The organism is Brevibacterium sp. HMSC22B09 (assembly GCF_001806795.1).
GTDB lineage: Bacteria > Actinomycetota > Actinomycetes > Actinomycetales > Brevibacteriaceae > Brevibacterium > Brevibacterium ravenspurgense.
Window position 1 is genome coordinate 1 of the sequence record NZ_KV786021.1, and the last position, 43,553, is coordinate 43,553.

Sequence of the window (43,553 nt, forward strand, 5' to 3'; positions counted from 1 at the left end):
GGGTGAACGATGTCCTGAAACCAGACACCCTATCCTCCACTCGAGAAGCTTTGAGACAGCACTCGTAAGAAAGCCTCCGGTTCACCCGGAGGCTTTTTCATTTCCCCTTCTGCCACTCTGCACTGACTGTGAGCCACTGCCCTGCATACCGACTTCCTGGGCTCACCCTCACGCGCTGCATACCACTCTCCTGCATTTCACTGCCATGGCAACATCCTGGTTCTTCCCGCAGACCCCTGGTCATATGCGCGTTCATCTATAAGACTGGTGACTGCGGCTACATCCGCCTAATCCGCAACCAACAACGACGTTCATCATCGGATGAGTTAGGAAATTTCCATGTCAACCATGAAAGCAGCGGTTGCCGAAGAGTTCGGTCACAACCTCAATGTCTCTGATTCCAATCTGCCAGAACCCGGCGAACACCAGGCGCTGGTGAAGCTCATCGCCACCGGTGTCTGCCACACAGACCTGCACGCCATGGAGGGCGACTGGCCTGTCAAGCCCAGCCCGCCCTTCATTCCCGGCCACGAGGGTGTCGGCATCGTCGAGAAGCTCGGCCCCGGCGAGCACACAGTGAAGGTCGGCGACATGGTCGGCAATGCCTGGCTGTGGAGCGCGTGCGGGCACTGCGAACACTGCCGCCAGGGATGGGAAACGCTGTGCGAGCAGCAGGAAAACGGCGGCTATTCCGTCAACGGCTCCTTCGGTGAGTACATGCTCGTCGACACCCGCTACGCCCCGGTCATTCCCGAAGGATCTGATCCTCAAGAGGTCGCACCCGTGCTCTGTGCCGGTGTGACCGTGTACAAGGGCCTGAAGATGACCGACACTCGCCCCGGACAGTGGGTTGTCATCTCCGGCATCGGCGGACTGGGACACATCGCTGTCCAGTACGCTGTCGCAATGGGACTGCGCGTGGTCGCCGTTGACATTGCCGAAGACAAGCTGGCTCTGGCTCAGAAGCACGGCGCTGAAATCATCGTCAATGCTCTGACAGAAGACCCCGCTCAGGCCATTCAGGACAAGATCGGCGGAGCCCACGGTGTGCTTGTCACCGCCGTCCACGAGCAGGCGTTCAGTCAGGCGATCGGCATGTCACGCCGCGGCGGAACCATTGTGTTCAACGGTCTGCCGCCGGGCGAATTCTCCGTGTCGATCTTCAACGTCGTCCTGGCTGGTCTGACGATCCGCGGTTCGATCGTCGGCACGCGTCAGGACATGGTCGAAGCTCTCGACTTCTACGCCGCCGGCAAGATCAAGCCGACGTTCTCCACGCGCCGTCTTGAGGAGATCAACGACGTCTTCCAGGAGATGCGCGACGGCAAGATCGAAGGCCGCGTGGTCATCGAATACTGATCACTCCCCTGCCGCCGCCAGCGGCAGCCAAGATTCACGAGGCGGAACTCAGGTTCCGCCTCGTGTTCTGTTGGCGGGGGCTGCCGACTGAGTGCAAAGTCCAGTCGCACGGCATGAAATCCAAGAGATTTCACAGGCGCATCGAAGCCAAGACGGTAGAATTGGCGTACGTCAACGACGAAGTTGGCATCAGCGACAGCCGATCGAATGATTCCGAGGTTCGCGGCAGATCAAGCAAAAGAAGGAGACATCATGACTAAAGCCAATATCGGCTTCTGGCTATCGTTGGCAGCCTTCATCGTACTGTTCGGCGCATTCATTGCATCGGGGACCGTTTCAGGAATGGAACGCGATGCGAATATCTACGGCGGGCCATCCGAGCTGATCTTTCCCATCTCCGGAATCGGAGCACTCATTGCCGCCGGAGTCGCCATAATGTGTGCGGTGAAAGGCCGCTTCTTCAAAAACTGAGGATAACAACAGCCAACCCTCACGAGGCGGAACTCAGGTTCCGCCTCGTGTTCTGTTTAGGGACTGCTGCAAAAAGGAGACCGGAAAACTCGACTCTCTGCTCAACGCCCGGAAAGCTTAGAGCCAGCACTCATGGAAACCGCGGCTCGTCCGGAGCTTCGTACCTTTGCCCTTGCTCTCGAACGGATCTTCACAAACGCCACGGCGCTGACAAGCAGCACACCGCTGACAGCCGCCATGAGCGGAGCTGTGGGCAGGTCGAGCACATAGGCCGTCCAGAAGCCCGCCACCGCGCTGATGACAGCAATGACGAGGCTCAGTGCGATGACGACCGGCAGACGATTGCCGAACAGGACCGCAACCGCCGGCGGCACCACAACGAGCGCGACGACGAGAATAGCGCCCGCGGCATTGAACGCCACCACGACAGTTACGGCCACGAGAGCCATGAGCGTGTAGTCAACCGTTCTAACAGGCAGACCCATGGTGCGAGCCAGAACCGGATCGAAAGTCGCCAGGGACAGCACCCTGTAGGTGCAGGCGATGAAAATCGCCGTGACAGCGAAGACACCAAGAAGCATGAGCGCCGTCTGCGGACCGAGGTTCACTCCCCTGACAAGCACGTGTTCACTCGGCAGAGCCATAAGGTTCAAATCACCCGTCAGCACGGTGTCCTCGCAGATGTGCACCGACTTCAGGCTCGTGGACAGAAGAATCACTCCACCGGCGAAAAGAGCGGGAAAAATGAGCCCCTGATCGGCGCCTCGTGCTATCAGTCCGGTCCGGCGCAGCCATTCAGAGCCGAGCACCACGATCATGCCCATGGCCGAAGCGGCTGCAATCATCCACGGCGAATGGGTTGTGCCCGACACAATCGCCCCGATGACAACACCGGGAAGAACAGCGTGAGACATCGCGTCAACGAGCATTGACTGGCGCCGCAGCACCAAGAACACCCCGGGCAGAGCACATGTCACCGCGGTGGCAACAGCCAAAAACACGGTCGCCGCTGCAATGCTCATCTGCCATTACCTCCCACAACAGCCAACCGGGCTGCATTCCGCCGGGCACGCATGGCCCTGCCGATAACCGAGCGCCGCGGGGCAAAAAGAACCGACACGAGGAAAACTGTGAAGAGCACCAACACCACAATCGGGCCTGTCGGCACTCGCCCGAAGCTGACAGCGGCATAGGACCCGACGGCGCCGGCAGCGCCGCCGATAGAACCTGCGAGCATCACCATAGATCTGAGGCTTCCCGTCCACTGGCGAGCAGATGCTGCCGGCATAATCGCAAACGCCACCATGAGGATGAGCCCCACTGACTTCACGCCGATGACGACGGCAACTGTTGTCGCCACCCCCAGGATTGGCCCGAGCACGGCTGACCGATAGCCCAGGGTGTGGGCAAAGACCGGATCGAAGGTGAACAGCCCAAAAGCACGCCAGCCGATGATGACCGTCAGCAGCGCCGCACCGCCGCACACCGCGATCACAAGCAGGTCTTCGTGCGTTGTGGTTGCGGCATTGCCGAAGATATACGTTTCAATTCCCCCACGGCCCGGCAGCGACGACAGCGACGCCGAGCGCAGCAGCACGATACCGCTGCCGTAGAACAAAGCGAGAACTCCGGCCATGGCTGCATCTGAGCCCAGGCGGGTGCCGCTGATCCAATTCACGGCAAACGCCGCAAGAGACGAGGAAATCACCGCGCCGATCGTCAGAGTCACCATCGACCTGCCTGACACGCCAAGTACGGCAACCGCGATGACAAAGGCCGCAGCAACGCCGAAGACCGCCGAGTGCCCGATGACATCGGCAATGAGAGCCTGCCGGCGGAGATACAGAAAACAGCCCATCGCACCCGAGAAGGACCCCACGAGAACAGTTCCGATGAGCATGGTACGGAACGTGTAGTTCAGCAGAAGCTCACTCGGTGCGACGAAACCCGCGGCCAGCAGATCAGCGGTCTCCACTGGGACCTCCCTCCGCTGTGATGATGGTCCCGAAACCGTAGACCGAGCTGAATTCCCGACTTACGAGCACCTCGTCAACAGGCCCGCTGAGCACACAGTGGCCCTTGTTCAAAACGGCGGCGCGAGTGCAGAAATCGCGGACTGTCGTCAGGTCGTGGTGGACAACAACGACTGTCTTGCCGGATGCGCGCAGCTGGCGAATGACCTCGAGGACGACTTTTTCGCTCGACGCGTCGATGCCCGCCAGAGGTTCGTCGAGGAGAAACAGGCCGGGGTCCTGTGCGAGGATGCGGGCCATAAAGGTTCGCTGCTTCTGCCCGCCGGACAGTTCAGAGATCTGCTGTCCTTCGAGATCCGCAATCCCCATGGTGTTCAGAGCTTCATCAACCCGCTGACGCCGGCTGGCGTTGATGCGGCCGAACAGCCCGACTTCGCCGTACAGGCCCATCGTGACGACATCGCGCACTGTTGCCGGGAAATCCCAGTCGATATCCGCAGATTGGGGCATGTAGCCCACGTGCCTGCGCATCTGCGAAAGCGACCCACCGAAGAACTGCACCGTACCCGCCAGGGGTTTGAGCAGTCCCAGTGCTGCTTTCAGAAAAGTCGACTTGCCTGCACCGTTGGGGCCCATGATGGCAAGCACTTCCCCAACGGGAGCCGCGAGATCAACGCCGTCAAGTGCGAGCTTGTCGTGATACGCGGCTGTCAGTCCGCGCGCTTCCAACGCTGGGGCTCCCGCAATGGGTTCAGCTTCCCGAGCTCTGTTTGTCATCGATGCTCCGTTCAGCTCAGGGCTTCTGCAATTGCATTTGCGTTGTGTTCAAAAACACCGAGATACGTGTCAAGCGGGGCGGATTCGCCCAGTGAGTCTGCGTAGAGCTCCTTATCGGAGATCTCGACCTCCCACCCCTTCGCTTTGACCGCCTGCTTGAGGTGTTTGATCGCCTCTGGGCTCTTCAGGTTGTCCTGGAAGATGACCGGCACCTTGTGGTCGGCAATCGTCTTTGCAAGTTCATCAATCTCAGCAGCCGACATTTCGGATTCGGATGACACGAAGTCTGTTGCGTAGATTTCCATGTCGTAGGTCTTGCCCAGGTAGTTGAACGCATCGTGTCCGGTCACAAGGACGCGATTCTCTTTGGGAATCCGCTCGAGCTTTTCTTTCGCATCCGCCGCAACTTCATCGATTTTCTTGTTGTACTCTTCCGCGTTAGTCGTGTACTGATCCGCGTTTTCGGGGTCGATCTCACCGATCTTCTCTGCCGAGGCCTGCACAACCTGCTTCCACAGGTCGGGTGAGTTCCACACGTGCGGGTCATGGCCTTCGATCTTGCCGTCCTCTTCCCACGGCAGCAGCTCAGATTCGTCAAGCTGTCCAGCCGCGGCAAGCTGCTTGTCGCCGAGCTTGTCCAGCTGATCCATCATCTGGTGCTCCATGTCGCGGCTGGTCCACAGCACGACGTCGGCTGAATCGAGCTTTTCGGTGTCACGAGTGGTCAGAGGCTGAGTGTGAGGGTCTCCCCCGGGCTTGACGAGCACGGTGACATCGGCGTCGGGGGCGATGTTCCTTGCCGCGTCCCCCAAGTAGCCGGTGGTGGCAACGATGCTGAGCTGCCCCTCTTCACCGTTGCCCGTCGTGGAGGGGGCACAACCTACCGCACTCATTGCCAGTACCGCACCTGCGATGCCCGCCATTGCGCGCTTGAACCCGAGTCGCTTCATTTTCTGCCTTTCGTTGCCGCGAATCACGCATATATTAAGTTCGCTTAACACAAATTAGGATGACCTAATGCCACGAACAAATAAGTGTCCGTTTATGCAGATCCGACCTGAGTCGAGCGCTCCCAAAACTCACGAGGCGGAACTCACGTTCCGCCTCGTGTTCTGTTTTCGGAGACTACAGTTGGCATATGGCACTCGAACACACACAGGTCGCCCTCCAACTGCCCTCGGGGCGGGAACAAGCACACATCTGGACCACCGGAACACCGTCACAGCGCCAGCCGCTGCTGTTCATTCACGGTTTTCGAGGCGATCACCACGGCCTGCAGTTCATTGCCGAAAACATCAAAGGCCGACAGTCGTTCATTCCCGACCTGCCTGGCTTCGGTCAGACCCCTCCCCTGCCTGGCAAACAGACGCTTGAGACCTACACGTCATTTGTTCGCGGTCTTGCCGACTGGATTGAAAACCAGACAGGGAAGCAGCCTGTTCTGGTGGGCCATTCCTTTGGTTCGATCGTGGCGGCACACACTGCAGCTGAAGCACGAGCGCCCAGACCCCTCGTGCTCATCAACCCAATCGTCAGCCTGCCCGACCGAGGACCGGGCAGGCTGCTCACTGTAACGGTCGACAACTACTACCGCATTGCCGAAGCCGCTCCTGAAAAGATCGGCAATTTCCTGCTGAAGAACCGACCGACAGTGCGACTCATGAGCGAAGCCATGGCCACCAGCCGCGACCGCGACACCCGTCGTTTCATTCACGACCAGCACCAGCAGCACTTCAGCAGCTTCAGCGACCGCAAATCACTGGCAGATGCCTACCGGGTATCAACTCACCACACGGTCCGCGAGGTGGAAACGCAGCTAACTATGCCCGTATTGGTCATCAGCGGCAGGGCGGACGCCATCGCTGCGCCCAGGACCACCCGCGCGTTCGTCAAACGCCTGCCGAACGTCGAACACCATGAGTTCCCTCGTGTGGGCCACCTGGTGCACTATGAAAGACCGGCCGAGACCGCCCGGTTGATAGAAAACTGGCTAGACTGAGGGCACACGCGCAGACATCAGGAGGAACCATGTCGGTAGTGAAGATCAACGTTCTGTCAGTGCCCGAAGCACAGGGCGAAGAACTCGAAGCCCGCTTCGCTAAGCGAGCCCACAGTGTCGACCAGGCCCCGGGCTTCGAAGGCTTCCAAATGCTCCGCCCCACAGCGGGAACCGAGTCCTACTACATCGTGACCCAGTGGGACTCCGAAGAGTCCTTCCAGGCGTGGGCTGCCCAGCGCACCCACCGCGGACCCAATGAGTCCCTTTCCAAACAGGAAGGCCTGCTGGAGTTCGAAATCGTCGAATTCGACTGAAGACTCGACTGACACTCCCTAAGCTCTAACAGACCAAAGCCGGCGTCCTTACGAGAACGCCGGCTTTGTCATGTGTGCGGGCTGTTCTGCGTTCGCTGTTTCTGTCGTGTGTGCTGACAGGCGTCGGGTACACGATTCCCGATGGCGCAGAGCTCAGCAGCCGGGATCAGTCGTAGGGCTTGAACTCATCGACGTCTGCGGCATCCCGCAGACGACCGGGTTCGGCCAGACGGTTGACCACAGTTTTGCGGCTGACAGGCGAACCGGACACGTAAACGGCACGCGACAGCACGTTCGAGGCGACACTCGATACGACGATCAGGGACAGGAAGCCCAGGATGGCCATGATCAGGTGCAGAATCTTAAAGCCCTCAGTGCTGAGCGTGAAGACATAAGCCGAGGCGAGGATCATCGGCATGGCCAGGCCGGTGCCCGGCGAGAACACATTGATCCGACTGAGAGCATCGCGCGCACGGAACATGGCAATAACGGTGCCCAGCAGGATGAGGCTTCCCCCAATCCCGAAGATGCCCACGAGAACGACGGCGAGGGTTTGCATCAGCGGTGCCCCCTGGTGAGAATTCGCGAAAGCGCAATTGTCGACAGAATGCCCAGCAGCGACGCCAGGAAGATCACATCTAACAGAATAGAGAGGTTCACGAGCATCGCGATGAACACCAGAATGCCGACCGCGCAGAAGTAGACGAGGTCACCGATGATCGCCCGCGAACCGCTTTCCTTAGCGGTGAGAACACGGATGAGACCCAAAACGATCGTGCAGGCGAGAATGCCGATGCAGATCCAGATGATGACAGTCACTGCTGATCGCTCCTTCGCGGAGGAACTTCGCCGCGCAGGGCTTTGAGCAGCCTGTCCTCCATGTCGTAAAGGCCGTCGAGCACTTCCTGTTCGGAGTCCCCGAACAGCGAGTGGACGAACAGCGTCGGCGGCGTCTTCGACGTGCCGGATGCCGTTGCGACCACGAGGGTGCCCGGCGTGATCGTGATCGACTGGGCCATTGACGTGATTTCAAAATCGGTGACGCAGCGCAGCGGCAGCTGAACGATCATCGGGTTGCCGTAGGGTTTGCGCGGCAGGTTTGACAGAACATCCCACGTACCCAGGAGGATCTCCTTGAAGATCCACAGGGCGTAGGCAATCAGGCGCAGAGGCTTCATCATCGTCCCAGCACCGCCTCGACGTAGGGAGCGTAGTCAAGCATGGATTCGGCTGCGGCGTTTGTGACTTCGGCAAGAGCGCCGGCGCCGAAGAACAGGGCAACGGACACGACGATGAGCGACGCGCCCGGAGCCAGAAGTTTGGCGGGGATCCGCACGTCAGCGGGCAGGTCTGTCAAGGCCGCGCGACCGGTGCTCGAAGAGTCTGGACGGTAGCTGCTCATAGCGCCACCCCAGAAGGTGTTGCGCCACATGCGCTGCAGGGCCAGCACCGTAATGCAGGCGCCAAGCACGATAACCCCAATGAAGGTGAAGCCGAGCGGTCCGGGGTTCTCTGCCGCTGAGCGCACGATGCCGAGCTTGCCCCACAGGCCAGATGTCGGCGGCAGGCCGACAAGAGAAAGCAGACCCAGTACGTAGAACACCGCAGTCCAGCGATCGCGGAAAGCCAGGCCAGACAGGCGGCGGAAAGCGCCTGTACCGTAGGTCTGTTCAATCGCTCCGGTCAGCAGCAGCAGACCGGCCATCGTGATGATGTGGTGGACCATGTAGAACATACCGGCCGAAAGCGATGCAACTGTCAGCAGAGAAGCACCGATGAGGATGTGGCCGACACCGTCGGTCATCATGAACGCAAGCACATTGCGCATGCGGTTGATGCCCCATGCCGACAGGGTCGCGGTCAGAATCGTGACAACGGCGACGATCGCAAGAGGGATCTGCCACGAGTTCGTCGAACCGTAGGCCACGGTGTACACGCGGTATATGCCGTAGAGGCCGACCTTTGTGTGCAGAGCCGAGAACAGGGCCATCATGCCAGCAGACGTGTCCGGGTAGGACCGAACGAGCCATCCGTGGACGGGAACAAAGCCCGCTTTGATGCCGAGAGCAGTCACGACAATTGCCAGGCCCAGACCGCCCTGGGCAGTAATGTCACCGTTCATGCCCATCTGCGCGAGCACGGCGATGTTGACGGTGCCCAGTGCGGCATAGACAAATCCAACGCCGATGACCAGAAGCGTCGAGGTCAGCAGGTTGACCATGACGAACATACGGCCCACGCCCAAGCGCTTCCACGTACCCGTCACAGCGATGAGGGCATAGCTGGGAAGAACCATGACCTCAACCATGACGAAGAAGTTGAAGAGGTCGCCGGTGAGGAACGCTCCGGTGACGCCGGCCATCATCATGAGCACAAGTGACGGCAGGAACCTGTACTGATCTTCGCCGGTCACGACGAGGAACCAGCAGCACACCACCGCGGCAAGTGACGTGACCAGCACCATGAGAGCTGAGAACGCATCGACAACAAACGGAATGGCCAGACCGCCCTCATAGGCGCCGACGTTCTCTGCGTAGACGCTCCCGTCGATCGTCGCCATCAGCATGTACACAGCGGCTGCCGCATTGATGAGCGGAATGCCGAGCATTGCGACGATGTCGAGCCAGCGGCGACGGATGAGAACAGTCAGGGCGGTGCCGAAAAGCGGCAGCCCAACAAGAACTGTGAGAAGAGCGGCACTCATGCTTCGCCCTCCCTGAGTCCCTGCTTCACCTCGGCAAGAGCCGAGTCGCTCAGCAGTTCGTCCTCAGTGACATCACCTTCGCGGATTTCCCCCGTTTCGGGGATCGTCTTCTGGTCGTCATCGTGGCCGAGAACAGCCAGAGCAAGCATGAAGATGGTCACCGCCAGCGTAATGACGATCGCAGTAAGCACAAAGGCCTGCGGAAGCGGGTCAGCCGCATCAGCCGGAAGGGACCGGCCGCCCAGCGGTTCGTGGCGCCACGCAGAAACGCCGGAAGCCAGCAGTGCGAAGTTGGCGGCGTGCGAAACGAGTGCCAAGCCGAAAACGGCGCGGACCATCGACCGCTGCATCATGAGGTACACCCCGCCGGCGGTCAGGATTCCGATGGTGATCGAAAGAATCACTGTCGGCCTCCGTTCTTCTGGTCTGCTTCCTGCTGATCAACAACGCCCAAGCTCCTGCCGGGCCGCAGGCGCTGCCGGGCTGTCGGCCTTTGCGCCCGGACTGCCTCAAGCGGACCGGAGAGTTCACCGTGAACCATTTCGTCTGTGCGTTCGCGCGTACGTTCGAAGTCGACGTCACGGTGCATACGACCACCGGTGAGAACGTCCGAACCGGCCGGCGTGAAGGCGGAGTCCGAAGTGCCCAGCAGGTTGAAGGACACGAGGATGAGGCCGACAACCGCGAGGTAGACACCGACATCGAAGATCATCGACGTGGTCCAGTGCTGCCCAGCGAAGTGACCGTGGGCTGGCTCGAGGAACGAACCTGTCATCACCAAGTTGAGGAAGCCGGTCATCACCGCAGTCATGACACCGCCGCCGATCAGGTACAGCGGCAGGCGCGGCGGACCGATAGCACGGTCGTTCGATGTGGCCATGTAAGCCAAGCCGATAATCGCTGAACCAACCAGAGCGGCAATAAAGCCGCCACCGGGCTCATTGTGACCGCGCATGAAGATGATGAACGACGTCAGGGCAAGAATCGGTGCCGCAACCTTGAACGTGAGGCGCAGAGCAACGAGGTTGGGCCAGGCTTCGAAGACCGCGCGGTGCGCAACGGTGCCCTTGGGCCGCACGGCAACCCACGGCTTACGCGGAACTTCTGCGATTTCGGAGGCCGGCGGGTCGATGTAGCGATCGCGGACGGACGACATGACAGCGACGATCGCGATGCCGGCCATACCGAGAACAGTGAGTTCGCCGAGGGTGTCCAGGGCTCGGAACTCCACGAGGATCGTGTTGACGATGTTGTCACCACCGGAGATTTCGGGGGCTTCGTGGAGGTACTTCATGGCGATCTCGGACCGCTCGCGACGGCCGGACACGAGGAACGTCACGAGAGCCATGGCGCCTCCGACGACAACGGCGAAGACAGCACGGCCGAACTGCTTGCGCTTGGGGTAGCGCCAGAAGGTCTTCGGCAGCTTCTGCAGAACGAGCATGAAGACGATGATCGTCATGGCTTCGACCAGCAGCTGAGTCAGCGTGACATCCGGTGCGCCAAGGGCCATGAGCTGCACGGTGGCCAAAATACCGACGGCGGAAAGCGAAATGGTGGCCGTCAGGCGCGAACGGGCCATGCAGACCGACAACACCGCAAAGCCGATGACGAGCATGAGCACAACGTCCATTGTGCGGTTGAGGTTCTTCTGCAGGGGCGGCACACCACCGGAGGCGAAAACGGCAATCGCTCCGCCGTAGACGACAATCGCAAGCAGCGTAAACGAAGCTGTGAGGTGCGGCAGCGCGCGTTCGGAGCCGATGAAGCGGTTGAGAACCACACCACAGCGGCGGAAGACACCCTGAATGCCGCGCAGAACCTGCGCGGTGGTGATGGGCGGGCCGGACTTGGCAAAAGCGGCAAACACCCTGCTGCGGAAGGCAATGACAACCAGACCCGCGATGATGATGACGATGCTCGCGGCAAGTTCCAGATTGAATCCGTGCCACAGGGACAGGTGCACATCTGCCGATTCACCAAGAGACGAAGCCACACCGGGTGTGAGGAACCGTTCGAGGCTGCCAAGAGAGAAGACGAGCGGAACGGATGCGAGGATCGGCAGGGCTGCGAAGGTGAACATGACCGGGTCGGACGGGCTGAGCTCAGACTTGTCGACTTCCGGACCGTCAATGAACGCACCGAACACTATCCGCACGCAGTAGGCGATCGTGAAAATCGATGCCAGTGCCGCTGCGATGAGCGCAACCACACCAGCGACCGAACCCGCTGACAGCAGACCGGAGAAGATCGCCTCCTTCGACACAAAGCCCATCAGAGGCGGAATGCCAGCCATGGAGGCCGCACCGATGACGGTGACGGCAAAACTGAAGGGAGCAATACGCGCAAGCTTCGGAATGGAGCCGAAGATCCGCGTGTGCCCGATGTGGTCGATGACGCCGACCATCATGAACAGGCCCGACTTGAACATCGCGTGGGCAACAACGTGCAGAAGACCGGCGGTCAGCGCAAGCGGAGTGCCAACTCCAACAGCCGCCACAATGAGGCCCAGCTGGCTGACCGTGGAAAACGCCATGAGCTTCTTGACGTCGTCCTGTGTCAGCGCCAACCAGCCGCCCACAGCAACCGTGATGAGCCCCACCGTGGTGAGCAGAACATTCCACACGACAACGTCATGGAACGCGGGCGAAAAGCGAAACAGCAGGAAAATACCGGCCTTCACAACGGCCGCGGCATGCAGATAGGCACTCACCGGAGTGGCGGCCGCCATCGCATCAGGCAGCCACGCGTGGAACGGGAACTGAGCCGACTTCGTAAACGCCGCGACCGCCACCAAAACAGCGGCCGTCGGAGCAAGCCACGGAAGATCCGACCAGGCACTTGAAGCCAAAGCCCCTGACACAGAGGTCGTGCCCGTCGTCATCGCGATGAGCGCAACTGCGGCCAACAGCAGGACACCGCCGAAGAACGTCATAAACATGGTGCGCAGCGACGGCGCCCATGCGGCCGGGCCCGAACGGGCAATCAGCATAAACGAGGCCAACGACGTGACTTCCCAGCACACAAACAGCAGGAAGAGGTCATCTGCGAGGACGAGGCCGACCATGGCGAAGGTGAAGGTCGCCATCAGCCAGTAGAAGCTCGTCGTGCGGCCCGGCGGGAAATAGCGGGTCGAATAGAACAGCACGACCGCACCGATGAGAAGCGCAATGTAGGTGAAGATGACGCCGAGCCCATCGGCTTGCAGCGCGGCACGTGCGCCCAGCGCCGGGACCCAGGCAACAGACCACGATGGCGTGCCGCCGGCAAAGACTGCGGCTGCAGCAGGAGTGAAGACAACCGCGGCTGCGATGTATGCCGCTCCGATGATCCAGCCGGAATTGCGCCCGAAGAATCGCGTAATGAGCGGTACGAGGACAACAACCGCACCCAACAGTCCAAGTGTCGATGCGAGTTCCACGTAGGCGCCTTTCATCATCGGCGAATCGGTAAAGGTCAGGGACATCTTAGCGGCGCCGTGACTCCATCACCAATCCGGGCGGGACCAAGCCCGACCTCCGGCATCAGGCAGTGCTCTGAAACCGGTCCAGGGTCCTCGTTGTGCTTAAGAGCCCTGCTGAGCCTGCCTCCTGCATTCGGCCGCGACGAGCTCAACCAGCTTCTGCGCGTGAGCTGCCGGAGCAGAGTTGCTTGCTCTCTCCCCCGCCGCCCGCGCGGCGGTTTCGACCGTTGACCATTCAGCCACAACTGCTTCAAGAGTGTCTGCCAGACCCTGTGCGTCCGGCGAAGACGCGAGGATCGTCGCATCTCCGAACTCCCGCGCCAGCACGGGGTCGCTTACAACAATGCCGCGACTCGCAGCGCACGCCTCGATCATGACCATCGGCTGGTTATCGAAGCCCAATGAGGTCTGCACCGCAAGGTGACTGCGCACCAGCAGCTGCTCAACCTGCTGCGGGGAAACCGTTCCTATGCAGCGGACATTTGCCGGGTGACAGTCAAGATCACCGCCTGCGACCTCGAGCAGCACCGGCACTTGGCGATCAAGAAGGATCTGCATGGCTTCAAGGGCAACATCGAGACGCTTTTCCGGAGCAAAGCGGCCGACCCACGCCAACCGAAGCGGAACCTGCCGAGGCAGAGGACGGGTGTGCGCTGTCCGCTTGGCGGCGTTCGACAGAACGACAACGTTGCCGGCACCGGCCTCAATCAGCTTCTGTGCCTGGTGCTTCGACGGTGAGAGGACGACATCAGCGTGCTGGGCCATGGCCAGAGTCATCGCTCGCAAGGCTGAATCTGCAGGCCGGTCAGCAAGCCTTGACTTCGGGGTCTTCTGCCGAGTGAAAAGCCGGTAGAGGCCTCGCATCGCAGGTACGGCCGGCCCAGCCGACTTAGGTGCTTGCCAAAAGAAAGTGTGCACCGTGTGCAGTGTGACGATCCCCAAGCTCTTGGCGGTTGCGACGGCCGCAGCGGCAAGCCCGAATTCCGAATGCACAATGACCACATCCGGCGCAGCTGCCATCAGCACCCGCCTCATCCAGCGCGCCAAACCGCGACCGAAGAAGTACACCGGCAGACCCGCACCGGGAATGCGGACCGTGCTCGGCGGGTTGATCACCTCGACCTCAGGGAGACCCGGTGCCTGGCGCGCACGGGGCGCCATGACGGCCACACTGTGCCCGGCATCGTGCAGAGCCCCTGCCTGCGTAAGAAAAGCCGTCTGTGCCCCGCCGACATAGTCGAGGTCGTAATCGCACACCAACAGGAACTTCACAAAACCGCCTTGTTCACGATGAGAAGGCGCCCGGGCGCACCGAGGTAAAGCGGGAGGTCACTGCGCGTTCTGCGCTTCGAGCTCCGGGAGCTCGATAGTCGCGCAGTCGCCCCACAGTTTGTCGAGGCCGTAGTATTCCCTGTCGTCTTCGTGGAACACGTGCACAGTGATGTCGCCGAAGTCGACGAGCACCCACCGGTTCTCTCCAGTGCCCTCACGGCGAATCGGCTTGATCTGGTGCCTGCGCAGCAGCTGTTCTTCGATGTTGTCAACGACAGCGTGCACCTGTCGTTCGTTGGATGCTGATGCGATGACAAAGGCATCTGTGAGCACCAGATTATCTGCGACGTCGATTGCGGTGATGTCAGTTGCGAGCCTGTCGGATGCTGCCTGAGCGGCCGTGCGGGCCAGCTCTTTTGCCATGTCAGTTGCGGGCACTGTGACCTTTCTGTTCAGAAGAGCATGATGAGGGCGATGACGATGAGGATGATGGCCACAAGGCCACCGACCCCCAGGACAATGTAAGGAAGCGCGGATGGACGATCGCCGACGAGAATCTCTCCGTCGCCGTAGGTGATGTCACGGGCTTTCATGGGGCCTGCGGGAGGGTTCTCGACCTCTTCGCCTTCATCAGCCTGGAGCATCTGGCTTTCTTCGGGCGAAATGGCGACCGATTCAATCGGCATGGTCGCAGGACCGGATGCGGCACGGCGGAAGTCCTGGCCCGGCTGAGATTTTTCGGGTGCGGCCTTGCTGTTTACGGCAGGCTTGACGTCGTGATCGGCGCTGCCGTGGCCGTCCTTGGCTTCAGCGACGCCGGGGGCGGCAGAAGGCGCGGAGACAACCTTGATGCCCTGCGTATTGGGCTTGACTACGGGTGCGCGGCGTTCCCGCGGCTTACTCGCGGCCTGTCGGCGAGCCACCCAGTCTTCCGACTTCGGGGCCTCGGGAGCCTTCGCAGCGTCGTCTTGGCCCTTCGGAGCTTCGGGAGCCTTCGGAGCGTCGTCTTGGCTCTTCGGAGCGTCGACGGCTTTTTCCACCTGGGTTTCAGCGGTTTCCGGTTCGGGGCTCTGCTGTGCGCCAGGAGCCTGCGTCACAGGAGCCTTCTTCACGACGGGAGCGGGGCTCTTGTCCGCCTGCGCTTCCTTCTGCTGAGTCTCGACTGGCTTCGTGGGCGCCGGCGAGGACTCCTGCGGCGCCTGGTCCGCGTCGACGGGGGCCGGCTCAAGTCCGTGTTCGCGCATGTAGCGTCGGCGTTCAGCCCTGGTTTGGAACTGCGGCATTTCAGGCTTTTCAGACGAAGTTGCGGCCCGGGTAGCCGGTGCGCTGGGGGCCTCCGGTTCACCGGGAACCGCTTCTGGTTTTGCAGGAGCCGGCGCTGGCACGGTACCGATGGGAGCCATCTTTTCGGTGGGGCGCGGGTCAGGCTCATTCTGAACGCGAGGCGCCTGCTGGGTCTGCTGCGTGTCCTGCATCTGCTGTGCAGGGCGGGCGGGTGCAGGTTCGACTGGGCGTGCCGATGTGGCCGGTGCGGCGGGCGCCGTTGCGGGTGTCTGCGGTTTGACTGTCAGCTTGGCCGGTGCCGGCTCTTCTTTCGGACTGTCTTCGACTGAACCTTCTGCGGAGTCCTGGGCAGCAGCTGCGGCTTCCGCGGCACGGCGTTCAGCTTCCCGCCGTTCGCGTCGGGTTCGGTACTGCTCAGCCAATTTCACTCCTGTAGAGGTTGTGTTTTGCGATGTATTGCACGACGCCGTCCGGTACGAGGTACCACACCGGGAGGTCGTCAAGCACCCTGTCGCGACAGTCGGTCGACGAAATCGCCAGTGCGGGGATCTGCAGGAGGCTCACGCCGTCCTGGGGAAGCCCTTCTGACGACAGTTCGTGTCCGGGTCGGCTGACTCCGACGAAATGTGCGAGCTGAAAAAGCTCGTCGACTTCTTTCCACGACAGGATCTGGGCAAGCGCGTCGGCACCCGTGATGAAGAACATCTCGGTGCCCTCGCCGAGTTTTTCAGCGAGATCGCGCAGAGTGTCGATCGTGTAGGTGTTTCCCGGTCGATCGACATCGACGCGGGAAACGGTGAAGCGCGGGTTGGACGCCGTGGCGATCACGGTCATGAGGTAGCGATGCTCGGCATCGCTGACGTTCTTGCCGGTCTTCTGCCACGGGCGCCCCGTGGGGACGAAGATGACTTCGTCCAGCCCGAACCTTGCCGCGACTTCGCTGGCGGCAACCAGGTGGCCGTTGTGGATGGGATCGAATGTTCCGCCCATCACTCCGACCCTGCGCGCTTCGTGGTTCATCATCAGTGGCGGTAGGAAATGCCCTTCCAGCTGAGAGTGACGATTCCCAGGAACAGCAGGGTGCCCAGCGCGGTAGCGCCGTACCAGATCGGGTCCATGGGAAGTTCAGCGCCTTCGTGCGCGTGTTCTGCTGCTGCGAGAAGAATCTCGTTCACTGTTTCTCCTGTATGTAGGTGTGAGTGGTCTGTTTGGGCAACACTTTACCCGTTGGCAGACGGTACCGCTCGGCGTGTCGAAATCAGCTGCGGATCTGGCCTGAACCGCGCATGACCCACTTGGTGGTTGTGAGCTCTGCAAGCCCCATGGGGCCGCGCGCGTGGAGCTTCTGAGTGGAGATTCCAACTTCTGCTCCCAGCCCGAATTCGCCGCCGTCGGTGAACCTCGTCGACACATTGACCCCGACGACGGCGGAGTCGATGGCGTCGACGAAGATGTCGGCGTTGGCGATCGTGTTGGTCACGATGACATCGGTGTGGCCGGTCGAGTAGGCGCGAATGTGTTCGATCGCCTCGTCGATGTCCGACACGATCCGCACCGCGATTTCAAGGTCGTGGTACTCCTTAGCCCAATCGCGGCGCGTGACACGGCCGATCCGGACGCCCTCCGGAGCGCATTCGGCAACATCAGAATCACCGTGGATGGTGACCCCCGCCTCGTGCAGTCGCTCGAGGATCTTCGGCAGCACACGGCGGGCGGCCTTTTCGTGCACCAGCAGTGTTTCCAGCGCGTTGCACACGCTCGGGCGGTGAGTCTTCGCATTGAGCACAAGGTCCGAGGCCATCCGGACGTGTGCAGAAGAGTCAATGAACATGTGGGTGTTGCCGGCACCCGTTTCAATGACGGGCACGATGGAGTCGTGTACGACGCGCTGGATGAGTTCCGGGCCTCCGCGCGGAATAAGCAGATCAACGTAGTCACGTGCCTGCATCAGCACCGCGGCCCCTTCGCGGCCCCACGAATCGATGCTCGAAACGGTGTCGGCCGGCAGACCTGCAGAGGCCACGGCCTTGCGCAGAAGCTCAACCAGCAGAGTGTTCGCCGAAATCGCCGCGGAACCGCCGCGCAGGATCACCGCGTTGCCTGCCTTGATGGCGAGAGCCGCAATGTCAACGGTGACGTTCGGCCGTGCCTCGTATATCGCGCCGATAACGCCCATGGGCACACGCTTCTGCATGAGGTTGATGCCGTTGGGCAGGGTACGGCCGCTGACGATGTCCCCAACCGGGTCAGCCAGACCGATCACGTGTCGCACAGCGGCCGCAATGCCGCGCACGCGCTGTTCGTTGAGTTCAAGGCGATCGAGCAGCGAATCCGAAAAACCGCGCTTCTTTGCGGTTTCGAGGTCTTCGGCACTTGCTGCCACGATGTCGTCGATGTTGTCTTCCAAGGTCTGCGCGATCGCCTCGAGAGCCGCGTTCTTGTCCTTGGTCGATGCGGTCGACACAACCGCCGAGGCGGTTTTGGCAGCCGCGGCAACGCGCGTGACCGCCCGTTCGATCTTGGGATCGATGTCAGTGGTTTCCGTCATGTCACACTGTCCCGTTCTTTGTCAGAATCATGTCGTTTCGGTGAACGACTTCCCTTTGGAACGATACGCCGAAGCGGCGACCGAGTTCACTCTTGCTCAGACCGAACATCTGGGGAAGTTCGTCCGCACTGAAGTTCGGGAGTCCGCGCGCCAAGCGCGTTCCGCGCGGATCAACAATATCGACCGGCTCGCCGGCTGCGAAGCGGCCTGAAACATCAACAACACCCGCAGCCAGAAGTGATTTGCCACCCTCGGTGAGGGCTTTGGCCGCACCGGCATCGACCCGAATGGAACCCGCCGGCTCAGCAAGGTGCGCAAGCCACAGCAAACGCGTCTGGCGCCTGGAGTGCGTGGGACCGAAGTACGTGCCCACGTCCTCCCCGCGAACAGCAGAGACTGCCAGATCAAAAGACGTCAGGACGCTGGGAATCCCGGAGTCTGCCGCGATCACCGCAGCATGGACCTTTGTCGCCATGCCGCCAGTGCCGACAGCACTGCCGCTGCCGCCGATGGTAAGCGAGGCGAGATCCTCAGGACCGGCCACAAAGGGAATGCGCACCGCCGAAGGGTCTTCCGGAGGCGCCGACAGGAGCGACGACACATCTGATAGCAGAACGAGAGCCTCTGCGTGTGCCATCTGCGCAACCAGCGCGGCCAGACGGTCGTTGTCACCGAAGCGCAGTTCGTCCGTTGCCACCGCGTCGTTTTCGTTGACGATCGGCAGAATATTCATCGCCAGCAGACGGTTGATGGTGTTCTGTGCGTTGCGGTAGGTCGAGCGGCGCACCATGTCGTCCACCGTCAAGAGAACCTGCGCTGTCACCACCCCGTGGCCAGCGAGTTCTTCCGTGTAGGCCGTCATGAGAAGGCTCTGGCCAACAGCAGCGGCAGCCTGCAGGGTCGGCAGGTCAGAAGGCCGCTGCTCGATCGGCATGGGGCCCAGACCCGTGGCAACAGCCCCGGAGGTCACGAGGATGACCCTCTTGCCCGCATCGTGCAGTTTGCCGATGATGTCAGTCAGCTCAACCAGACGCGCGCGGTTGAGGCCCCCTTCGTCGGTGATCGACGACGATCCGACCTTGACGACGATTGTTTCGGCGCGACGGATGGAGTCGCGCACTGCTGCTGCATCAGTCAACGGCTATTCAGCCTCCCGCTGCGCCTTTTCGGCCAGGCGCTCAGCTTCGAGTTCCGCACGCGCGGCGGCCTTTGCGTCCATGCGCTCGTGGAAAGCGGCCTTGCGCTCAGCGCGCGAAGCACGGCGATTCTCTTCAAGACGCGAGTCGCTGCCGCGTTTGCCCAGGGGCTCTCCCCCGCCCAGAAGTGTGGGATCCCAGTCGAAGACGACAGCGTCTTCGCCCGGACCGATGACAATCGTGTCGCCGGGGTGTGCCCCCTGCTTGAAGAGTTCGTCCTCGACGCCGAGCCTCTGCAGGCGGTCCCCGAGGTAGCCGATGGCCTCGTCATTCGTGAAGTCTGTCTGCAGGATCCAGCGTTCCGGCTTGTCTCCGCGAACTCGATACACGGGGCCTTCAGGTCCGTTTTCAGGTGTGATCGTGAATGACCCGCCGCGATCGACCGCTGCTGGCCGGATGACCTGGCGGGCAGGTTCGTCATCGAGCTCTGCTCGCCGGCTGCGCTCTTCAAGCACGATTTCAGCCATCGCGTAGGACAGCTCTTTCAGCCCTTCGTGCGACACAGCCGAAATGTCGAACGTGCGGTAGCCCGCTTCATTCAATTCAGCCCGCACGATGTCGGCAAGGTCTTTGCCGTCAGGGATGTCAGTTTTGTTCAACGCGACCAGGGTTGGGCGCTGAGTGAGCGGCAGCAGATCCCCGCTGGAGTCGACGTCGACTTCGTAGGCAGCGAGTTCAGCCTCAATCGTTTTGAGGTCGCTCACGGGGTCGCGCTCGGGTTCCCACGTCGCCATGTCGATCACGTGCACGATAGCCGCACAGCGCTCAATGTGGCGCAGGAAATCCAGCCCAAGGCCTTTGCCCTGAGCAGCACCGGGAATGAGACCGGGAACGTCCGCGACCGTGAAGCGCGTGTTGCCGGCCTGAACGACACCCAGGTTGGGAACGAGAGTCGTGAACGGGTAGTCCGCGATTTTCGGCTTTGCGGCAGACAGCGCTGCGATCAGGCTCGACTTGCCGGCCGACGGATAGCCGACCAGCGCAATGTCAGCGACGGTCTTCAGTTCGAGGACAACATCGACTTCTTCGCCCGGCGTTCCCAGCAGGTGGAAGCCGGGAGCTTTGCGTTTGGTCGACGCGAGAGCCGCATTGCCCAGGCCGCCGCGACCACCCGAAGCGGCAACATAGCGTGCGCCGGCACCCACGAGGTCTGCAAGGATTTCGCCATCACGGCTCTTGACGACAGTGCCGTTGGGCACGGGGACGATACGGTCGCCCGCCTTCGCTCCGTGCCGCAGGTCTCCGGAGCCGGCCGCGCCGTTGTCGGCTTTGATATGCGGTGAGCGGTGATAGCTCAGCAGCGTGGTGGTCTGCGGGTCGACTTCGAAGATGATGTCGCCGCCGTCTCCGCCGTTGCCGCCATCGGGTCCGCCCAGCGGTTTGAACTTCTCGCGACGCACAGACGTGCACCCGTCGCCCCCGTTTCCGGCAGCGAGGAAAAGAGTCACGCGATCGACGAACTCGACAGCCACGGCATTCCCTTTCTAATGAATGTGGGGCGAGCCGCTTTGCGACTCGCCCCACAATTCTAAACTCTGTTATTCAGCAATGACGCTGACCGTCTTGCGGCCGCGCTTCTGACCGAATTCCACGGTTCCCGTAGCAAGCGCGAACAGTGTGTCGTCGCCACCGCGTCCGACGTTGACGCCGGGGTGGAATTTGGTTCCGCGCTGGCGAACGAGGATTTCGCCGTTGTTCACCAGCTGACCGCCGAAGCGCTTGACACCCAGGCGCTTGGCGTTGGAATCACGACCGTTGCGAGTGGAGCTCGCACCCTTCTTAGTTGCCATAGTTCAGTACTCCTGGGTTCTGCTTACTTGATGCCGGTGATCTTGAGGCGCGTGAGTTCCTGGCGGTGGCCCTGACGACGCTTGTAGCCGGTCTTGTTCTTGTACTTCTGGATGACGATCTTGGGGCCGCGGAGCTCGTCGACGACTTCAGCGCTGACCTTGAGCTTGGCCACGTCTTCCGGGGCGTGGGTTACGGTGTCGCCGTCCACGTGGAGAACGACGTCAAGATCGACGGAGTCCCCGGCTTCGGCTTTGATCCGGTTGACGGTGATGACATCGCCGACAGACACCTTTTCCTGGTGACCACCGACGCGGACAATGGCGTAGACCATAAACAGTCCCCTTCTTTTCTGCTGTGAGCGGCTGTTTCCACCACTCCCATTCGTACCGGCGACTTTCCCTTGGCCCATGGCCCATTAGGAGGAAAAGTCCGCCGTGATGCGATTGCACCGACCTGCAATCTTAATCTTCACAGCCCCCGAAAGTCAAAGCGACTGGCGAGCCTCTTGTTCCGCGATCCGCTGGTGGCGGCGGATGACGTGCGCAACCGTGAAACCCAGCAGCTCCTCTGCGAATTCCGGGTCAAGTCCGCTGGCTTCGGCCAATGAGCGCAGACGTTCCAGCTGACGCTGTTCGCGTTCGGGGTCCGCCGGCGGCAGCTGTTGGAACGCTTTGAGGTGGCCGACTTTCTCAGTGAGCTTGAACCGTTCGGCCATGATGTGGATGAGCACAGCATCAAGGTTGTCGATGCTGTCGCGCAGCTGCTGCAGCTCTTCAGGAATCTCCGTCATGGAACCCAATGCTACCGGCGGATGCGGCCCACTTTCGGAGGTGTTCACCCAGCGAACGGGACGTGAGCGGATCTCTTCCGTTTTCGCACACGGGAACTCTCCACGGCAGCTCGCTTCGCGGCCTTCTGTCCCCCATAAGGTCAGCGAAGTCCTCCAGCTGTCGGTCAAGAACGCGCCGTCCGCCGTACCTGCTGGCAAGAGCACCCATGGCCGTGGGAAGAACAGGTTCTGCTATTCGAATCTCTGTGTCCGCGGCCGGAACGGTCTCGAAGTCGGCTCCCGTGATCACATCGGCCCCTGCCAGCAGAAAAGCTGTGTCTTCCAGGGGCTCCAGTGACGCGTCGGCAGCGTCCGCATCCGCAAGCACGCCCCGCATCCAGCAGCGCTCCCCCTCGTCAATGCTGAGCACAGTCTGGGGCAGAGCCCACGCGTCGACACGGCCTGCCTTCGGCAGCCGCACCGCAACCCGCAGGTCAAAGCCCAGCTGCGCCGGAGCCGCGACAGCCGCAGTGAACTGCTCACGGGCGATGAACTGCACCCACAGCCAGAAGTCGACGAGGTCGGATCGCTCCTCCTGAAAAATATGAACTTCACGCGCATCGGATGATTCGGGCACCGACGCATCCATCCGCATAGCCCTGTACACCGCCCATCCGCGCAGCCCGGGCCCAGCCTGCGCGCAAAAAGACGCGAACTCAGCGTGCCTGCTTGTGCGCACTGGAACTTCGTACAGCGCCAGAAGCGCGCGAAGTTTGCGTTCGCGCACCAGTTCGGGGTTCATCGGTGTGTTGCGAGAGGAGCTTTCCAGCAAGTCAACGCCCAGCGCCCGCACCGCCGTTCGTGTCGCATTCTGCGCGGTTCCGTATTCCGGGGTGTCGGTGATGCTGATGTACAGCGGATCGAGAGCACACCGGCTCTCCACGTCGAATGGGTCGTATCCGGCAGACGCAGTCACCGGGGAAAGCATGATTGTTTCGGCACCGGCCGCGGCGGCCTGCACCGCAATGTCGCGCAGGTCGGCGAAGTCGCCCACACCCCACGAACGCCCCATGCGGGCTGATGCCAGGTGCAGATCGAAGCCTCGCTCACCTGGCTGCACTGCAGCTTCACTCACCATCAGGGGTGTATGGCTGACTGCGCCGTCGACCGCGCACGTGATTTCGCCAATACCCGTCTCACGTGGAGGCATAATCGCTGTGAACTCGTGCCGGACTTCCGAGGCGCCTGCCACCGTCACGGTCTGCGTTCCGGTAATCGTCGGGGTGATGTTCGCGGGAACCGGTTCGCCGCTGAGTCCGACTGTCGACACCGATGCGGTGGCGGGGTCGGAGGTTCGCACGGGTATTGCCGCCGAATGGCCGGCTTCGGCAACGACAGCCGCCGGCAGGGCGGAGAGCCACTGCCGGCGGTTTTCGCGGTCGATGAGGATCTGCAGTTCGCTGCTGTCCTCGGCGGTGAAGCCGAGAACATGCAGCGCGGCGGCCAGCTGGTCATCAGACAGCGGCCGGCCCGCGACATCGCGTTCTCCGTCGATGCCGAGCAGGGCGGCCAGCTGGCGCATCCCGCCGGTCATGTCCGACTGCAGGATCCCCGCCACGGGTCAGTCCTGGCCGATGATGAGGATGGGCGGTTCCGGTTCAGCAGGCGCTTGGGGCTTCTTCGGCTCCTGCTTCTTCGGAGCTTCCTCAGGCCTGGGCTCCGGTTCCTGAACTGCTTTTTGGATGCGCGTCTGCGAAGCCCCGCCGATCATGAGCAGACCTTCCGATTCCGGTGTCGGCATGCTGACGGGCTCAGCCTGCTTACGGGCAGCCGAGTCCGCTTCAGCCTCGCTGCCGGAGCTGCTGTCTGCATCGTTGTCGCCTGTACCGTCACCGACAGGGTTTTCGGTGTTCTCAGCCGGCTCGGCCGATTTGATGCGACGGCCGCCTCCGCGGGTTCCGCGGCGACGACGCGCGCGGCGTTCGCGCTGTTCGCCATCGTCGGACGCGGCCTCACCGGTGTGCTCAGCGCTGGCTGCCGGTGTCTTCGCCGCTTCTGCCGCGTCAGGCGAAGCATCAGGCGTGTCACCAGACGTGGCCGCTGGCTCGTCTGCTTCGGCGGGTGCTTGAGGTTCCTCGTGGTCCCGAATGGTGGCCTTGGCGATGGCCGCCATGGCCTTCTGGGACTCCCGGCTGCGCTTTTCGTCTTCTTCAGACTGCTGGCTGCCGGAGGAGTTGTTGTGCGAACCGCGCGAGTTGTCCTTGTTGTCGCGGTTCTTGCGGCGCGACTTGTACTGGCGGCCGGAGTGGTCCGGTTCGGTGCCCGGCAGCATAAGGCCGCGTCCGGAGAGGTCTTCCCCGGCTGCCGCGAGACCTTCGGCCAGGCCCGTGCCGATGCGCTTGCGGGTCATCTGGACGAGCCCGAGCGAGGTCACTTCGGCCACCTGGTGTTTGGTGCGGTCGCGGCCCAGGCATTCGACCAGGCGGCGAACCACGAGGTCGCGGTTGGATTCAAGCACCATGTCGATGAAGTCGACGACGATGATGCCGCCGATATCGCGCAGACGCAGCTGGCGGATGACTTCTTCTGCCGCTTCGAGGTTGTTCTTCGTGACGGTCTCTTCGAGGGATCCGCCGGAGCCGGTGAACTTGCCGGTGTTGACGTCGATGACGGTCATCGCCTCTGTGCGGTCGATGACGAGCGAACCGCCTGAGGGCAGGTTGACCTTGCGATTGAGCGCCTTGTCGATCTGTTCGGACACGCGGTAGTGGTCGAAGATGTCGTCGTCACCTTCGTAGCGGGATACGCGATCCCGCAGGTCGGGTGCCACGGATTCGACGTATTCGGTGATGACGTCCCACATGCGGTTTCCGTCGATCACGAGTTCGCTGAAGTCTTCGTTGAAGACATCGCGGATGATGCGGACCATCATGTCCGGTTCGCTGTACAGGAGTTCCGGTGCACGCACCTTGGTGGACGAGGACTTGCCCTCGATCGTCTCCCAGCGCTTGTGCAGGCGTTCGATGTCCTGACGCAGGTCGTCTTCCGAGGCGCCTTCTGCGGCTGTGCGCACGATGACGCCGGAGCCGTCTGGGACGGCGTCTCTCAGGATCGACTTAAGGCGGCTGCGCTCACTGTCGGGCAGTTTGCGCGAAATGCCGGTCATCTGGTTGCCGGGGACGTACACAAGGAAGCGGCCGGGCAGAGAGATCTGCGCGGTCAGGCGCGCGCCCTTGTGCCCAACGGGGTCCTTTGTCACCTGGACGAGCACGGGGTCGCCGGGGTTAAGGGCGACTTCGATGCGGCGGGGTTTGCCGTCCATGCCGAGGGCGTCCCAGTTGACTTCACCGGCATACAACACGGCGTTGCGTCCCTTGCCGATGTCGACAAAGGCTGCTTCCATGCTGGGCAGAACGTTCTGCACGCGGCCCAGGTACACATTGCCGATGAGCGAGGACTGCTGGCGCTTCTCCGACAGGTAGTGTTCGACGGCAATGCCGTCTTCGGTGACAACGAGCTGCGTACGGCCGTCTTTTTCGCGCACGATCATTGCGCGTTCAACCGATTCGCGGCGGGCCAGGAATTCAGCTTCCGTGATGACGGGACGACGTCGCCCAGCGGCCCGGCCTTCCCGACGGCGCTGGCGCTTCGCCTCTACGCGCGAGGACCCGCGGATACCCGTGACTTCGCTTTCGAGCGAGGTGGTGCGGCGGCTTCCGCGCTCACGGCGGCGTGTGCGACGGCGCCTGCGACCGCTGTCGCCGTCGTTGTCATTGCCTTCGTTGTCGTCGGAGTCCACTGTGCGGCTGTCGTGATCGCTGTCTCCGCGACTGCCGTGTTCGTCACGGCCGCGTCGGCGGCTGTCGGAACCGGAGTCGTTCGAGTCGTCCGAATCATCGTGCGAATCGTCGTTGTCGTCACGGTCATCGCGCGAGCGTGAGCGCCGACCTCGACCACCGCGCCGACGGCGGCGTCGACCGCCTTCGCGGCCGCCTTCGTCGTCGTTGGAACCGCCGTCGGAATCAGTGTCGCCGGAGTCCTCGGTGTCGTCCGAATCGTCGTAGTCATCGTCTTCGGGTTTCCAGTCGGGATCCACCTGAACGCCCAGTTCGGCCTTCGGCTGCTGGAACAGCAGCGCACCGCCGGCCGGAGCGGTGACGGGGACAACCTCGGTGTCGTCGTAATCCTCAGATGCCCGTGCGGAGAAAGCGGGTGCGGTCTGCAGTTCGGCGGATGCCGCACTCACCGGCAGACCGGCGACCTCCGGCTGGGCCGCGTTGGAGAACAGGCCGCCCGAAAACGCTGTTTTGCCAGCTTTGTCGTCAGCTTCGTTCTCAGCGCTGTCTTCTGCGTCGCGGTCGTGTTCTTCTTCGGAATCGTCGACGTCTGCGGTGTCGTCAACCCGATCTTCTGTCGGTTCGTCCTGGCTTTCGCCGCGGCTTTCAGCATTGCGCTTCTGGCCGGCTTTGTCGGCGATCGACTCCAAAAGCTCTGCGCGACGGCTGTCGTCTTCCGCCTGCGTCTGGCGTCCCTGGGACTGCTGGCGCAGCGCTTCGAGGTCGGAAAGGATTCCCTCTGTGGGATCCACTGTGTCACTCATTGAAAACTCCTGTCCCGATCGAGCGGTGCAACGTCCGCGACCGGGATCATGTCCTTGTCATAATCACAAAAGTCTGTGAGCTGCTGTGGGCTCGCGCGAATGCTCAGCGCGGTGGCCCAGGGCTTCATCTTGAACCTGGCCGAAATTCTTCGGAGAGGTGGAAGCACACCCGGCGCGGTTGCTCTGCCGGAGCTCTGATGCTCATTATGTCACAGCGCACCTGGGACGACACTGAATCCGGGCTGTCCCACCCGGCGGTGCCCACCTCGATTCGACCGGTGGGCTCAAGCGGTGGATGATGTTTCTATGACCTCAGGAACCAGTGTGCAGACAGCAGAGCTTTCCGTCCCCTCCCCGTGGTTCAGCCGCAAGAGGCCTTTCGGAATCTTCCTCGTGGTGACAGCCGTCATCGGCTTGATCGCATCTTTGGACCTGTCGATTGAGAAAATCAAAAAACTCGAAAATCCCGGGCATGTCCTGTCCTGTGACTTCAATCCGTTCTTTTCGTGCGGTTCCGTCATGAACTTCTGGCAGGCTCAGCTATTCGGCTTTCCCAATCAGCTCATCGGGATTGCTGCGTTCATCTTCCCGCTGCTTCTGGGCGTCCTTCTGATCAGCCGCACGGAGATCCCCCGCTGGGTCATGATCGGTCTGCTGATCGGACTCACGGGCGGTGTCGCACTGGTCATCTTCCTGTTCATCAGTTCGATTTTCGTCATCGGGATCGGCTGCCCGTGGTGCATTGTCGTGTGGACCGTCGTCATTCCGATGTGGTTCATCACCGCGGGCCACCTGGCGCTCACGGGCGGCTTTGGGTCAGCTGTCCAGCACTCCCCCGTCATCCAGGTCTTCGCGTCTCATGCGGTTCTTCTGTCCGTGGCGGCTCTCGCGCTCATCTACCTGAGCATCGTCGCGAAGTTCTGGACGTTCTTCTCAAGCCTCGTCTGAACCGGATCGGTTCGCACCCCTCCCACCGGTTCCGGTGGGGAACAAGAAAAAGCCGGCCTCCGCCTCGTATGACGAGGTCCTCGAATCACGAGGTGGAGGCCGGCTTCTGTCTGCCTGGAAAGGTCAGTCGAGCTCGGGGAACCAGATCTTGATTTCTCGTTCTGCCGACAGCGTCGAATCCGAACCGTGGACGATGTTCTTCACAACACTTTCGCCCCAGTTGCGACCGTGGTCACCGCGGATGGAACCGGGAGCGGCGGTCGTCGGGTCGGTGGTGCCGGCCATGACGCGGAATGCTTCGATCACATCTTCGCCAGTGACGACGATCGCCACCGACGGCCCACTGCCCATGTATTCGACCAGCGGTTCGTAGAACGGCTTGCCTTCGTGCTCTTCGTAGTGCGCGCTGAGCATGGAGCGATCAGCCTGCACCATCTTCAGGGCACTGATTTCGTAGCCCTTCTTTTCAAGACGGCTGATGACTTCGCCGACAAGGCCCCGTTCAACGCCATCGGGCTTGACAAGTACGAGTGTGCGTTCCTTCATCATTCCTCTTTCTCCTGAGTGTCAGGTGAAGCGGGTGAGCCCGCCCGATATGCCTGTTTGACGTAGGCGGTGGCTTCGCGGTCAATCCGTCGGCCCCAGTAGATGCCGACGGCCCACATGGCGCCGAAGACGACGGCGACGACAACGAGTCCGCCCAAAACAATACCGCTTGCCAGTATCAGCAGCTGAATCATCCACCCCAGCGCAATGCCCAGGCCCTTCTGGCCGGCTTTCTTCGGCAGAGTTGCCGTGGCGATGATGCACAGCGCACCGAGCGCAACAGCCCCGGCCACGAGCCAGCCGAACGGCAGCGGCTGCAGACCGTAGCCGACCAGCAGGGCAAAGTAGACGATGATCGCCTCAGAGATGAGAACGGTTCCACCGAGGATCGGCAGCTTCGACTTCAGCGGAAGCTGAGGAAGTTCAGCAGGGGTCTCCTGCGTCATTGAGCATCCTTTCGGCCCAGCAGGGTGCGGGCCTCGGCAACGGTTGACAGCGAACCGGTCACAACGATTCCCGTTCTGCGCTCAGGGTCTTCAAGAGCGAGGTCGACTGCGCGCATGAGCGCGTCGTTGAGGTTGTCGGTTCGGATGACGTCGTCCGGATCCCACCATTCTTCAGCGGCTTCGGCGAGTTTCTGCGAGCTCAGAGCGCGCGGACTCTGAGCCTGAGACACGACGACCCTGCCGGCGGTCCGATACAGGTGTTCCAACACTCCGTGCACGTCTTTGTCTTCGTACACCGCGACCACCGCGACGACATCCGAGAAGTCGAAGGAGTCCGCAAGCGCTTCCCGCAGCGCGATTGCCGCGTCCGGGTTGTGGGCGCCGTCGACGACGATCGTCGGGTCGGACCGCATGACCTCCATGCGGCCCGGCGAAGTGACGGTACTCAGTCCGGTGCCGATCGTGTCCGTGTTCAGAGGTTTGTCTTCCGTGCCGAGGAACTGTTCGACGATGGCAACCGCCAAAGCTGCGTTGTCGATCTGGTGGCGTCCCAGAAGCGGCAGGAACAGATCGCTGTAGACGTCGTAGGCCCCGCGCAGGGAGAACAGCTGCCCGTCGACGGCTTGTTTGGCTTCGAGGACTTCGAACTCGCGGCCGAACCAGCGCCCGGTGAGCCCCCGGCCGGCAAGCTGGCTTTCGAGTTCTTCTGCCGCCTCGTCGTCTTGGTTGCCTATGACCGCCACCGGTGTTGGCGCGGGAGTGTCGTCCTGTGTCCTATCGAGGATCCCGGCCTTTGTGGCTGCGATGTCGGTCAGGGTGTCTCCGAGGAACGCCTGGTGGTCCAGACTGATGTGGGTGAATCCGCACACTTCAGCGTCAGCCACATTGGTTGAGTCCCACTGACCGCCCATCCCGACTTCGAGCACGTATACGTCGACGGGGGCGTCAGCGAATACGGCGAATGCGAGCACGGTCAGCGCTTCAAAATATGTCAGCGGCGGCCGCCCGTCTCCTGCGAGTTCGGCGTCGACCATGTCGAGGAACGGTCGGATTTCTGCGAATACCCGTACGAAGTCGTCCTCTGACACGGGTGCGCTGTCGACGGAGATGCGTTCGGTGACGGAGTGCAGGTGGGGGCTGGAGAAGCGTCCCACCCGCAAGTCGTGAGCGCTCAGCAGCGCGTCCACCATGCGGGCGGTGGAGGTTTTGCCGTTGGTGCCCGCGATCATGATGACCGGCGCGGCTCGGTGAATGTCACCGAGCAGTTCGCAGGCGCGCAGGGTGGCGTCCAGGCGCAGTTCGATTTCGGTTTCGCCCGCGCGGGCCTGCAGCGCGGCCTCAGCCAGCTGCAGGCCCGTCGGTTCGGTGTTCGTCATGCGTGCTTCTCCACGCGCACGGCGGCACCGTCGGCGAGTTCGGCGGCTTCGAAGACCTGCCCTTCACCAAGCGGCTCCTGCGTGATCCGCAGGGTTTCGGCCAGGGTTTCCTTGGCGATGAGGTCGCTGTAGCCGCTGAGTGCTTCGGCGCTTTCTGCCGGGACGCTGATGGCCACGTCGATGCGGTCCGACACGTGCAGGTCGAGTTCCTTGCGGGCGCTCTGGATGGCGCGGATGGTGTCGCGCGCCTGGCCTTCAGCCCGCAGTTCGTCGGTCACAACAGTGTCGAGAGCGACGAAGCCGGACTCGGTGGGAGCAAGCACGATTCCGTCCTGACCGGATTCCGCGACGTCCTCGAGGGTGTATTCGCCTTCCTGCAGTTCGATGCCGCCGGACACGACAACACCGCCTGTGACAGACCAGTCTCCGGACTTGGATCCCTTGATGGCTGCCTGGACGTTCTTGCCCAGGCGCGGGCCTGCGGCGCGTGCGTTGACGGTGAGCTTCTGTTCGAGTTTGAAGCCGGCCTCTTCGGCCTTGTCAACCGGCATGACGACGACTTCGCGCACGTTGAGTTCGTCGGCGATGATCGACGTGAACTCTTCGCCCAATTCGATGTCCGTTGCGACGGTCAGGCGTGCCAGCGGCAGACGCACGCGCAGCTTTTCAGCCTTGCGCAGGCTCGAGCCGACCGAGCAGATGGACCGGGTGAGGTCCATTGCCTCGACGAGTTCCGGGTTGGCTTCGAACAGCGAGCTGTCCGGGTAGTCAGCCAGGTGGACGGAGCGCTCCCCCGTCAGGCCGCGGTAGATCTCTTCGATCGTGAACGGCAGCAGCGGTGCAGCGACCTTGAGGAACGCTTCGAAGCACGTGTAGAAGACGTCGAAGGTTTCGTGGGTCGCTTCCGAGCCTTCCCAGAAGCGGCGGCGCGAACGGCGGACGTACCAGTTGGTGAGCATGTCCAGGTGCTCGCGGAACAGCCCGCACGCGCTCCACAGGTTGTACTCGTCCATGTGCTCGGCGAAGCTGTCGATGAAGTCGCGCGTCTTCGCCAGGAGGTAGCGGTCGAGCACCTGCGAGGACTCGTAGCGGTGACGAGCCTGGTAGCCCGAACCGGACTTGCCCTCTGCGGGCGTTTCACCCGGAGCGTCTGCCGTGTTGGAGTACGTGGCGAAGAAGTGCCACGCGTTCCACGCCGGCAGGATGATCTGGCGCACCGAATCGCGGATGCCCTGCTCAGTGACGATGAGGTTGCCGCCGCGCAGCACGGGGCTGGACATGAGGAACCAGCGCATGGCGTCGGATCCGTCGCGGTCGAAGACCTCGTTGACGTCCGGGTAGTTGCGCAGCGACTTCGACATCTTGTTGCCGTCGGAGCCCAGCACGATGCCGTGGCAGATGACGTCGCGGAACGCCGGCTTGTCGAACAGTGCGGAAGCCAGGATGTGCAGCGTGTAGAACCAACCGCGGGTCTGCCCGATGTACTCGACGATGAAGTCTGCCGGGTAGTGGTTGTCGAACCATTCCTTGTTGTCGAACGGGTAGTGCACCTGTCCGTACGGCATGGAACCGGAGTCGAACCACACATCCAGAATGTCCTCAACGCGGCGCATGGTCGACTTGCCAGTCGGGTCGTCCGGGTTGGGGCGGGTCAGCTCGTCAACGAACGGACGGTGCAGGTCAGGCTGACCGTCGTGGTTCAGCGGCAGGCGGCCGAAGTCACGTTCGATCTCTTCGAAGCTGCCGTAGACGTCGATGCGGGGGTATTCGGGGTTGTCCGACTTCCACACCGGCACGGGGCTTCCCCAGAAGCGGTTGCGCGTGATCGACCAGTCGCGGGCGTTTTCCAACCACTTGCCGAACTGGCCGTGCTTGACGTTGTCAGGCACCCAGTTGATGAGCTCGTTGTTGGCAAGCATCCGGTCTTTGAACTCGGTGACGCTGACAAACCACGAGGACACGCCTTTGTAGATGAGCGGATTGCGGCAGCGCCAGCAGTGTGGGTACGAGTGGTTGTAGGTCTCGTGGCGAACCAGAACAGTGCCGTCAGTGACGGAACCGGTTTCACCTTCACCCGCCGTATTGTTCTTGAGGTGGCGGATGATCTTAGGGTTCGCGTCGAAGACGAGGTCGTCGACATAGTCGACAGCCGGAGCGGTGAAGCGGCCGTCGGGGCCAACCGGCATGACGGCTTCGATCCCTGCAGCCTGGGTGACAACGTAGTCGTCCTCACCGAAGGCGCCGGCGGTGTGCACGAGTCCCGTACCGTCGCTCGTGGTGACGAAGTCGCCTTCGAGGATGCGGAAGGCGTTTTCGTGGTCGGCAAAGTAGGCGAACGGCGGAGCGTAGGTGTGGCCCAGCAGGTCTGCACCCTTGAGTTCGGCAACGACGATCAGCTCTTCGCCGAGTTCGCGGGCGTAGGCTGCCAGACGCTCCTTGGCGATGACGTAGCGCTCAGCGCTGCCGGTGGGGCCATCGGATTCGACGACGAGGTAGTCGATGTCCGCCCCGACGACGATCGCGAGGTTGGACGGAAGCGTCCACGGGGTGGTCGTCCAGATGAGGAAGCGTGCGTCTTTCAGCGTCGAGTCAGCCAGCGGACCGGACGTACAGCGCAGGCCGACGGTGACAGCCGGGTCCTGACGGTCCTTGTAGACGTCATCGTCCATGCGCAGTTCGTGGTTCGACAGCGGGGTTTCATCTGACCAGCAGTAGGGCAGCACGCGGAAGCCCTCGTAGATCAGCCCCTTGTCGTAGAGGGTCTTGAAGACCCACAGCACGGATTCCATGAACGTGGGGTTGAGCGTCTTGTAGTCGTTTTCAAAATCGACCCAGCGGCCCATGCGGCCGACGTACTCTTCCCATTCGTCGGTGTACTTCAGCACCGATTCCCGTGCTGCGGCATTGAACTTGTCAATGCCCATCTCAAGGATTTCGTCCTTGGTCTTCAGCCCCAGCTGGCGCATGGCCTCAAGTTCTGCCGGCAGACCGTGGGTGTCCCAGCCGAAGCGGCGCTCGACGCGCTTGCCGCGCATGGTCTGGTAGCGCGGTACGACGTCTTTGACGTAGCTGGTCAGCAGGTGGCCGTAGTGCGGCAGACCGTTTGCAAAAGGCGGGCCGTCGTAGAAGACGAACTCATTTTCGCCGTTTTCGCCGGCTTCGCGGTTGTCAATGGATTCCTGGAAGATGTTGTTGTCGTTCCAGAACTTCAGAACGTCCTTTTCCAGCGCCGGGAAGTCGGGGCTGGAGGACATGCCGAAAGCAGAGGTCGTCTGCTTGGGATAGATGTTCTCAGTCATGAGCGTCCTTTATTCGCGGGTCCGGCGGCACCGAACCCGTTTACGGTTTCATCCGTGCGAGGACGACTGCCCGAAGGCTGCCGCGGTACCACCCCGCTTATCCGCTGCCGCGGATCGCTCAAAGGCTGTGACGGGCCCACCCGTCCGGTTCTACTGGGCCTGGGGACCGACGAGGCGGAGCTCGCCAAAGTTTCACAGGCTTTTCTTCCGGATGCTCCCCGGTGATAGCCGGATCGACGCAGGTCCGATCTTACCTCACCGCGGGAGCACCCGAAGGCCGGTCACAGCCCCGCGTTGCGCGCCACCTTGTGCTGGGCCGCCTGAGCGATGGGACGCAGCACCATGAGGTCGACGTTGACGTGGTGGGGTCGGGTGAGGCTCCACACGACGGCGTCGGCGATGTCGTCTTCCGTCAGCGGGTTCTCGACACCCTCGTAAACGGTGTCGGCGGCTTCCTGTGAGCCCATCCGCTTCAGCGAGAACTCCGGTGTCGCGACCATGCCGGGCGCGATCTCCATAACGCGCACCGGACGGCCCGCCAGTTCCAGGCGCAGGGTGCCGGCGATCGCGTGCACGCCGTGCTTGGAAGCGACATAGCCTCCGCCGCCCTCGTACTGGATGAGACCGGCTGTTGAGCCCATGAGCAGAATATCGCCGCGCCCACTGGCCTCGAGCGCCGGCAAGAATGCACGGACGCTGCGCAGAATGCCGAGCACGTTGATGTTGTACTCCTGTGCCCAGCTCTCCGGCGAGGCATTCTCCACCCAGTCGTTGCCGATGGCCAGGCCCGCGTTCGCCACAAGAGCGTGCACGGGGCCCTCCGCGATGATCTGCTCGGCCGCCCGGGCAACCGAATCGTCGTCAGCCACATCGCACACCAGGTACTCACACCCGGTCGTCGCGGCAAGCTCCTTAAGCCGATCCTCACGGCGAGCCAGAGCAACAACGCTCCAGCCGAGCTTCGTGAGCTTCTCCACGGTCGACGCGCCGATTCCCGAACTCGCTCCCGTCACAACAGCACGCAGTTGAGTCATAGCTTCCTCTCTCAGATCCCGGCCCACCAGGGCCCTCCCGATCACTGTAGTTGAGAAAAGGTGCCCGGCACTTCCTAAGACGAGCTCCGCCTCGTACCCGGAAACCGGGCCGGAACACGCCCCGGCTTTCCTCCCCGCCGCAGTCTGGGACAATGACGCTATGGATTTTGGTTCTCGCACACATGACTCGGTGCATCTGCCTGACAAGCCCGCCCTCGAAGGTCTCCAGGAAAAGTGGGACGCACGCTGGACGGAAGAGCAAACATACGCCTTTGACCGCGACACGACGCGTGACGAGGTCTACTCGATCGACACTCCCCCGCCGACGGCGTCGGGATCACTGCACGTCGGCCACGTCTTCTCCTACACCCAGACGGACGTCCTGGCCCGCTACAAGCGAATGACCGGCAAAAACGTCTTCTACCCGCTGGGCTGGGACGACAACGGCCTGCCCACAGAACGCCGCGTGCAGAACTACTACGGCGTCACCTGCGACCCGTCCCTGCCGTACGAGGGCGACGACTTCGAACTGCCCACCAAGGTCCCGCGCAACCCGCGCGACTTCAAGCACGTATCGCGCCAGAAGTTCATCGAACTGTGCCTCGAACTGTCCGGCGAAGACGAAAAGATCTTCGAAGACCTCTTCCGCAAGGTCGGGCTCTCGGTCGACTGGAAGCACTCCTACCGAACGATCGACGACCATTCCCGCGAAGTCTCGCAGAGGGCGTTCCTTGATGAACTCTCCCGCGGCCAGGCCTACTCGCAGGATGCCCCCACCATGTGGGACGTCACCTTCGGCACCGCCGTCGCCCAGGCTGAACTCGAAGACCGCGAACGCGAAGGCGCCTACCACAAGGTGACCTTCTTCCCCGCGGGATCCGACGGCCTTGCAGACACCGCGGCAGAGCCGATTGTCATTCTCACGTCACGTCCCGAACTCATCCCCGCCGTGGTCGCACTCGTCGCCCACCCGGATGACGAGCGCTACCAGGACAAGTTCGGCACGAAGTACGTGTCACCCATCTTCGGTGTCGAAGTCGAAGTCCGCGCCCACGAACTCGCCCAGTCGGACAAGGGCACCGGCATTGCGATGGTGTGTACGTTCGGTGACCTCACCGACGTCACGTGGTGGCGCGAACTCGAACTGCCGCTGCGCGCCGTGGTCAACCGCGCCGGCCGCCTCGAACTGGAAACCCCTGAGTGGATTTCGGGGTCTGCCAAGGCCGACGCTGCCGAGCAGTACCAGAAGCTCGCCGGAATGACGACTTTCACGGCGCGCAAGACGATCGTCGAACTGCTCGAAGAATCCGGCGACCTCATCGAACCTCCGCAGCCGATCAACCACCCCGTGCCGTTCTACGAGCGCGGCGAAAAGCCGCTCGAGGTCGTCACCAGCCGCCAGTGGTACATCCGCAACGGCGGTCGTTCAGCCGAGCTGCGCGACGACCTCATCGCGCGCGGCCGCGAACTTCAGTGGCTGCCGGGCTTCATGCGAGCCCGCTACGAAAACTGGGTCGAAGGCCTCAACGGCGACTGGCTGGTGTCCCGTCAGCGCTACTTCGGTGTGCCCATCCCGCTGTGGTACCGCCTCGATGCCGAGGGCAACCCCGACTACGACAACCCGATTGTCCCCAGTTCGGAATCTCTGCCGGTCGACCCGCTGCAGGACACCCCGGAGGGCTACACCGCTGACCAGCGCAACCAGCCCGGCGGCTTCATGGGCGAACCGGACGTTCTCGACACGTGGGCCACGTCCTCGCTGACCCCGCAGATTGTGGGCGGCTGGAGCACCGACGACGACCTCTTCAGCAAGGTGTTCCCATTCGACCTGCGTCCGCAGGGCCACGACATCATCCGCACGTGGCTGTTCTCGACGGTTGTGCGCGCCAATGCGCTCAACAACTCCGTTCCGTGGTCGCACACCGCCCTGTCCGGCTGGATCCTCGACCCCGACCGCAAGAAGATGTCAAAGTCGAAGGGCAACGTTGTTGTGCCCTCGGACATCCTGGCGGAAAACAAGCCGGGATTCGGCCCTGACGCTGTTCGCTATTGGGCATCCTCTGCACGCCTGGGCGTTGACACCGCCTACGACGTGTCCCAGATGCAGATCGGCCGCCGCCTGGCCATGAAGATCCTCAACGCCTCGAAGTTCGCCCTGGCGCAGGGTGTCCACGCGGGCCACGTGGGTCAGCTCGACGCTGTCATCAACCCGCTGGACAAAGCCCTGCTGACGGCCCTGTCGACAACCGTCGAAAAGGCCGGCAAATTCTTCGAGGACTACGACTACGCTCACGCCCTCATGGAGGCCGAGTCCTTCTTCTGGGAGTTCACGGATGACTACGTTGAGCTCATCAAGGACCGCTCCTACGGTGCGGCCGGCGAAGAACAGCAGCTGTCAGCGCACGTCACCCTGGCAACAGCTCTGGAAACATCGCTGCGCCTGTTTGCGCCCTTCATGCCGTTTGTGACGGAAGAGGTGTGGAGCTGGTGGCAGGAAGGCTCCGTCCACGCGCAGGCATGGCCTGCCGCCGGCAGCATTCCGGCACAGGATGTCCCGGCTGAGTTCCTCGAAACGGTGTCGCAGGCGCTCTCAGAGATCCGCCGGACCAAGACCGAGGCCAAGGTGTCCCAGCGCACCGAGGTCGTGAAAGCCACGCTGCGCGCGTCGCAGGCTGATATTGACACGATCGCGGCCGCACAGAGCGACCTGCAGGCCGCCGGCCGGGTAACTGAGCTCGTTCTTGACGTGGACGCGGAAGCGGAAGGCCCGCGTGTTGCCGATGTCGAGTTCGCACCGACCGAAGACAAAAAGTAACAGCTTCTGAAAACACAAGAGCGCGCCGCTTCAAGCGGCGCGCTCTTGTGTTTGCGGATTTTTCTGCACGCGCGGCTGCCAGCCGGGCGGGCTTTACGCCCGCGGGCGATAAACGCGGTTACGCGGTCTTCTTGCGCTGTTGGCCCGTCTGCTTGTGCGGAACCAGCGTTGGCGCAGCGTTTTCCTCCACGGTTTCGCGGGTCACGAGCACCTTGGCGATGTCATCGCGGCTGGGAAGGTCGAACATGACCGGCTGCAGGACTTCCTCCATGATGGAGCGCAGTCCTCGCGCGCCTGTCCCCCGCAGCAGAGCGAGATCCGCAATGGACTCCAGAGCTTCGCGCGAGAACTCGAGTTCGACGCCGTCGTAGGCGAACATCGCCTGATACTGCTTGACGAGAGCGTTCTTCGGCTCGGACAGGATGGTGACGAGAGATTCGCGGTCGAGGTCGCCGACAGCGGTCAGCACGGGCAGACGGCCAATGAACTCCGGGATGAGACCGAACTTCAGCAGGTCTTCCGGCTGCATTTCTGCGTACAGGTCGATTTCGTCGTCCTTGGAGTGGATCGGCGCTCCAAAGCCCACCCCGTGTCGGCCCTTGCGTGCCGCCACGATTTCCTCCATCCCGGCGAAAGCACCGGCGACGATGAACAGGACGTTCGTCGTGTCGATTTGAATGAAGTCCTGCTGGGGGTGCTTGCGCCCTCCCTGCGGAGGAACAGAGGCGACAGTTCCTTCGAGGATCTTCAGCAGGGCCTGCTGGACGCCCTCACCGGAAACATCGCGGGTGATCGACGGGTTTTCTGACTTGCGCGAAATCTTGTCGATTTCGTCGATGTAGATAATGCCCTTCTGCGCCCGCTCAACATCGAAGTCAGCCGCTTGGATGAGCTTAAGAAGTATGTTTTCGACGTCCTCGCCGACATAGCCGGCTTCCGTCAGAGCCGTGGCGTCGGCAACTGCAAACGGGACGTTGAGCATGCGCGCAAGAGTCTGCGCCAGGTAGGTTTTGCCGGAACCGGTGGGCCCCACCATCAGGATGTTCGACTTGGCGATCTCCACGCCGTCGTCTTTGCCCTTGCCGTCTTCCAAAGCGTTGATCCGCTTGTAGTGGTTGTAGACGGCAACAGCCAGTGAGCGCTTAGCGGCATCTTGGCCGACGACGTACTCATCCAGGTGGCTGTAGATTTCCTGCGGTTTGGGAAGTTCGAGCTTCTCCGCAGGAGCGTCGGGCTGACCGAGCTCTTCTTCGATGATCTCATTGCACAGGCCGATGCATTCGTCGCAGATGTAGACGCCTGGCCCGGCGATGAGCTTGCGGACCTGCTTCTGCGATTTGCCGCAGAAGTTGCACTTGAGGAGCTCTGCGCCCTCACTGCTGCGAGCCATTCACACTGCCTTTCGCACCCGGGCCAGCCGGGAAGATCAGATTTCTGTACTTAGCCGAGTCTTTCACACTGGGCTGACATGCGCGTTGACTTCTGTCGCGTGTCTGCTTGAGACCCGATGCGCTGGGCCACAGACGCCCACTGCAAAGGGCCGCCGGAGTGTTCCGACGGCCCTTCGATGCACTGAGGTGCGTGCTCAGACTGACTGTGTCAGTTGACGCCCTTGCGCGAGGTGAGCACCTGGTCGACCAGGCCGTATTCCTTGGCCTCTTCGGCCGTGAGGAACAGGTCGCGTTCGATGTCGGTGTTGACCTTTGCTGCGTCCTGCCCGGTGTGCTTGGCCAGAGTGTTTTCCAGCCATCCGCGCATGCGCAGGACCTCGTTGGCCTGGATTTCGATGTCCGAGGCCTGTCCCTGTCCGCCGCCCTGCATGGCCGGCTGGTGGATGAGAACACGAGCATTCGGCAGTGCAAGGCGCTTGCCGGGGGTGCCGGCAGCCAGCAGAACGGCGGCAGCAGAGGCCGCCTGTCCCAGGCAGACGGTCTGGATCTGCGGCTTGATGTACTGCATCGTGTCGTAGATGGCCGTCAGCGCGGTGAATGAACCGCCGGGCGAGTTGATGTACAGCGTGATGTCGCGGTCGGGGTCCTGCGCTTCCAGCACCAGGAGCTGTGCCATGACGTCATCGGCCGAGGTGTCGTCCACCTGAACGCCGAGGAAGATCACGCGGTCTTCAAACAGCTTGGTGTACGGGTCCTGCCGCTTGAAGCCGTAGGGGGTGCGCTCTTCGAACTGGGGCATGACGTACCGCGAGTTCGGCATGTTGCCGGCGGTTCCGCCGTAGTATCCGGCACCGCCGGTGTAGAGATCAGCCATTTGTCCTCCTTGGGAATGCGGTTCAGCGGCCGTCCGGCACGTCAGCGGCGTGGGTGACGACCTTGTCGATGAAGCCGTAGTCCAGGGCCTCGTCTGCGGTGAACCAGTGGTCGCGGTCGTTGTCCTTGAGGATCTGCTCGAGCGACTTGCCGGTCTGCTCGGCTGTCAGTTCGGCCATCTGCTTCTTCATGTGCAGGATGAGCTCCGCCTGGATCTTGATATCCGTGGCGGTGCCGCCGATGCCGCCGAGCGGCTGGTGCATGAGGATGCGCGCGTGCGGGGTGGCAAAGCGCTTGCCCTTAGCACCCGAGGACAGCAGGAACTGGCCCATGGAGGCGGCCATGCCCATTGCGACGGTGCCCACGTCGGGCTTGATGTACTGCATGGTGTCGTAGATGGCCATGCCCGCCGTGACGGAACCGCCCGGCGAATTGATGTACAGCCAGATATCGCGGTCGGGGTCTTCCGCGGCAAGCAGCATCATCTGGGCGCAGATGCGGTTGGCGTTGGAGTCGCGGACTTCCGAGCCGAGCCAGATGATCCGCTCTTTCAGCAGGCGGTTGAAGATGTGGTCATCCAAACCCATGCCCGCCGTGCCCTCAGAGGCGACCGGCGTGGTCAGTTCGTGTTTGCTCACAAGTTTCTCCTGTGGGTTGATTTCTCTTGACCCTAACCGGCAAAGCCCGACTTTTAATCCACCCCTGCCGGTTGTTCGCCATGAGCGTGAAAACCTACTCGGCCGAAGGAGCGGCCCAGGGGGCTCTGCACTGAGGGTTCGGGCGGGGTCGCTGCCCTTCCGGTGCGGCCCAACACAAAAGCAGACGAGGCGGAGGTTACCTCCGCCTCGTCTGCTCAGCCTGCTTTCGCAGGGGAAGAATCAGTCTTCCGAAGCTTCTTCTTCGGCTTCCTCTGCTTCTTCCGAACCGGTGGTGAACGCGGTCATGTCGATGACCTCACCGTTGGTGTCCTTGACGACTGCTTCGGCGAGAACAGCGGCGAGAGCCTTGCGGCGGCCGACTTCACCGGCGACAGCGCCTACCTGACCGGACTGGTCAAGAGCCTGTGCGAAGTCGTTGGGGTTCATGCCGTACTGCTGAGCGGAGGTGATGATGTACTCGATGAGTTCGGGCTGGGTGACCTCGATCTCTTCCTTCGCCTGCACCTTGTCCAGAATGAACTGCGCGCGCAGCTGCTTTTCGGTCTGCTCGCGGACCTCTGCACCGTGCTCTTCGTCGTCTTCGCGGCCTTCGCCTTCGAGGTGGCGCTTGACTTCCTCTTCAACAACGCGCGACGGGACGGGCAGGTCGAGCTTCTCAATGAGCAGTTCGAGAACCTTGTCGCGAGCCTCGACACCCTGCTGCAGTTCCTTGTTGGACTTGGCCTGGGTCTTGAGGTCTTCCTTGAGTTCGTCAATCGTGTCGAACTCCGAGGCAAGCTGGGCGAAGTCGTCGTCAGCTTCGGGCAGTTCGCGTTCCTTGACGGCGGTGAGCTTGATGGTCACCTGAGCGTCTTCGCCTTCGTGCTCCCCACCTGCGAGCTTCGTTTCGAAGGTGGTCTCTTCGTCAGCCGACAGGCCTTCGAGGGCTTCGTCCATGCCGTCGAGCATGGTGCCTGCACCCACCTGGTACGAAATGTCAGAAGCCGAGTCGATCTCTTCGTCGTCGATCTTCGCGGTCAGGTCGAGGGTGACGAAGTCATCCTTCTTTGCAGGACGGTCAACGGACTTGAGCGAACCGAAGCGGCTGCGCAGGTCATCGAGTTCCTTTTCGACGTCTTCATCCGTGACTTCGAGCGGCTCGACTTCGACTTCGAGGCTCGAGTATTCGGGCAGTTCGAATTCCGGCACGGCGTCGACTTCAACGGTGAAGGTGAGGTCGCCTTCTTCCTTGCCGTCAAGGCCCGGCATTTCGAGGTCTTCGATTTCCGGGGTGCCCAGGGGCTGGATGTCGTTGTCGGCAATTGCCTGGCGGAAGAAACCGTCGAGGCTGTTGTTGACAGCCTCCTGGATGACAGCAGCGCGACCGACACGCTGGTCGATGATGCGCGCGGGGACTTTGCCGCGGCGGAAGCCGGGAACGGCGATCTGCTTTGCGATCTCTTTGTATGCCTCGTCGACGCTCGGCTTGAGATCGGCGTAAGGCGCTTCGATGCTGAGCTTCACCCGAGTGGGTTCAATGCGTTCGACGGAGCTCTTCACTGTCTACCTCTTCAAATTGACTAACGGGAACGTCGCCAGAGTGCCGACACGCCGAAGGGCAACTTCCTCAGACATGCGCGACTGTGCTGACGACACACAGCGCTCTATCCTAATGTGTTCGGCCTGCAGAATGCACACCGGGCCGCACCGGCGCGGCTGATGCGCGGCCAGCAGACCCTTTCCTGTGTGAACCCACAAAGGCGCAGAAGTTAACACCAGGCTATAATTGGATGTCTAACTCTGCGCCCGCCTTCCCGTGCGCGCGCTTCCTCATTCCAAAAACCGAAGAACCGACTGATTCAGAGGCGAAGACGTGAAGGGATCAAAAACCACCGCAAAGCACCGAATTCTCAAAGCGATCGGTGCCGCTTTTCTGTGGACGCTTATTTTCCTCAGCGTCGCACTGCTCATCTCCGGAATCTTCATCCGCAAGCAGTGGGGACAGATCACTGTCGACCAGATGCTGACGAACATCGCCGGCGCCGGTCAAGGCGGCGGCTTCGTGTGGATCACCGTGCTGTGGGTTGCGGTTGTCCCCCTCGCGATAACCGCCCTGCTGTTCGTCGGCCGCCAGCTGTGGATCCGCTACCGGATGTCGGCGCGACTGCGCCTTTCGGCTGCACGTCGCCGCATTCGCCGCGCCGCCCTGCGCGGAATGGCCTCCGCCTTCATCGTTGCGCTCATTGCGGGAACCGTCATCACCGGTTCGACCTCGTTCTCTTCGGCAGTTCAGCTGCCCACCTACATCAAGTCGGTCAGCAGCTCCATGAACATCGGCGACTACTACCGCGAACCGGTGGTTGTGGGCAATAAGGATGCTCGCAACATCGTGGTTGTCTACGTCGAGTCAGCTGAAAACGACCTCGCCGACGATTCGCTTTTCGAAGTCAACATGCTTGAGCCCATGGAAGACGCCACCGAGGGCTGGGCCGAAGCCGAAAACTACAAGCAGTACAGCGGCGGCGGCTGGACCATGGCCGGCATCACCTCCACCCAGTGCGGCATTCCGCTCAAGGGCAAGGGCTCTGCCACCGGCGACAAGGTCATGAACAACCTCGCTGTCGCCGACTTCATGCCCGGCGTGGACTGCTTTGGCGACATTCTGAAGGAAAACGGCTACAAGAACGTCTTCCTCGGCGGCGCCAACGCAGAGTTCGCATCCAAGGGCTCCTTCTTGCGCACGCACGGCTACGACGAAGTCAAGGACCTTCCCCACTGGCAGTCTCTTGGCGAAAAGGAAGAGGACATGCGTCCCGACTGGGGCCTGAGCGACCGCCGTCTGATGGAGCACGCCAAGGATGAAGTCTCCGCTCTCCACCGTGAATCCTCTGAGACTGGAAACCCGTTCAACCTGACGGTGCTCACACTGGACTCCCACGAACCCATTCACCGTTACCACGACTGCCCGCTGCGCACAGAAGACGATGAACTCGCATCTGTGTGGCTGTGCTCCTCGGAGGCTGTCGGCGATTTCGTCAAGCACATGGACGATGAGGGAATCCTCGAAGACACGTCCGTTGTCGTCATGGGCGACCATCTGAAGCACATGGCTGATTGGAACGTCTACCACGAACAGCTGGACGACAAGACCGACCGTTCGGTGTTCAACCGCATCTGGATGCCGGGCACCAAGGACGGCAAACTGCCCCTCGGCGAACTGCGCTCCGGCGCTGACCAGCTCAACATGCTGCCGACGATGCTGGAGGTCGCCGGATTTGAAGTCAAGGATCGCCAGGCTGGTGTAGGAGTGTCGCTCTTCTCCCCGACTGTTCCACAGGACTCTGCGCAGGCTCTGAACGACGACGCCTATGCAGAGCTGACGCTGGCTCGTTCGGCCGACTTCTACAAGAAGGTGTGGGGCATGGACGAACCGGACGAATCGTCCAGCACCGAACCCAACGATGACTGATTGGTGACTGACTGAGGAGTCAACACCAATTGAACAAAGGCGTGGGGCCGTCAGCCAGACTGACGGCCCCACGCCTTTTCTGTTGCGGGCGCAGTCAGTTCCGTGTGGAAGCAGCGGATTGCCTTTTGCCAGCGGGACTGCTGGATGGCTGGCGATTCCGCCTCCCCACACCCGTTAGCAGCAAATCCACGCTTTAGC

General features: G+C 62.0%; 38 protein-coding genes and 1 pseudogene. 7 read left to right on the forward strand and 32 right to left on the reverse strand.

All coding sequences use genetic code 11. The annotated features are described in order from the left end of the window. Positions 1–339: 339 nt before the first annotated feature. Together adhP and HMPREF3087_RS06195 are read left to right on the forward strand one after the other, a co-directional pair. Positions 340–1,359 carry an alcohol dehydrogenase AdhP gene (gene adhP, locus HMPREF3087_RS06190; RefSeq protein ID WP_061942615.1) on the forward strand — a complete coding sequence of 340 codons (1,020 nt, stop codon included), beginning with the start codon at positions 340–342 and terminating at the stop codon, positions 1,357–1,359. A 252-nt stretch (positions 1,360–1,611) separates the two neighbouring features. After that, positions 1,612–1,830 (forward strand): hypothetical protein, encoded by a 219-nt coding sequence (locus HMPREF3087_RS06195; RefSeq protein WP_070516603.1) that lies wholly within the window; start codon positions 1,612–1,614, stop codon positions 1,828–1,830. A 101-nt stretch (positions 1,831–1,931) separates the two neighbouring features. On the opposite strand, the gene HMPREF3087_RS06200 is transcribed toward HMPREF3087_RS06195, so the two are convergent. The 4 genes from HMPREF3087_RS06200 to HMPREF3087_RS06215 are packed head-to-tail and all read right to left on the reverse strand — an operon-like array spanning position 1,932 to position 5,530. Then, positions 1,932–2,852, reverse strand: coding sequence for a metal ABC transporter permease (locus tag HMPREF3087_RS06200; protein WP_070428486.1), 921 nt, complete (start codon positions 2,850–2,852; stop codon positions 1,932–1,934). Beyond that, on the reverse strand, positions 2,849–3,805 hold the full coding sequence (locus HMPREF3087_RS06205; protein WP_062021611.1) for a metal ABC transporter permease: 957 nt from the start codon (positions 3,803–3,805) through the stop codon (positions 2,849–2,851). The genes HMPREF3087_RS06200 and HMPREF3087_RS06205 overlap by 4 nt, the downstream gene beginning before the upstream one ends. Then, positions 3,792–4,580, reverse strand: a complete 789-nt coding sequence (locus HMPREF3087_RS06210; protein WP_062021614.1) for a metal ABC transporter ATP-binding protein — start codon at positions 4,578–4,580, stop codon at positions 3,792–3,794. Before HMPREF3087_RS06210 ends, HMPREF3087_RS06205 begins: the two co-directional genes overlap by 14 nt. An 11-nt stretch (positions 4,581–4,591) precedes the next feature. After that, the gene (locus HMPREF3087_RS06215) at positions 4,592–5,530 is read right to left on the reverse strand and encodes a metal ABC transporter substrate-binding protein (RefSeq protein WP_019175376.1); all 939 of its coding nucleotides are present in this window, start codon (positions 5,528–5,530) and stop codon (positions 4,592–4,594) included. 188 nt (positions 5,531–5,718) lie between these two features. Here HMPREF3087_RS06215 and HMPREF3087_RS06220 point away from each other — a divergent pair, with 188 nt between their 5' ends. Both HMPREF3087_RS06220 and HMPREF3087_RS06225 read left to right on the forward strand, forming a co-directional pair. Then, positions 5,719–6,579: an alpha/beta fold hydrolase gene (locus HMPREF3087_RS06220; protein ID WP_070423680.1), complete on the forward strand. Its 861-nt coding sequence runs from the start codon at positions 5,719–5,721 to the stop codon at positions 6,577–6,579. Positions 6,580–6,608: 29 nt separating this feature from the next. Beyond that, positions 6,609–6,893 carry an antibiotic biosynthesis monooxygenase family protein gene (locus HMPREF3087_RS06225; RefSeq protein WP_062021621.1) on the forward strand — a complete coding sequence of 95 codons (285 nt, stop codon included), beginning with the start codon at positions 6,609–6,611 and terminating at the stop codon, positions 6,891–6,893. A gap of 166 nt (positions 6,894–7,059) precedes the next feature. Here HMPREF3087_RS06225 and HMPREF3087_RS06230 read toward each other — a convergent pair whose 3' ends face one another. The 19 genes and pseudogenes from HMPREF3087_RS06230 to HMPREF3087_RS06315 form a co-directional block, all read right to left on the reverse strand. Further along, positions 7,060–7,452, reverse strand: a complete 393-nt coding sequence (locus HMPREF3087_RS06230; protein ID WP_061942603.1) for a cation:proton antiporter — start codon at positions 7,450–7,452, stop codon at positions 7,060–7,062. Further along, the gene (locus HMPREF3087_RS06235; RefSeq protein WP_019175380.1) at positions 7,452–7,712 is read right to left on the reverse strand and encodes a monovalent cation/H+ antiporter complex subunit F; all 261 of its coding nucleotides are present in this window, start codon (positions 7,710–7,712) and stop codon (positions 7,452–7,454) included. Before HMPREF3087_RS06235 ends, HMPREF3087_RS06230 begins: the two co-directional genes overlap by 1 nt. Further along, positions 7,709–8,074, reverse strand: coding sequence for a Na+/H+ antiporter subunit E (locus HMPREF3087_RS06240; protein ID WP_239232590.1), 366 nt, complete (start codon positions 8,072–8,074; stop codon positions 7,709–7,711). Before HMPREF3087_RS06240 ends, HMPREF3087_RS06235 begins: the two co-directional genes overlap by 4 nt. After that, positions 8,071–9,597, reverse strand: coding sequence for a proton-conducting transporter transmembrane domain-containing protein (locus HMPREF3087_RS06245; RefSeq protein ID WP_019175382.1), 1,527 nt, complete (start codon positions 9,595–9,597; stop codon positions 8,071–8,073). Before HMPREF3087_RS06245 ends, HMPREF3087_RS06240 begins: the two co-directional genes overlap by 4 nt. An 80-nt stretch (positions 9,598–9,677) precedes the next feature. Continuing rightward, positions 9,678–10,001 (reverse strand): annotated as a pseudogene (locus HMPREF3087_RS06250) (sodium:proton antiporter); the annotation flags it as partial. Next, positions 9,998–13,063 (reverse strand): DUF4040 family protein, encoded by a 3,066-nt coding sequence (locus HMPREF3087_RS06255; protein ID WP_070428487.1) that lies wholly within the window; start codon positions 13,061–13,063, stop codon positions 9,998–10,000. The gene HMPREF3087_RS06255 and the pseudogene HMPREF3087_RS06250, both read right to left, overlap by 4 nt. Before the next feature lie 99 nt (positions 13,064–13,162). After that, positions 13,163–14,332: a glycosyltransferase family 4 protein gene (locus tag HMPREF3087_RS06260; RefSeq protein ID WP_070428488.1), complete on the reverse strand. Its 1,170-nt coding sequence runs from the start codon at positions 14,330–14,332 to the stop codon at positions 13,163–13,165. Between the two features lie 57 nt (positions 14,333–14,389). Further along, positions 14,390–14,770, reverse strand: a complete 381-nt coding sequence (gene rsfS / locus HMPREF3087_RS06265) for a ribosome silencing factor (protein WP_070428489.1) — start codon at positions 14,768–14,770, stop codon at positions 14,390–14,392. A 14-nt stretch (positions 14,771–14,784) separates the two neighbouring features. Then, a complete protein-coding gene (locus HMPREF3087_RS06270; RefSeq protein ID WP_070428490.1) occupies positions 14,785–16,038 on the reverse strand; it encodes a hypothetical protein in 1,254 nt (417 codons plus the stop codon). Continuing rightward, a complete protein-coding gene (gene nadD / locus HMPREF3087_RS06275; protein ID WP_370919325.1) occupies positions 16,031–16,639 on the reverse strand; it encodes a nicotinate-nucleotide adenylyltransferase in 609 nt (202 codons plus the stop codon). The genes HMPREF3087_RS06270 and nadD overlap by 8 nt, the downstream gene beginning before the upstream one ends. Then, a complete protein-coding gene (locus HMPREF3087_RS10625; protein WP_176745019.1) occupies positions 16,639–16,791 on the reverse strand; it encodes a hypothetical protein in 153 nt (50 codons plus the stop codon). The genes nadD and HMPREF3087_RS10625 overlap by 1 nt, the downstream gene beginning before the upstream one ends. An 83-nt stretch (positions 16,792–16,874) precedes the next feature. Beyond that, positions 16,875–18,164, reverse strand: coding sequence for a glutamate-5-semialdehyde dehydrogenase (locus HMPREF3087_RS06280; protein ID WP_070428492.1), 1,290 nt, complete (start codon positions 18,162–18,164; stop codon positions 16,875–16,877). A gap of 1 nt (position 18,165) precedes the next feature. Next, entirely contained in the window at positions 18,166–19,302 is a 1,137-nt protein-coding gene (proB, locus tag HMPREF3087_RS06285) for a glutamate 5-kinase (RefSeq protein ID WP_070428493.1), read from the reverse strand. A gap of 3 nt (positions 19,303–19,305) precedes the next feature. Beyond that, entirely contained in the window at positions 19,306–20,832 is a 1,527-nt protein-coding gene (gene obgE, locus HMPREF3087_RS06290) for a GTPase ObgE (RefSeq protein ID WP_070428494.1), read from the reverse strand. Between the two features lie 66 nt (positions 20,833–20,898). After that, positions 20,899–21,150 (reverse strand): 50S ribosomal protein L27, encoded by a 252-nt coding sequence (gene rpmA, locus HMPREF3087_RS06295; RefSeq protein WP_070428495.1) that lies wholly within the window; start codon positions 21,148–21,150, stop codon positions 20,899–20,901. A 23-nt stretch (positions 21,151–21,173) separates the two neighbouring features. Further along, positions 21,174–21,482, reverse strand: coding sequence for a 50S ribosomal protein L21 (rplU, locus tag HMPREF3087_RS06300; protein WP_019175393.1), 309 nt, complete (start codon positions 21,480–21,482; stop codon positions 21,174–21,176). Between the two features lie 153 nt (positions 21,483–21,635). After that, positions 21,636–21,941 carry a chorismate mutase gene (locus HMPREF3087_RS06305; RefSeq protein ID WP_070428496.1) on the reverse strand — a complete coding sequence of 102 codons (306 nt, stop codon included), beginning with the start codon at positions 21,939–21,941 and terminating at the stop codon, positions 21,636–21,638. Then, complete coding sequence (locus HMPREF3087_RS06310) at positions 21,925–23,538, reverse strand: 4-alpha-glucanotransferase (protein ID WP_070428497.1); 1,614 nt, start codon at positions 23,536–23,538, stop codon at positions 21,925–21,927. Before HMPREF3087_RS06310 ends, HMPREF3087_RS06305 begins: the two co-directional genes overlap by 17 nt. Positions 23,539–23,541: 3 nt before the next feature. Next, complete coding sequence (locus HMPREF3087_RS06315) at positions 23,542–26,520, reverse strand: Rne/Rng family ribonuclease (protein ID WP_070428498.1); 2,979 nt, start codon at positions 26,518–26,520, stop codon at positions 23,542–23,544. Positions 26,521–26,826: 306 nt separating this feature from the next. Here HMPREF3087_RS06315 and HMPREF3087_RS06320 point away from each other — a divergent pair, with 306 nt between their 5' ends. Next, positions 26,827–27,468 (forward strand): vitamin K epoxide reductase family protein, encoded by a 642-nt coding sequence (locus HMPREF3087_RS06320; protein ID WP_256173059.1) that lies wholly within the window; start codon positions 26,827–26,829, stop codon positions 27,466–27,468. 123 nt (positions 27,469–27,591) lie between these two features. Here the strand turns inward: HMPREF3087_RS06320 and ndk are convergent, their stop codons facing one another. The 5 genes from ndk to HMPREF3087_RS06345 form a co-directional block, all read right to left on the reverse strand. Further along, positions 27,592–28,014, reverse strand: a complete 423-nt coding sequence (ndk, locus tag HMPREF3087_RS06325) for a nucleoside-diphosphate kinase (protein ID WP_061943219.1) — start codon at positions 28,012–28,014, stop codon at positions 27,592–27,594. Then, on the reverse strand, positions 28,014–28,460 hold the full coding sequence (locus HMPREF3087_RS06330; protein ID WP_061942580.1) for a DUF4233 domain-containing protein: 447 nt from the start codon (positions 28,458–28,460) through the stop codon (positions 28,014–28,016). Before HMPREF3087_RS06330 ends, ndk begins: the two co-directional genes overlap by 1 nt. Then, positions 28,457–29,836, reverse strand: coding sequence for a bifunctional folylpolyglutamate synthase/dihydrofolate synthase (locus tag HMPREF3087_RS06335; RefSeq protein WP_070428500.1), 1,380 nt, complete (start codon positions 29,834–29,836; stop codon positions 28,457–28,459). The genes HMPREF3087_RS06330 and HMPREF3087_RS06335 overlap by 4 nt, the downstream gene beginning before the upstream one ends. Beyond that, complete coding sequence (gene ileS, locus HMPREF3087_RS06340; protein WP_070428501.1) at positions 29,833–33,135, reverse strand: isoleucine--tRNA ligase; 3,303 nt, start codon at positions 33,133–33,135, stop codon at positions 29,833–29,835. Before ileS ends, HMPREF3087_RS06335 begins: the two co-directional genes overlap by 4 nt. Positions 33,136–33,416: 281 nt before the next feature. After that, on the reverse strand, positions 33,417–34,169 hold the full coding sequence (locus tag HMPREF3087_RS06345) for an SDR family oxidoreductase (protein ID WP_070428502.1): 753 nt from the start codon (positions 34,167–34,169) through the stop codon (positions 33,417–33,419). Positions 34,170–34,329: 160 nt separating this feature from the next. Between HMPREF3087_RS06345 and valS the strand changes: the two genes are divergently transcribed. Continuing rightward, positions 34,330–36,984, forward strand: coding sequence for a valine--tRNA ligase (gene valS, locus HMPREF3087_RS06350; RefSeq protein WP_070428503.1), 2,655 nt, complete (start codon positions 34,330–34,332; stop codon positions 36,982–36,984). A gap of 118 nt (positions 36,985–37,102) precedes the next feature. Here valS and clpX read toward each other — a convergent pair whose 3' ends face one another. The 4 genes from clpX to tig form a co-directional block, all read right to left on the reverse strand. Further along, positions 37,103–38,374, reverse strand: coding sequence for an ATP-dependent Clp protease ATP-binding subunit ClpX (gene clpX / locus HMPREF3087_RS06355; protein ID WP_062021658.1), 1,272 nt, complete (start codon positions 38,372–38,374; stop codon positions 37,103–37,105). 209 nt (positions 38,375–38,583) lie between these two features. Further along, positions 38,584–39,249 carry an ATP-dependent Clp protease proteolytic subunit gene (locus HMPREF3087_RS06360; protein WP_070428504.1) on the reverse strand — a complete coding sequence of 222 codons (666 nt, stop codon included), beginning with the start codon at positions 39,247–39,249 and terminating at the stop codon, positions 38,584–38,586. Between the two features lie 22 nt (positions 39,250–39,271). Then, positions 39,272–39,886, reverse strand: coding sequence for an ATP-dependent Clp protease proteolytic subunit (locus tag HMPREF3087_RS06365; protein ID WP_019175406.1), 615 nt, complete (start codon positions 39,884–39,886; stop codon positions 39,272–39,274). Between the two features lie 240 nt (positions 39,887–40,126). Further along, a complete protein-coding gene (gene tig / locus HMPREF3087_RS06370; protein WP_070423696.1) occupies positions 40,127–41,446 on the reverse strand; it encodes a trigger factor in 1,320 nt (439 codons plus the stop codon). A 313-nt stretch (positions 41,447–41,759) separates the two neighbouring features. Here tig and HMPREF3087_RS06375 point away from each other — a divergent pair, with 313 nt between their 5' ends. Then, positions 41,760–43,355 carry an LTA synthase family protein gene (locus tag HMPREF3087_RS06375; protein ID WP_070428505.1) on the forward strand — a complete coding sequence of 532 codons (1,596 nt, stop codon included), beginning with the start codon at positions 41,760–41,762 and terminating at the stop codon, positions 43,353–43,355. The last annotated feature ends 198 nt before the right edge of the window (positions 43,356–43,553 follow it).

What these genes read in the sequence shown, in the direction of transcription:
- HMPREF3087_RS06255 (WP_070428487.1), bottom strand. Translation starts at nt 13,063, where the DNA reads ATGTCCCTGACCTTTACCGATTCGCCGATGATGAAAGGCGCCTACGTG.
- rplU (WP_019175393.1), bottom strand. Translation starts at nt 21,482, where the DNA reads ATGGTCTACGCCATTGTCCGCGTCGGTGGTCACCAGGAAAAGGTGTCT.
- valS (WP_070428503.1), top strand. Translation starts at nt 34,330, where the DNA reads ATGGATTTTGGTTCTCGCACACATGACTCGGTGCATCTGCCTGACAAG.
- HMPREF3087_RS06315 (WP_070428498.1), bottom strand. Translation starts at nt 26,520, where the DNA reads ATGAGTGACACAGTGGATCCCACAGAGGGAATCCTTTCCGACCTCGAA.
- HMPREF3087_RS06195 (WP_070516603.1), top strand. Translation starts at nt 1,612, where the DNA reads ATGACTAAAGCCAATATCGGCTTCTGGCTATCGTTGGCAGCCTTCATC.
- HMPREF3087_RS06225 (WP_062021621.1), top strand. Translation starts at nt 6,609, where the DNA reads ATGTCGGTAGTGAAGATCAACGTTCTGTCAGTGCCCGAAGCACAGGGC.
- HMPREF3087_RS06280 (WP_070428492.1), bottom strand. Translation starts at nt 18,164, where the DNA reads ATGACGGAAACCACTGACATCGATCCCAAGATCGAACGGGCGGTCACG.
- HMPREF3087_RS06335 (WP_070428500.1), bottom strand. Translation starts at nt 29,836, where the DNA reads ATGACGAACACCGAACCGACGGGCCTGCAGCTGGCTGAGGCCGCGCTG.
- HMPREF3087_RS06245 (WP_019175382.1), bottom strand. Translation starts at nt 9,597, where the DNA reads ATGAGTGCCGCTCTTCTCACAGTTCTTGTTGGGCTGCCGCTTTTCGGC.
- HMPREF3087_RS06345 (WP_070428502.1), bottom strand. Translation starts at nt 34,169, where the DNA reads ATGACTCAACTGCGTGCTGTTGTGACGGGAGCGAGTTCGGGAATCGGC.
- clpX (WP_062021658.1), bottom strand. Translation starts at nt 38,374, where the DNA reads ATGGCTCGCAGCAGTGAGGGCGCAGAGCTCCTCAAGTGCAACTTCTGC.
- HMPREF3087_RS06210 (WP_062021614.1), bottom strand. Translation starts at nt 4,580, where the DNA reads ATGACAAACAGAGCTCGGGAAGCTGAACCCATTGCGGGAGCCCCAGCG.
- HMPREF3087_RS06360 (WP_070428504.1), bottom strand. Translation starts at nt 39,249, where the DNA reads ATGGCTGATCTCTACACCGGCGGTGCCGGATACTACGGCGGAACCGCC.
- rpmA (WP_070428495.1), bottom strand. Translation starts at nt 21,150, where the DNA reads ATGGCAACTAAGAAGGGTGCGAGCTCCACTCGCAACGGTCGTGATTCC.
- HMPREF3087_RS06330 (WP_061942580.1), bottom strand. Translation starts at nt 28,460, where the DNA reads ATGACGCAGGAGACCCCTGCTGAACTTCCTCAGCTTCCGCTGAAGTCG.
- HMPREF3087_RS06230 (WP_061942603.1), bottom strand. Translation starts at nt 7,452, where the DNA reads ATGCAAACCCTCGCCGTCGTTCTCGTGGGCATCTTCGGGATTGGGGGA.
- HMPREF3087_RS06240 (WP_239232590.1), bottom strand. Translation starts at nt 8,074, where the DNA reads ATGATGAAGCCTCTGCGCCTGATTGCCTACGCCCTGTGGATCTTCAAG.
- HMPREF3087_RS06320 (WP_256173059.1), top strand. Translation starts at nt 26,827, where the DNA reads ATGACCTCAGGAACCAGTGTGCAGACAGCAGAGCTTTCCGTCCCCTCC.
- HMPREF3087_RS06305 (WP_070428496.1), bottom strand. Translation starts at nt 21,941, where the DNA reads ATGACGGAGATTCCTGAAGAGCTGCAGCAGCTGCGCGACAGCATCGAC.
- ileS (WP_070428501.1), bottom strand. Translation starts at nt 33,135, where the DNA reads ATGACTGAGAACATCTATCCCAAGCAGACGACCTCTGCTTTCGGCATG.
- HMPREF3087_RS06220 (WP_070423680.1), top strand. Translation starts at nt 5,719, where the DNA reads ATGGCACTCGAACACACACAGGTCGCCCTCCAACTGCCCTCGGGGCGG.
- HMPREF3087_RS06215 (WP_019175376.1), bottom strand. Translation starts at nt 5,530, where the DNA reads ATGAAGCGACTCGGGTTCAAGCGCGCAATGGCGGGCATCGCAGGTGCG.
- ndk (WP_061943219.1), bottom strand. Translation starts at nt 28,014, where the DNA reads ATGAAGGAACGCACACTCGTACTTGTCAAGCCCGATGGCGTTGAACGG.
- HMPREF3087_RS06200 (WP_070428486.1), bottom strand. Translation starts at nt 2,852, where the DNA reads ATGAGCATTGCAGCGGCGACCGTGTTTTTGGCTGTTGCCACCGCGGTG.
- nadD (WP_370919325.1), bottom strand. Translation starts at nt 16,639, where the DNA reads ATGATGAACCACGAAGCGCGCAGGGTCGGAGTGATGGGCGGAACATTC.
- adhP (WP_061942615.1), top strand. Translation starts at nt 340, where the DNA reads ATGTCAACCATGAAAGCAGCGGTTGCCGAAGAGTTCGGTCACAACCTC.